Source organism: Pseudomonas palleroniana, assembly GCF_003031675.1.
GTDB lineage: Bacteria > Pseudomonadota > Gammaproteobacteria > Pseudomonadales > Pseudomonadaceae > Aquipseudomonas > Aquipseudomonas palleroniana.
The window spans coordinates 57,672-107,634 of record NZ_PYWX01000025.1; the positions used below are offsets into that span (position 1 = coordinate 57,672).

Sequence of the window (49,963 nt, forward strand, 5' to 3'; positions counted from 1 at the left end):
GCACCTGCCGGATGGCAGCACCTTGTACGTGAATGCCAACACGCGTCTGCAAGTGGATTTCACCGCCTACCAACGCATCCTGCACCTGGAAAAAGGCCAGCTGTACATCGACGTCGCACCCGACAAAGAGCGGCCGCTGTACGTACAAGCCGGCGAGGCGAATGTGCGGGTGGTCGGCACCGGCTTTGACGTGCGGCGCAGCCAGCAGCAACTGGTGGTCAGCGTTGCCCATGGCCAAGTGGCCTTCGAACCGGACGCAAAAAGCCCGGTGGCCCTGCTTGGCGCCCAGCAACGCGCCACCTACCAATACGCCAAAGGCACCGTGCAGCAGCAAACCCTCACCGCTGATGAGGTCGCCGACTGGCGCAGCGGGCACCTGTCCTTTCGCAACCGCGAGCTGGCCAGCCTGATCGATGAACTGAGCCTCTATCGCCCCCAGCCCCCGTTGCAGGTCAACCGTGCCGTTGCGCAACTGAAGGTCTCGGGCAATCTGGATGTGAATGACCCGCAGGCCCTGCTCAATGCGTTACCCGCCCTGTTGCCGGTAAAAACCGTGGCCTCGGCCGATGGCATCGTCAGAATCGAACCGCGTAAGTAAGGTAGAAAATCCACACATGAGAATATTTTGCATTTGCATGTGTGGTTTTTTTTGCCTGCTCCGTCTTCCTCCCGACTGTGTTTGATACGCACACCTTTTTGGCTGTTCAGCCGCACCGGGGGATTTCATGTTTCGCGCGCCTTGCCACGCTTCGCACCTGTTTCTTCGACCCAGCCTCATTGCCACCTGCCTGGCGTTCAGCCTCACTGCCCAGGCTGAGTCGTTCAAATTGCAACTGCCCGCCCAGCCGCTGGCCCTGTCCCTGAGCCAGGTGGCGCAACAGGCGAAAATCCAGCTGCTGTTCGATGAAACGTTGCTCAAAAACGCGCAGGCACCGGCGCTCAGCGGTGATTTCACCCCGGAAGTGGCGATTCGCAGCTTGTTGCAAAACGGCGAATTCACCCTGATCAAAGTCGGCACGACCTACGTGGTGCGTCCCGACGAAGGCAAGACCACCCAAAGCGGCGCGATCCAACTGGACGCCCTCAGCGTGATCGGCACCGGCAACGAAGTCGACTCCGCCACCGTCAACCGTTCCACCCTGACCCAGGCCGATATCGACCGCTACCAGTCCAACAACATCCCCAGCCTGTTGCAGACCTTGCCCGGCGTAAGCCAGGGCGGCTCGCTCAAACCCGGCGGCCAGACCATCAACATCCGGGGCTTCGGTGACGCCGAAGACGTGCCACTGACCGTCGATGGCGCCACCAAGAGCGGCTTTGAGCGCTATCAACAAGGCACGGTGTTTATCGAGCCCGAGCTGATCAAAAGCATCGAGGTAGAGAAAGGCCCCCACTCGCCGTTCACCGGCAACGGCGGTTTTGGCGGCACGGTCAACATGACCACCAAGGACGCCCCCGACCTGCTCCAGGACGGCCGCAACAGCGGCGCGATGCTCAAATATGGCTACTCCAGCAACGACCACGAACAGGTCTACAGCAGTGCCGTGTATGGCCGCACCGACGACGGCCGTTTCGACGCGCTGGCCTACCTGACCCAACGTGACGGCGGCGACATGAAGGTGGCCGGCAAACTGCCCAACGACAACAACCAGTACCCGATCAACCCCCAGCGCCTGCCCAACTCGGCACAGGACGTGGATGGCAAGTTGTTCAAGGTCAACGCGCACTTCACCGATGAGCACAGCGTGGGCTTGTCCTACTCGCGCTCCCACAGCAACCGCTGGACACCGTTCTCCGCCGCCAGCTACCCGACGCCGCCGACCCAGGCCAACATCGACCGCTACGGCTATGAAAACGCACTGAAACGCTTTTTGGCCCAACGCGACACCACCGACACCACCTGGTCGGGCAAGTACGAATACACACCGCTGGATAACCCGTTGGTGGACCTGACCGTCAAGTACTCCCAGTCCAACACCGAACAGACGGACGAGCGCGACGCCACCGCGTTCTTCCAGCTCGCCAGCGGCGGACGCAAGATGGACACGTCCTACACCGACAAGAACCTGGACGTACGCAACGTCAGCCTGTTCAGCACCGGGCCGTTGCAACACGCGCTGACGGTGGGTGGGCAGATCCGCAAGCACATCCGCGAAACCGAGATGTGGATGCCCGGTGCCACCTATAACAGCGCACGTTACAACTATGGGCATTTCCAGCCCGGCTTCATGCCCCACGGCAAAGTCGATACCAACAGTTTCTTCGTGCAGGATGCAGTCACCGTCGGGGATGTGACCATCACCCCATCGCTGCGCTACGACCACGTGCGTAACCGCGGCGAAGGCAATGATGCGCCGTACTACAACAACCCGGATCCGTCCTACGGCCACGACTACAGCGACCGCACCTACACCGGCTGGTCGCCGCGCCTGGCGCTGTTCTGGAACGTCACCCCACACCTGGGGCTGTTCGCCAACTGGAGCAAGACCTGGCGCGCGCCGGTCATCGACGAACAATATGAAGTCCAGGGCCTGGGCAGCCGCACCGCTACCAGTCTCGACCTCGACCCGGAACGCATCACCTCGATCAGCCTGGGCAGCGTGACCAGCTTCGATCACGTCATCACCCAGGACGACAATCTGCAATTGCGCACCACGCTCTTCCATAACAAGGTCGAAGACGAAATCTTCAAGGCCACGGGGGTGGGCTGCCAGAACCAGGCCATCAACGGCGGCACGATTTCCAGCGCCTGTCCACCGGGCGCGCTGTCCAACTACCGCAACATCGGCGGCATGACCATCAAGGGCTTTGAACTGGAGTCGTTCTACAACTCCACCTACCTGTTCGGTTCGGTGTCGTTCGCCTATGCCAAAGGCGACCACGAAGGCGCCTACACCAACCCCTGGGGGCCGGATGTACCGGCACGTGACATTCCACCGACCAAGTGGGTACTGGTGCTGGGCACCCACATTCCGGCCTGGGATGCCCAGGTGGGCTGGATGGGCCAGTTCATCGGCGCGACCGACCGCCTGCCCAGCGACAAATATTCCGGCGGCCCGGGCAGCAGTGTCGGCGACCTGTTCTACGACCAATACGGCAACAAGCGTTACAACACCCAGGGCCTGTTCGCCAAATGGAAACCCCAACAGGCTTACCTCAAAGGCACCGAGGTGAACGTCACCGTCGACAACCTGTTCAACGAAAACTTCCGTCCGGCCTTGAGCGGCGACCGTGCCTACACCAAGGGCCGCGACGCGAAGATCAGCATTACGCGGTTCTTCTAAAACTGTACGGATAAATCCGCACGCAGCTGTAGGCCCCTGGTCGACGGGGGTTGTGGCTAGATGGGCTTCCCTGGAAGCCCTCTGGATTTGGGCTTCTCTCTATTTCGGATGCCCCCATGAGCTCGCGCGAAAACACCGGCATGGCCCTCGGCCTGCTGGGTGTCATCATCTTCAGCCTGACCCTGCCCTTCACCCGCATCGTGGTGCAGGAAATCCACCCGTTGCTCAACGGCCTGGGTCGCGCCTTGTTCGCGGCGGTGCCGGCGGCCGCGCTGTTGTTGTGGCGCCGCGAACGCTGGCCGACCTGGCGCCAAGTGCGTGGGTTGTGCCTGGTCATGGCCGGCGTGATCCTGGGTTTCCCGGTACTGTCGGCCTGGGCCATGCAAACCTTGCCGGCGTCCCATGGCGCGTTGGTCAACGGCCTGCAACCGCTGTGCGTGGCGTTGTACGCAGCGTGGCTGTCCCATGAGCGGCCGTCGAAAGCTTTCTGGGCCTGTGCGGCGCTGGGCAGTGGGTTGGTGCTGGGTTACGCCTTGATCACCGGCGCCGGCAGTATTCAGGCGGGCGACCTGCTGATGCTCGGCGCGATCGCCGTGGGCGGCCTGGGTTATGCCGAAGGCGGCCGACTGGCCAAGGAGATGGGCGGCTGGCAGGTGATCTGCTGGGCACTGGTGCTGTCTACGCCCGTGTTGATCGGCCCGGTGTGGTACCTGGCGGCGCAACATCAAGGAACAATCTCGCTGCGCACCTGGTGGGCGTTCGGCTACGTGTCGCTGTTTTCGCAGTTCCTGGGGTTCTTTGCCTGGTACGCCGGGCTGGCCATGGGTGGCATTGCCCGGGTCAGCCAGATTCAACTGCTGCAGATCTTCTTCACCATCGCCTTTTCGGCGTTGTTCTTTGGCGAACATATCGAGCCGGTGACCTGGCTGTTTGCCTGCGGGGTGATCGCGACCGTGATGCTGGGGCGCAAGACCGCGGTGCAGCCTGCACCAGTTCCCAAGCCCCCTCCCACACCGGACTGCGTTTAGACCAGGTACCCATCTGCGCGCAGCAGGGTTTCCAGGCAGTGCTCGGTGATGTGGTAGAACGCCTTCAGCTCTTGAATTTTCTCCAGCAACTGGGCGTTGTCCAACGGTTCGGCGCGTTTGACCGCGAGGATCATCTTGTTCTTGTTGGTGTGTTCCAGGGAGATGAACTCGAACACCTTCGTCTCGTAGCCACAGGCTTCAAGCAACAGTGCACGCAGGCTGTCGGTGACCATTTCCGCCTGTTGGCCAAGGTGCAGGCCGTATTGCAGCATCGGCTTCAATAGCACCGGGCTCTGGATCTGCAGGCGAATCTGTTTGTGGCAGCACGGCGAGCACATGATGATCGACGCGCCGGAGCGGATGCCGGTGTGGATCGCGTAGTCGGTGGCGATATCGCAGGCATGCAGGGCGATCATCACGTCCAGCTCGCTGGGCGCCACGCTGCGCACATCGCCGCATTTGAACACCAGCCCCGGGTGCTCCAGGCGTGCGGCGGCGTTGTTGCACAGGGTGACCATGTCTTCACGCAGCTCAACGCCCGTCACCTCACCCTCGGCCTTGAGGGTGTTGCGCAGGTAGTCGTGGATGGCGAAGGTCAGGTAGCCCTTGCCCGAGCCGAAATCGGCGACGCGCACCGGCTGGTCGAGCTTGAGCGGTGACGAGGTCAACGCATGGCTGAAGACTTCGATGAATTTGTTGATCTGCTTCCACTTGCGCGACATCGATGGGATCAGCGCCTGTTTGGCGTCGGTCACCCCCAGGTCGGCAAGGAACGGCCGGCTCAGGTCGAGGAAACGATTTTTCTCGCGGTTATGCTCGGCGGAAGGTGCCTCCCGCAGTTGTTGTGGCTTGCTTTTGAACAGCGAGCTTTTGTTCTTCTTGCTGTATTCCAACTGGGCTTCATCAGTCAGCGACAGCAAGTGCGCGTTCTTGAACGAGGCCGGCAGCAGCTCGGCAATCGCCTTGACGCCTTCGGCCAGGGGCAAATTCTTGGTGATGTCGCGCGTCTTGTAGCGGTAGACGAAAGACAGGCAAGGCTGCTCCTTGACCGCCACCTGCTTGATGATCAGCCGTTGCAGCTCGGCCTCCGTGCCCACGTACTTGGCCAGCACCAGTTTGATAAACGCGTTCTGCGCGAGGCTGGCGTTCAACAGTTCGATGAACTGGGCATGATGATCCGGCGCAGGGCTGGCGGGTTGAGCGGTGACGGACATGAACAAAAACGCCTCAGGCTGGGAATGCCGGGCATTTTAGGGGGGATAGCCCTTCAGGGCACGGAGTTATTTGACCAGTGGTACGCCTTACTCCAGCACCACCAATCGATTGGGCAGTTCGTTACGCGTCTGCGTCACCGGCACATGGACCTTCAACAACTCGCCACAGGCCTCGATGCACGCGATAAACCCCGCCAATGTCTGCCCCTGCTTCACCTGCTGGGTAAACGCCTTGACGATCCCATCCCAACTGCTGTTATCCAGGTGCCTGGAAATACCCTCATCCACCAGGATCTCCACATACCGCTCCGCCTCGCTGACAAAGATCAGCACCCCAGTGCTGCCCAGCGTGTGGTGCAGGTTCTGCTCCAGAAACTGCCGCCGTGCCAGGTTGGAGGCGCGCCAGTGGCGCACCGAACGCGGGATCAACCGGGTGGTGACCTTGGGCAGGCGGAACACCAGGCACAACACGATGAAGGTCACCCATTGCGCCAGCAACAAGGTGTACATGGTCAGATAACCCGACAGGTAATGCACCACGCCGGGCACCACTAACGCGATCAGGCTGGCCCACAACAGCGGGATGTAGGCGTAGTCATCGGCGCGGGCGGCCAGTACGGTCACCAGTTCCGCGTCGGTGTCTTTTTCCACGCGGGCAATCGCTTGCGCGACTTGGCGCTGCTCGTGCTCAGTCAGTAATGCCATGGTTGTGCTTGCTCTCTCATTATTATCATCACCAGCCGCCTGACGCCCCGCCGCCACCGAAGCCACCACCACCGCCCCGGAAACCACCGCCGCCTCCCCCGCCGCCACCGCCACCACGGCCGCTGTTGCTGAGAATGGCCAGCAGGATCGCCCCCACCGGCAGCCCCATGCGATTGCACAGCCACAACACGCCGATCAGCAGAATAAACAGGCCGATGGAAAAACCGGGATTATCCTTGGCAAAGTTGGCATCCGCCACATGGGCCGGCACGGCCAGCGGCTCGCCACCCACCACCTGCAACATCGCCGCCACGCCGTCGCTGATGCCTTTGCTGTAGTTACCGGCCTTGAAAGCCGGCGCGATCACCTGGTTGATGATGACCCACGACTGCGCATCCGTCAGCACGCCCTCCAGGCCGTAACCGACTTCGATACGCAATTTGCGCTCATCGCGGGCGACGATCAACAGCGCGCCGTTGTCCTTGCCCTTCTGGCCAATGCCCCACTGGCGGCCCAATTGATAACCGAAGTCTTCAATGGGCACACCTTGCAAGTCAGGCACGGTGACCACCACGATCTGGTCACCCGTGGTTTGCTCCAGCGCCTGCAATTGCTGAGTCAGTTGCTGGCGCGTGGCCGGGTCGATCATCTGGGCGTCGTCCACCACCCGCCCGGTCAGCGCCGGGAAGGTCAGCGCCGCCTGGGCCGCACCGACACAGGCCAACCAGCACAGCGCCAGGCCTATCCTTAATAAACGCATCGACACCTCAGGGAAGCCTTATTTGAACTTCACTTGGGGCGCTTTATCGGCATCGGCACTGGTGGCTTCGAACGTCGCGCGGATCGGCAGATCGCTGTACATGATGCTGTGCCACAGGCGGCCCGGGAAGGTGCGGATCTCGGTGTTATACGCCTGTACCGCCTGGATAAAGTCACGCCGGGCCACGGCGATACGGTTCTCGGTACCTTCAAGCTGGGATTGCAGGGCCAGGAAGTTCTGGTTGGCCTTCAGGTCCGGGTAACGCTCGGACACCACCATCAAGCGGCTGAGGGCACCGCTCAAGCCGTCCTGGGCTTGCTGGAACTGCTTGAGTTTTTCCGGGTTATCGAGGGTGCTGGCATCCACCTGGATCGAAGTGGCCTTGGCCCGCGCTTCGATCACAGCGGTCAGGGTGTCCTGCTCATGGGCCGCGTAACCCTTGACCACCTCCACCAGGTTGGGGATCAGGTCGGCGCGCCGTTGGTACTGGTTCTGCACCTGGCCCCAGGCGGCCTTGGCCTGTTCATCCAATGTGGGAATGGTGTTGATGCCGCAACCGCTGAGCACTGTGCTGAGCAAAAACAAAGCGGCGGCCTTGAAGCCCCAGCGGTAGGTGTGTGCTGCTTGCATGGTGTTTCTCCTGGTGCAACGAGATGAATTTGACGGCTGGCCCTATCGCTCACACGCTTGAGGCATAATCCGCGACCACGACTGGATTGCGTCGAGTCAATCAGCTAAAAGATGCCCAGCGCAAATAAGAGTTCAGAAGTGTGGTGCATTTTCAGCAATAACACTCGAACAACAACATAGGTTCCCCACATTTTGGCAGAACGGCGTATTTACGCCGCGCAGTGTGCCGAAAAAGGATATTCATGAAAAAGCTGTGTTTGCTCGGCCTTGTTGCCACTCTGGCCACTCACCCCGTATGGGCAGAAACAAAGCCTGCTGCGCTTAAAGACAAGGACGCCTTCGTCAGCGACCTGCTCAAGCAGATGACCCTGGATGAAAAGATCGGCCAATTGCGCCTGATCAGCATCGGCCCGGAAATGCCCCGTGAGCTGATCCGCAAGGAAATCGCCGCGGGCCGCATCGGCGGCACGTTCAACTCCATCACCCGCCCGGAAAACCGTCCGATGCAGGACGCGGCCATGCGCAGCCGGTTGAAGATCCCGATGTTCTTCGCCTATGACGTGATCCACGGCCACCGGACCATTTTCCCGATCAGCCTGGCCCTCGCCTCCAGCTGGGACATGGACGCCATCGGTCGCTCCGGGCGCATCGCCGCCCAGGAAGCCGCCGCCGACAGCCTCGACATCACCTTTGCGCCGATGGTCGACATCTCCCGCGACCCCCGCTGGGGCCGTACGTCCGAAGGTTTCGGCGAAGACACCTATCTGGTCTCGCGCATTGCCGAAGTGATGGTCAAGGCATTCCAGGGTGCCAGCCCCGCCAACGCCGACAGCCTCATGGCCAGCGTCAAGCACTTCGCCCTGTATGGCGCGGTGGAAGGCGGCCGCGACTACAACGTCGTCGACATGAGCCCGGTCAAGATGTACCAGGACTACCTGCCGCCCTACCATGCGGCGATCAAGGCCGGTTCCGGCGGCGTGATGGTGGCGCTCAACTCCATCAACGGCGTGCCCGCCACCGCCAACACCTGGCTGATGAACGACCTGCTGCGCAAGGACTGGGGCTTCAAGGGCCTGGCCGTCAGCGACCACGGCGCGATCGTCGAGCTGATCAAGCACGGCGTGGCCAAGGACGGGCGTGAAGCCGCCAAGCTGGCGATCAAGGCCGGTATCGACATGAGCATGAACGACTCGCTGTACGGCAAGGAACTGCCGGGGTTGCTCAAGTCCGGCGAAATCCAGCAGAGCGACATCGACAACGCCGTGCGTGAAGTGCTCGGCGCCAAGTACGACATGGGCCTGTTCAAAGACCCGTACCTGCGCATCGGCAAGGCCGAGGACGATCCGGCCGACACCTACGCCGACAGCCGCCTGCACCGCAGCGACGCCCGCGACATTGCGCGCCGCAGCCTGGTGCTGCTGAAAAACCAGCATGACACCCTGCCGCTGAAAAAATCCGCGACCATCGCCCTGGTTGGCCCGCTGGCCAAGGCACCGATCGACATGATGGGCAGTTGGGCCGCGGCCGGTAAGCCGGAACAATCGGTGACCCTACTCGACGGCATGAACGCGGTGATCGGCGAAAAAGGCAAGATCATCTACGCCCGTGGCGCCAACATCACCAACGACAAGGCGGTGGTCGACTACCTCAACTTCCTCAATTTCGATGCACCGGAAGTGGTGGATGACACCCGCCCAGCCCAGGTGATGATCGACGAGGCCGTGAAAGCCGCCAAGGACGCCGACGTGGTCGTGGCGGCCGTGGGTGAATCGCGGGGCATGTCCCACGAGTCCTCCAGCCGCACCGACCTGAACATCCCGCAAAGCCAGCGCGATTTGATCAAGGCGCTCAAAGCCACCGGCAAACCCCTGGTGCTGGTGCTGATGAACGGCCGCCCACTGTCGATTCTCGATGAGAACCAGCAGGCCGATGCGATCCTGGAAACCTGGTTCGCCGGCACCGAAGGCGGCAACGCTATCGCTGACGTGCTGTTCGGTGACTACAACCCATCGGGCAAGCTGCCGATCACCTTCCCTCGTTCGGTGGGCCAGATTCCGACCTACTACAACCACCTGACCATTGGTCGGCCATTCACCCCAGGCAAACCGGGCAACTACACCTCGCAATACTTCGATGACACCACCGGGCCGCTGTTCCCGTTCGGCTACGGCCTGAGCTACACCACGTTCAGCCTGTCGGACATGGCATTGTCGTCCACGACCCTGAACAAGACCGGCAAGCTCGACGCCAGCGTCACGCTGAAAAACACTGGCAAGGTGGATGGCGAAACCGTGGTGCAGCTGTATATCCAGGATGTGGCCGGTTCGATGATCCGTCCGATCAAGGAGTTGAAGAACTTCCAGAAAGTCATGCTCAAGGCGGGTGAAGAACGCACCTTGCACTTCACCATCAGCGAGGACGACTTGAAGTTCTACAACAGCCAGCTCAAATACGCAGCGGAACCGGGTGAATTCAACGTGCAGATCGGGCTCGACTCCCAGGATGTGCAACAGCAGACGTTCGAACTGCTCTAAAAATGTGGGAGGGGCGGTGCGACGATTCGACTTGCTCCCGATAGCGGTGGATCAGTCAATATTTTCAGAGGCTGACACCCTGCAATCGGGAGCAAGCCGAATCCTCGCACCGCCCCTCCCATATTTGATTTCATTGACCTGGTTAGCCGCGTCTATCCAGCAAGTTCACCACCAACCGATCAATCCACCCCCACACCCGCTGTTTCACCCGTCGCCACAACGGCCGAGCCTTCCAGGCCTCCAGGCTCACCGCCTGGCTCTGTGCAAAGTCACGCTCGAAACTGCCCGCCACCGCCTGCGTCAATGCCGGGTCCAGCGCTTCGAGGTTGGCTTCCAGGTTGAAGCGCAGATTCCAGTGATCGAAATTGCACGAGCCCACACTTACCCAGTCATCCACCAGCACCATTTTCAGATGCAGGAAGCACGGCTGGTATTCGAAGATCTGCACCCCCGAGCGCAGCAAGCGCGGGTAATAGCGGTGCCCGGCGTAACGCACGGACGGGTGATCGGTGCGCGGGCCGGTGAGCAACAAGCGCACATCCACACCCCGCGCCGCCGCTCGACGCAGGGCACGACGCACGCCCCAGGTCGGCAAAAAGTACGGAGTGGCCAGCCAGATGCGTTGCTGACTGCGGTTCAGTGAACGCAGCAGTGATTGCAAGATATCGCGGTGCTGACGGGCATCGGCATACGCCACCCGGCCAAGGCCCGGGCCCGTCGCCGGCACCTTGGGCAAGCGCGGCAAACCGAAATGGCGGGAGGCTTTCCACTCGCGACGCGCCGCATTGGCCTGCCATTGGCGGTCGAACAATGCCTGCCAGTCCTGCACCAGTGGACCGCTGATTTGCACCATCACCTCATGCCAATCGGCGGTGTCGTTGCCCGGCGTCCAGAACTCATCCGTGGCCCCGGTGCCGCCCACAAACGCGTTGTGCCGGTCGATCAACAGGAGCTTTCGATGATCGCGGTACAGGTTGCCCATCCAGCGGCGCCAGTTGAGGCGATTGTAAAACCGCAGCTCGACACCGGCGTCGATCAAGCGCTTACGCAGCCCGAGGGTAAATGCCAGGCTGCCGTAATCATCGAACAGACAACGCACCTGCACGCCACGTTCGGCGGCCACGACCAGCGCCTGCACCATGGCTTCGGCACAAGCCCCGGCTTCCACCAGATAGAGTTCAAGGTCCACCTGCTGCTCGGCCCGGGCAATGCCCACCAGCATCTGCGGGAAAAAACTCGGCCCGTCGATCAGCAACTCGAAACGGTTGGCGCTGCGCCAGGGGAACACTGCGCCGCCCATGTCAGCGCGCCGAAAAGATCAGTACCGCACCCACCGGCACCGACAGGCTGATCGACGTTAGCCCGGCGGCCTTACGCAAGGCCGCCACACCCGGCATCAGCTCGAAATCCTCGGCGTGCACCACCACAGGTTGCAGGGTCACGACCTGGAATCGGCGATCATCCAGGCGCGTGGCGAGCAGCTCGGCACTGTAAGTCTGGGTCTTGCCATGCAGCGTGACCGACAGCGGCAGACGCAACTCCAACTGTGCGCCCGGCGCCAGATCGTTGATCGGTTGCAGGTTGATCTGCGCGTTGATCCGGGCTTCAGGGAAAGTCTTGATTTCAAACAGGTCATTGCGCATGCGCTCATCGCGCAGGGGGATGCCACTGTTGATCGACTCCAGCTCCACCTCCAACTGCGCCGCGCCGTTGCCATCCACCTTGCCATGCAACACCAGGAAGCGATGCACTTCAGCGATTTCAGTGTTTTTGGTGGTCACGAACGACAGGCGCGAGGACTCGTTATCCAGGTACCAATCGGCATGGGCAGGTGTGGCGGTGGCGGTGGCGGCCAGGAGGGCGAAGGCCAAGGGTTTGATTGACATTAACGACTCGCGGGGGAAAACCTGAGCGAACCTTAAGCGCAATGTCATGAACGGTGCAAATCCATTGTGGGGGGAGGCGCGCCAGGCCAACGCCAGGTCCTACGTCAACCAATCAACCTGTCCCCGCTAGACACGCAGGCGGCCGCCTCTGCACCCATTGCGTCAGTTGCTCATGGGCATACGCCAATTGCAGGACCGCACGGTCGGCCTGCGCCGGGCCGATGACCTGCAGGCCCATGGGCAGGCCCTGGGAGTTGAAGCCCACCGGGATGCTCATGCTTGGCAGGCCGGCCAGGGTGGGGCCGATCACCACTTCCATCCAGCGATGGTAGGTGTCCATGTCACGCCCTGCCACCTGGCACGGCCAGGGCTGTCGGGCATCGAAAGGGAATACTTGGGCCGTGGGCAACAACAGGAAATCGTAACGTTCGAACAGCTTGGCCAACGCGCGATACCACTCGCTGCGATCCACCGAGGCCTGATACACCTGCTGGGCACTCAAGCCCAGGCCACCCTCCACTTCCCATTGCGCCTCGGGCTTGAGCAAGGCGCGTTTTTTCGGGTTGGCGTAGGCCCCAGCCAGGTTGCCATGCACCAACCAGTGGCGATGTACCAACCAACTACGCCACAGGCGCGCCATGGAAAAGTCCGGCAGGCAGCGTTCGACGTTGCAACCCAGCGTGGCGAAATCCCCGAGGGCCGATTCGCACAGGCTCATGATCCCGTCTTCCATCGGCAGGTAGCCGTTATAGTCGCCCAGCCAGCCCAGGCGCGTGCCCTTGAAGTCACGCGCCAAGGGTTGGCCCAGGACGCGCGGATCGTCCTTGGATGACAACGGTACCCGTGGGTCATAACCCGCCTGGATGCTCAGCAGTTGCGCCACATCCGTCACGCTGCGGCCCATCGGGCCTTCGGTGCTCAATTGCTGCACGAACAGTTCCGGCATCGGCCCGTGGGGCACCCGGCCCTGGGACGGGCGCAAGCCGAACACATTGTTGAATGCCGCCGGGTTGCGCAACGAACCCATCATGTCGCTGCCATCGGCCACCGGCAGCATGCGCAGCGCCAGGGCCACGGCCGCCCCGCCGCTGCTGCCGCCTGCGACGCGGCTGGGGTCGTACGCGTTGCCGGTGGTGCCGAACAGCGTGTTGTAGGTCTGTGAGCCGAGGCCGAACTCCGGCACGTTGCTCTTGCCGATGATGATCGCGCCGCTGGCACGCACGCGTGCCACGCTGATCGCGTCTTCCGTCGGCACATGATCAGCGAACAATGGCGAGCCGAGGGTCGTGCGTAACCCCTGGGTGGCCGCCAGGTCCTTGATCGCCTGGGGCATGCCATGCATCCAGCCACGGGACCGGCCCAGGGCCAATTCGCGATCACAGGCCCGCGCCTCGGCCAGTACTTCATCGGCTTCGCGCAGCGACACCAGCGCATTCACGCTCGGGTTGAAACGCTGGATCTGCGCCAGAAATGCCAGCATCACTTCTTCGCAGGAGACCTGCCGGGCGTGGATCGCCCGTGACAGTTGCGCGGCATCCCAATCAACAATACTCAAGGCCTCACCTCACTCGCAAACGATAGCGGCTACCTGGCAAACGCTACCTCATGCGTACAGTAAGCACACCGGCAGGGGCAGCGCGCAAGCTGACAACAACGTCGTGTGCATACCTGGGTGAAACTTCAAGGCAACAGGCGGCAGCCCTGGCGGTCCCCCATCCACCGCGCAGTATGGGTGCGCCCCAAGCCGCTGGCGGTGACTTCACTGCGCTGCGGGTTATCGCTCAACGCATTGATCGGCACGTACTGCTTCACATACCCGCGGCAATAATCGGCCGGGTTGTTCTCCACATACCGGCACGAACAATATTCCTTGGCCGTGTACGCCGCAATGATGTCGGGGAAGGCTTGCAGGTTGACGCGCTCGTGCCAGATCCAACCCAGCAAGGCGAGCAACAACACTAGAAACAGACTGGTAAACGGTCGACGGCGGATCATGGTTGCACCGCCGCAAGCACGCGTTTGAGCAATTCGTTATGGCGGTAGCTACCATCGCGGTCGTCGCCGTAACGCACGATCACCAAGTGTTCGTCGGGCATCACGAACAATGCCTGGCCCCAGTGACCGAGGGCAGCGAAGGTGTCGGCGGGAGCGTCGGGCCAGGGTTGCGGCACGCCTTTGTTAAGCCACCAATGCCCACCCGGCACCGCGTCGTCCTGGCCGGCTTTGTAGCGGTCGAACGGCTGGCGGTTGAAGGCGACCCAGTCTTTGCGCAGCAACTGCTGATCACCCCAGCGCCCGTCGCGCGCCATCAGCAGGCCGACCCGCGCCAGATCGCGGGCGGTGAGGTAGGCGTAGGACGAGGCGACAAAGGTTTCATTGGTATCGGTTTCCCACGTGGCGTTGTGAATGCCCAGCGGTTTGAACAGCGCGTCCCACGGGTAACTCATATAGGCCTTGTGACCGAGCATGCCTTTGAGGGCGGCGGAGAGGATATTGCTGTCGCCGCTGGAATAACGGAACGCCTGGCCTGGCGGGTTGACGGACGCGGTGTCTGCGGCGAAGTCGGCCATATCGCCACGGCCGCGGGTGTAAAGCATTGCCACCACCGAGGAGTTCAGCGGGGCGTATTCATAGTCCTCCTGCCAGTCCAGGCCCGAGGCCCAGTGCAGCAAGTCGGCCATCGTCACCGTGGGGTGTTGTTTCATCGGCGGGTAAAAGCGCGCCACGGGGTCGCTCAGCTTGAAGCGGTTCTCGCCGTAGGCCACGCCGAGCACAGTGGCCATCAGGCTTTTACTGACGGACCACGTCAGGTGCGGCGTGCTGGCCGTGGTGGGCGCGCCGTAGCGCTCATAAATGATCTGGCCATCGCGGATCACCAGCAAGGCGTCGGTGCGGATGCCTTTGCGGGTGACGTCATCGCGGGCTGGGAATGCGTAGGCGTCCAATGCATCGACAGCAGGGCCGGAAAGCGCTGTGCCCTTGGCCCATTCCTTGTCGGGCCAGGTTTCGGCGTGGGCGGTAACGGTGACGAACAGCAGGGCGACACACAGCAAGCCTCTGACCATAAACGCAGACTCAACGAGGGGGGCATTCAAGCCCGCGAGCCTAGCCGAGGCCGATGACAGATTTGCGACAAACAGCCTGTCATCCAACCGTCACCGTAACTTCATGGAGATGACACCGAGGCTACATAGCCTGAGTTTGGACAAACAAGTCGACCGGCCGGTAAGTGGCCGGCACTCGGAGATTCGCCATGACTCAGATCGCCCGCATCAGCGACACCGGCAATGAACGCCGCCTGCAAGCCGAACGCCTGGTTGGCGCACAGGCGTTGCAGGAAGCCCAGGCCCTGCGGTTCAACGTGTTCAGCGGCGAGTTCAACGCCAAGCTGAAAGGTGCGGAACTGGGCCTGGACATGGATGATTATGATGTTCACTGCAGCCACATCGGCGTGCGTGATTTGAACAGCGGTCGACTGGTGGCGACCACCCGTTTGCTGGACCACCAGGCAGCCGGCACTCTGGGCCGGTTCTACAGTGAAGAAGAATTCAGCCTGCACGGCTTGTTGCATCTGCAAGGCCCGATCCTGGAAATCGGCCGCACGTGCGTCGACCCCGCCTACCGCAACGGCGGCACCATCGCGGTACTGTGGGGCGAGTTGGCCGAGGTGCTCAACGAGGGCGGCTACAGCTACCTGATGGGCTGCGCGAGCATCCCGATGCACGATGGCGGCATCCAGGCCCACGCAATCATGCAGCGCCTGCGCGAACGCTACCTGTGCAATGAACACTTGCGCGCCGAACCGAAAAAGCCGCTGCCGGCGCTGGACCTGCCGTCCAACGTCATCGCCGAGATGCCGCCCCTGCTCAAGGCGTATATGCGCCTGGGTGCGAAGATCTGCGGTGAGCCGTGCTGGGATGAAGACTTCCAGGTGGCCGACGTATTTATCCTGCTCAAGCGCGATGAGTTATGCCCGCGTTACGCCCGCCACTTCAAGGCGGCGATGTGATGAGCCGTCCGCGCGTCTATGGGCGCATTGCACGGGTGTTGCTGGTGGTGGCGCTGGGCTTGAGCATGGCCAGTGTCTTTGGGGTGTTCGAACGCTTGGGTGTCGCCAACTCGATGGTGCGACGCCAGCGCTGGTCGCGATTCTTCATGGCGCGGTTGACTAACGCCCTGCCCTTTCGCGTGACGGTACACGGCGAGCTGCCGCAAACGCCGATGCTGTGGGTGAGTAATCACGTGTCCTGGACCGACATTCCGCTGCTGGGCATGGTCACGCCGATGTCGTTCCTGTCCAAGGCCGAAGTGCGCACCTGGCCGGTCGCCGGCTGGTTGGCGGCCAAGGCCGGCAGCCTGTTTATCCGCCGGGGCTCGGGCGACAGCCAGTTGATCCGCAAGCAGATGACCCGCCATCTGGAGCAGCAGCACCCACTGCTGATGTTCCCGGAGGGCACCACCACCGACGGGCGCAGCCTGCGCACCTTCCACGGACGCTTGCTGGCCAGTGCCATTGATGCCGAGGTGTCACTGCAACCGGTGGCCATTCGTTATCTGCGCGGCGGCCAGGTGGATCCGCTGGCACCGTTCATTGGCGATGATGATTTGCTCTCGCACCTGATGCGCCTGTTTGCCAATGACCAGGGCGATGTCGAGATTCATGTGCTCAAGCCGATTGCCTGTGCCGGCCAGGAACGCGCGGCATTGGCGTACCAGGCGCAGCAAGCGGTGCAGAAAGCCTTGTTCGGGCCGTTGCCGGAGATCGAGCAGGTGGATGCGCGGCCTGCATTCGCTGCCTGAATCGTTCAAATGCGGGAGGGGCCTGCTCCCTCCCACACTTGGCCTGATGCTGCCAGTTGGGTGCTGGCGAACGCCTGCAGTTGCGGATAGAACACCCGGAAGTCCTCACTCAACGGCTCATAGAGCATGCGCAATTCCTGCATCGCATGGCCCAGTTCTGCGGGCTGTGTCAGGCGCCGTGAGATCCCCCGCAACACCTGCTCCATCACCGCAAACTCGCGGTAGGAACCCAACCAGTCATCCGCCGCCATATAGGGGGCGATCTGCGCCAGGCGCCCTGGCAACTGCGGTTCGGCCGCCAGTACGCGATACACCTGCGAGGTGAAGCGCTCCAGCGGTTGGTCGGCATACACCAGCCAGTCCCGCGCCAGGCAGTGGTCGAAAAACACATCGAGGACGATCCCGGCATAACGCCGGCGGGTCAGGCTAAAGCGCGACAACGCCTGCCCCACCCGTGGGTGGCTGTCGGTGTAGCGGTCGATTGAGCGGTGCAGCGCAATGGCCGATTCGATTTGCGGGCTGAACTGGCCCTGCAGGCGGCCTTTGACGAAGTCGCCATAGAGGCTGCCCAACAGTTGCGCAGGAAGTTGGCCGCCCAGGTGCAGATGTGCGAGATAATTCATGACGTGCAGTCTAACACTGCCGCCAACGTATCGTTATAACCCGATATACCGAATTGATCGGCATTAAGACCAAAATCATATTGGTATATCGGAATTCAACGATTTAAAGTTCGCCTCATCGCGATATAACGCTGCAAGCAACGAGCAACCGCCATGTCCATCGACCTCGACGAAATAATAAAAGCCCTGGCACACCCAGTACGACGAGACATCCTCACCTGGCTTAAAGACCCCAAGGTGCAGTTTCCCGAGCAACTGCATAACCACGAATACGGCATTTGCGCCGGGCAGATCGACCAGCGCTGCGGCTTGTCCCAGTCGACGGTGTCGGCCCACCTGGCCACCTTGCAACGGGCCGGTCTGATCAGCAGCCAGAAGGCTGGGCAGTGGCACTTTTTCAAACGCAACGAGGAAACCATCCAAGCCTTCCTCGCTGCGCTCATTACCGAACTCAGCGCTGACGATAAGGCAGCGCTATAACAAGGACAGGATAATGCCTCTCTCGCTACTCATACTGGCCCTGAGCGCCTTTGCCATCGGCACCACCGAGTTCGTCATCATGGGCTTGTTGCCCGATGTGGCGGCAGACTTGGGTGTGTCGATTCCAGGTGCCGGCTGGCTGGTGACCGGCTACGCCCTGGGCGTGGCAATCGGCGCGCCCTTCATGGCATTGGCGACCGCCAAGCTGCCACGCAAGGCCGCCCTGGTAGTGCTGATGGGCATCTTCATTATCGGCAATCTGCTCTGCGCCCTGGCCAGCGACTACAACGTGCTGATGTTTGCCCGCGTGGTGACCGCGCTGTGCCACGGTGCCTTCTTCGGTATCGGTTCGGTGGTGGCCGCCAACCTGGTGCCCGCCAACAAGCGTGCCTCGGCCGTGGCGTTGATGTTCACCGGCTTGACCCTGGCCAACGTGCTTGGCGTGCCATTGGGCACGGCGCTGGGCCAGGCAGCCGGCTGGCGCTCGACCTTCTGGGCCGTCACCGTGATTGGCGTGGTGGCGTTGATCGGTCTGATGCGCTTCCTGCCCGCCAAGCGTGATGAAGAAAAACTCGACATGCGCGCCGAACTCAAAGCGCTGCAGGGCGCCGGTATCTGGCTGTCGCTGAGCATGACCGCGCTGTTTTCAGCGTCCATGTTCACGCTCTTTACCTACGTCGCGCCGTTGCTGGGCGATGTCACCGGCGTGTCGCCCAAGGGCGTGACCTGGACGCTGTTGCTGATCGGCCTGGGCCTCACCCTGGGCAACATCATCGGCGGCAAGCTGGCGGACAAACGCCTGGGTGCCACCTTGATCGGCGTGTTCATCAGCATGGCGGTGGTTTCCACCGTACTGAGCTGGACCAGCGCCGCACTGATCCCGACTGAAATCACCCTGTTCCTGTGGGCCACCGCTGCGTTCGCCGCCGTCCCTGCGCTGCAAATCAACGTGGTGACCTTCGGCAAGGCTGCACCGAACCTGGTGTCCACCCTGAACATCGGCGCTTTCAATGTCGGCAACGCCCTCGGCGCCTGGGTGGGCGGCAGTGTGATTGCCCACGGCCTCGGCCTGACCAGCGTGCCCCTGGCCGCCGGTGCCCTGGCGGTGCTCGCGCTGCTGGTGACCTTGATGACTTTCCGTCAGGGCGGCGATGCCGACCTGGCCCCTGCGACCAACTGATCAACTTAATAGAGAGAGTGATTTCCCATGACGACTATTTTCGATCCGATCAAACTGGGCGACCTGGAACTGTCCAACCGCATCATCATGGCGCCGCTGACCCGTTGCCGCGCCGATGCCGGTCGCGTTCCCAATGCACTGATGGCCGAGTACTACGTGCAACGTGCTTCCGCCGGGCTGATCCTCAGCGAAGCCACTTCGGTCACGCCGATGGGCGTGGGCTACCCTGACACTCCGGGCATCTGGTCCAACGACCAAGTACGCGGCTGGGCGAATGTCACCAAGGCCGTGCACGGCGCGGGCGGCAAGATTTTCCTGCAACTGTGGCACGTAGGGCGCATCTCGCATGAGTCCTACCTGAACGGCGAAACGCCGGTGGCCCCGAGCGCCATCCAGCCTAAAGGCCACGTCAGCCTGGTGCGCCCACTGGCCGACTACCCTACCCCGCGCGCCCTGGAAACCGCTGAAATCGCCGACATCGTCGACGCCTACCGCGTGGGTGCGGAAAACGCCAAGGCCGCAGGTTTTGACGGTGTGGAAATCCACGGCGCCAACGGCTACCTGCTCGACCAGTTCCTGCAAAGCAGCACCAACCAGCGTACCGACAACTATGGCGGCTCCCTGGAAAACCGGGCGCGCCTGCTGCTGGAAGTGACCGACGCTGCGATTGAAGTCTGGGGTGCCGGCCGTGTGGGCGTACACCTGGCTCCGCGCGCCGACTCCCATGACATGGGCGACGAGAACCTGGCGGAAACCTTCACCTACGTCGCGAGCGAACTGGGCAAACGTGGTATCGCCTTCATCTGCTCCCGCGAAAAAGAAGGTGCCGACAGTCTCGGCTCACAGCTGAAAAAAGCCTTCGGCGGCCCGTACATCGCCAACGAGCGCTTCACCAAGGACAGCGCCAACGCCTGGCTGGCCGCCGGCAAGGCGGATGCGGTGGCCTTCGGCGTACCGTTCATTGCCAACCCGGACCTGCCGGCCCGCCTGAAGGCCGATGCGCCGCTGAACGAAGCGCACCCGGAAACCTTCTACGGCAAAGGCCCGGTGGGTTACATCGACTACCCGACGCTGGCGCTTTGAGCGTCACTCTGAATAAGTAGTACGACAATAAAATGTGGGAGGGGGCTTGCCCCCGATAGCGGTGTGTCAGCCAACGAATCAGGCGACTGACACTGTGCTATCGGGAGCAAGCCCCCTCCCACATTTTGCTTTATATAGCCTATGAGGAAACATTCCTTCACAGGCTTGCAACAAAATCGCTACAAAATACTTAGGCGGCTACCTATCAACCGCCGGTCAGCCCGTATATAAAGTCATCCTACCCATCACGCGAAGGGGCGATTGACTGTTTCTGGAATTTGCCGTTGACACAACTGGAAGCAATTACGCATTTTGTCTTAATTGCGCAGGCTGGGGCTCAGGCGCAGCATGTCCAGCCCTGTATCCACCCAACGCTCGGCGTCCTGGTGCAGTTGGAAGCTGTCAGGCACCAATAGCCATTGGCCAATCAAGCCGTGGATGTAGGCGTGGATGCACACGGCACCACGGGTAGTGTCCAGGTTTTCCGGCAGTTGTCCCCGATTGACCGCGTTACGCAACGTCAGGCCGATGCGCAGGTTGCACTCAAGACTGTGGGTCTGGCGTTGGCGCCGCATGTCACACATTTCGTCGGTGAACTCGCACTTATGAAACAGGATTTCGTTGATGCGACGGGTTTTCGGGTCCAGGGCCACTTGATGATAAAGATGAATCAACAGCTTGCGCATACAGCCCAGCGGGTCGACTTCATCCTCGCTTTCACTCGCCCTGGCCAATTCGTCCAGGGGTTCGTGCAGTGTGTCCAGCAGTGCCTGGAACAAGTCGGACTTGTTACTGAAATGCCAGTAAATGGCACCGCGTGTCACGCCGGCCAGCGTGGCGATGTCCGCCAGCGTGGTCCGCGCGACGCCGCGTTGATAAAAGGCGTGCTCGGCGGCCTCGAGAATCTGGCTGCGCGTTTCCTGAGCTTCCTCTTTGGTGCGACGAACCATGGCAGTAAAACCTCAATCAGAACACTTGGGATGATCGGTAACGAGCATCTGAATAATTGTGGGACGACGCCGTCAGGGGCGCCGAACGTACTAGAATCGAGGCTTTCAGCGGTGCTTTGTCAACATTGCGCGAAGCCTGTCAAGAGTTTACAAACAACCATGAACGTAAGTATATTGCGTAGCAAGCTACTTATCTACTCACAGCTTGTTTTTTACCCTTCCACACTGCTTGTGCGCACTCTGCGCGCCTGACCCGAGGATCTTCATGCAACTTAAGCCAGCTGTTACCGCTCTGGTCACTGCCGTCGCCCTGGCATCGCTGCTCAGCGGATGTAAAAAGGAAGAAGCGGCTCCGCCCGCTCAAACCCCTCAGGTCGGCGTGGTCACCATTCAACCGCAAGCCTTTACCCTGACCACTGAACTGCCGGGCCGCACCACGGCTTACCGCATTGCGGAAGTCCGCCCCCAGGTCAATGGCATCATTCTCAAGCGCCTGTTCAAGGAAGGCGGCGACGTGAAGGAAGGGCAGCAGCTCTACCAGATCGACCCGTCGGTGTATGAGGCCACCCTGAAAAGCGCCCAAGCCAGCCTGACCCAGACCAAGTCCATCAGCGACCGCTACAAGCAGTTGGTCAATGAGCAGGCCGTCAGTCGCCAGGAATACGACACCGCCGTGGCCAACCGCATGACCGCCGAAGCCAACGTGCAAACCGCCCAGATCAACGTGCGCTACACCAAAGTGTTCGCGCCGATCTCCGGGCGTATCGGCCGTTCTTCGGTGACCGAAGGCGCGCTGGTCAGCAATGGCCAGACCGATGCACTGGCGGTGATCCAGCAGTTGGACCCGATCTACGTCGACGTCACGCAGTCCTCGGCTGAAATGCTGAAACTGCGCCGCGACCTGGAAAGCGGCCAGCTGCAAAAAGCTGGCGACAACGCCGCCAAGGTCAAGCTGACCCTGGAAGACGGCACCGCCTACGGCCTGGACGGCAAGCTGGAGTTCTCGGAAGTGTCGGTCGACCAGACCACCGGTTCCGTGACCCTGCGCGCCGTGTTCCCCAACCCTGACCACACCCTGCTGCCGGGCATGTTCGTACACGCCCAACTGCAAGCCGGTGTGAACAGCGAGGCTATCCTGGCACCGCAGCAAGGCGTGACCCGTGACCTCAAGGGCATCCCGACGGCCCTGGTCGTGAATCAGGACAACAAGGTCGAACAGCGCGTCCTGGTGGCGAACCGCACTGCCGGCGCCTATTGGCTGGTGGAAGATGGCCTCAAGGCCGGTGACCGCGTGATCACCGAGGGCCTGCAGTTCATCAAGCCGGGCATCGAAGTCAAGGTCAAGGACGCTGATAACGCTAAACCCGCCGGTACGGCTGCAGCACCTGCTGCCGCTGCTGGTAAAGGGGAGTAATTCATGTCGAAATTTTTTATCGACCGTCCCATTTTTGCCTGGGTAATCGCCCTGGTGATCATGCTGGTCGGGGCACTGTCGATCCTGAAGTTGCCCATCAACCAATACCCGGCCATCGCGCCAACCGCCATCGACATCCAGGTGACCTACCCAGGCGCGTCCGCACAAACCGTGCAGGACACCGTGGTGCAGGTGATCGAGCAACAGCTCAACGGTATCGACAACCTGCGTTATGTCGCCTCGGACAGTAACTCCGACGGCAGCATGACCATCACCGCGACGTTCAACCAGGGTACCAACCCGGACATCGCCCAGGTTCAGGTGCAGAACAAGCTGAACCTGGCGACCCCATTGCTGCCGCAAGAAGTGCAGCAGCAGGGTATCCGCGTGACCAAGTCGGTGAAGAACTTCCTGATGGTGATCGGTCTGGTGTCGGAAGACGGCAGCATGACCAAAGACGACCTGTCCAACTACATCGTTTCCAACATCCAGGACCCGATTTCCCGGACCGCCGGTGTGGGTGACTTCCAGGTGTTCGGTTCGCAATACGCCATGCGGATCTGGCTCGACCCGGCCAAGCTGAACAACTACCAGCTCACGCCGGTAGACGTCAGCAACGCCATCTCGGCCCAGAACGTCCAGGTCGCGACCGGCCAGTTGGGCGGCCTGCCTGCCCTGCCCGGCACCCAGCTGAACGCCACCATCATCGGCAAGACCCGTCTGCAAAGCGCCGAAGAGTTCGCCAAGATCCTGATGAAGGTGAACGCCGACGGCTCGCAGGTTCGCCTGGGCGACGTGGCTCGTATCGAGCTGGGTGGCCAGAACTACAGCATCAGTGCACAGTTCAACGGCAAGCCGGCCTCGGGTATGGCCATCAAGCTGGCAGCCGGTGCCAACGCCCTGGACACCGGCAAGGCGATCCGTGCCACCGTGGCCTCCCTGGAACCGTTCTTCCCGCCAGGCATGAAGGCGGTGGTGCCGTATGACACCACCCCGGTAGTGACCGAGTCGATCTCCGGGGTAGTCGACACCCTGGTCGAAGCGATCGTGCTGGTGTTCCTGGTGATGTTCCTGTTCCTGCAGAACTTCCGCGCCACCATCATCACCACCATGACGGTACCGGTGGTATTGCTGGGTACCTTCGGCATCCTCGCGGCAGCCGGCTTCACCATCAACACCCTGACCATGTTCGGCATGATCCTGGCCATCGGCTTGCTGGTGGACGATGCCATCGTCGTGGTGGAAAACGTCGAGCGGGTCATGGCCGAGGAACACCTCTCGCCCAAGGAGGCGACGGTCAAGTCCATGGGCCAGATCCAGGGTGCCCTCGTAGGTATTGCCCTGGTATTGTCGGCGGTACTCTTGCCGATGGCCTTCTTCGGTGGTTCCACTGGTGTGATCTACCGGCAGTTCTCCATCACCATTGTTTCGGCGATGGCGTTGTCGGTACTGGTTGCCCTGATCTTTACCCCGGCCTTGTGCGCCACCATGCTCAAGCCGATCGACCCGGAAAAACACGGCCAACCCAAGCGCGGCTTCTTCGGCTGGTTCAACCGCACCTTTGATCGCGGCGTTCAGAAGTACGAGCGCGGCGTGGGCGGCATGATCAAGCACAAGATTCCAGCGTTCGTGATATATGCGCTGATCCTGGCCGGCATGATCTGGATGTTCACCCGTATTCCAAGCGCGTTCCTGCCTGAGGAAGACCAGGGTGTGATCTTTGCCCAGGTGCAGACGCCGGTCGGTTCGTCGGCTGAACGTACGCAAAAAGTCATCGACGACATGCGTAGCTTCCTGCTGAACGACAAGGAAGGCGAACCGGGCGAAGGCAAGGCCGTGAAGTCGGTGTTTACCGTGAACGGCTTCAACTTCGCCGGCCGTGGCCAGAGCTCGGGCCTTGCGTTCGTGATGCTCAAGCCATGGGGCGAGCGAGATGCTTCGCAATCGGTGTTCGAGGTCGCGAAACGGGCCCAGGGTTACTTCTTCGGGGCCTTCAAGGACGCCATGGTCTTCGCCATCGTGCCGCCTTCGGTTCTTGAACTGGGTAACGCCACCGGTTTCGACGTGTTCCTGCAAGACCAGGGCGGCGTCGGCCACCAGAAGTTGATGGATGCGCGTAACCAGTTCCTCGGTGCTGCGGCGCAAAGCAAGATCCTGGCGGGCGTGCGCCCCAACGGCGTGAACGACGAGCCGCAGTACGAGCTGACCGTTGACGACGAGAAGGCCAGTGCCCAGGGCATAGACCTGTCGGACATCCAGAAGACCCTGGCGATTGCCCTGGGTGGCAGCTACGTCAACGACTTTATCGACCGTGGTCGTGTGAAGAAGGTGTACGTGCAGGGTGACGCGGCCAGCCGTATGTCGCCGGAAGACCTGGACAAATGGTACGTACGCAGCACCTCCGGGAAGATGGTGCCCCTGTCGGCCATCTCGTCGGGCAAGTGGATCTACGGCTCGCCCAAGCTCTCGCGTTACAACGGTGTAGCGGCGATGGAAATCCTCGGTACTCCGGCACCTGGTTACAGTACCGGTGACGCGATGGCGGAAGTCGAGCGCATTGCCAAGAGTCTGCCGGCCGGTGTCGGCTACTCGTGGACCGGCCTGTCGTATGAAGAACGCCTCTCCGGCTCCCAGGCGCCTGCGCTGTACGCCCTGTCGCTGCTGGTGGTGTTCCTGTGCCTCGCGGCCCTGTACGAAAGTTGGTCGATCCCGATTGCGGTGATTCTGGTGGTGCCACTGGGTGTGATCGGTGCCTTGATCGCCACCAGCCTGCGCGGCCTGTCCAACGACGTGTTCTTCCAGGTGGGCCTGCTGGTAACCGTCGGCCTGGCGGCGAAAAACGCCATCCTGATCGTGGAGTTCGCCAAAGAGCTCCACGAACAGGGCAAGGGCATCGTCGAGGCCGCCATCGAAGCGTCCCGCATGCGTCTGCGCCCGATCATCATGACGTCCATGGCGTTCATGCTCGGCGTACTGCCGCTGGCGATTTCCACCGGCGCAGGTTCAGGCAGCCAGCATGCAATCGGTACCGGCGTGATCGGCGGTATGATCACGGCAACTGTCCTGGCGATCTTCTGGGTGCCACTGTTCTACGCAACCGTGTCCTCCGCCGGCGAACGCAAGAAGCCGGTGACTACTCAACCCCCTAAAGAGGCTGGCCAATGAGCAAGTCGCTAATTTCCCTGGCCGTCACCGCATTCGTGCTCAGTGGCTGCTCCTTGATACCTGACTACCAGCGCCCCGAGGCGCCGGTAGCTGCCCAGTTCCCGCAGGGGCCGGCGTATTCGTCGGCCCAGGCGCCGGGCCAGGCCGCTGCAGAGCAAGGCTGGAAGCAGTTTTTCCATGACCCGGCCCTGCAACAGCTGATCCAGACCGCGCTGGTGAACAACCGTGACCTGCGCGTCGCGGCGCTGAACATCGACGCGTATGCGGCGCAGTACCAGATCCAGCGTGCCGACCTGTTCCCGGCCGTTTCGGCCACGGGCAGCGGCACCCGCTCGCGCACTCCGGCCCGCCTGTCGCAGACCGGCGAAGCGAGCATCAACAGCCAATACTCGGCCGGCCTCGGGATCAGCGCGTATGAGCTGGACCTGTTCGGTCGCGTACGCAGCCTGAGCGAAGAAGCCCTGCAAAAGTACTTCGCCACTGAAGAAGCACGGCGCAGTACCCAGATCAGCCTGGTGGCCAGCGTGGCCAACGCCTACCTGACCTGGCAGGCCGACAAGGAACTGCTCAAGCTGACCCAGGACACCTTGGGCGCCTTCGAGGAGAGCTACCGGTTGACCTCGCGCAGCAACGAAGTCGGCGTGGCCTCGGCCCTCGACCTCAGCCAGTCGCGTACCTCGGTGGAAAATGCGCGCGTGCAGCTTGCCCGCTATACGCGCCAGGTGGCCCAGGACGAAAACAGCCTGACCTTGCTGCTGGGTACCGGCCTGCCGGCCAATCTGGCCAGCAAGCCGCTGTCGGATGACCTGCTCAGCGAAGTGCCGGCCGGCTTGCCGTCGGACCTGTTGCAGCGGCGTCCCGACATCGTGCAGGCCGAGTACAACCTCAAGGCCGCCAACGCCAATATCGGCGCAGCCCGGGCAGCGTTCTTCCCGAGCATCAGCCTGACCGCCAGCGCCGGCACCGCCAGCCCTAACCTGGGCGGCCTGTTCAAAGGCGGCTCGGGCACCTGGTCGTTTGCCCCGCAGATCAACATCCCGATCTTCAACGCCGGTAGCCTGCGCGCAAGCCTGGACTACTCGAAGATCCAGAAAGAGATCAACGTGGCCAACTACGAGAAAGCCATCCAGACCGGCTTCCAGGAAGTCTCCGACGGCCTCGCCGCACGTGCGACCTACAAGCAGCAACTGGACGCCCAACGTGGTTTCGTCGCGGCCAACCAGGATTACTACCGCCTGGCCGAGCGTCGCTACCGCATTGGTGTCGACAGCAACCTGACGTTCCTCGACGCACAGCGCCAACTGTTCAGTGCCCAGCAATCGCTGATCACCGACCGCCTGGCGCAGCTGACCAGCGAGGTCAACCTGTACAAGGCCCTTGGCGGTGGCTGGAACGAACAGACGGCGAAGAACGAGCCGTTGAAAGAAGAAGCGCCGAAGATGAAGCTGTTCTGATCTGATCTGCGCGACGTAAACGAAGCCCACCTTTTGGTGGGCTTTTTATTTTGCATGCCTTCAACAGCTTTCGTTCGATCATCGCACACAACCCGCTCTCCCCCACTTTCAACGCTCCCATAGCGCCAAGCACCATGGCCGCCACCTGCACAACCCCAATAACAACAGGTCCAACGCCATGAGCACTTTCCACCCGCGCCAGCTGTTGCTGGCCACCGCTGTCGCCAGCCTTGCCCTCCCCGTGGTCGCCGAAGAACACGGCTTTCTCGAAGACGCCAGCGCCAACCTCAACCTGCGCAATTTCTTCTTCAACCGCAATTACACCAACCCGACCAAAAGCCAGGGCGGCGCGCAGGAGTGGACGCAGAGTTTCATCCTCGACGCCAAGTCCGGCTTTACCCAGGGCACCGTGGGTTTCGGCCTGGACGTGCTGGGCTTGTACTCACAAAAGCTCGACGGTGGACGCGGCACCGGCGGCACCCAACTGTTGCCGCTGGATCACGATGGCCGCCCGGCCGATAACTTCGGACGCCTCGGCGTGGCGTTCAAGACGCGCATTTCGAAGACCGAAGTGAAGGTCGGCGAATGGATGCCGGTACTGCCGATCCTGCGGGCCGACGACGGCCGCTCGCTGCCGCAGACCCTGCGCGGCGGGCAGATCACTTCCAAAGAGATCGACGGACTGACGCTGTATGGCGGCCAGTTCCGCGCCAACAGCCCGCGTGACGACAGCAGCATGGGCGACATGTCCATGACCGGCAAAGCGGCGTTCACCTCCGACCGTTTCAACTTCCAAGGCGCGGAATACGCGTTCAATGACAAACGCACCCAGGTCGGCCTGTGGAACGCCCAGCTCAAGGACATCTACCGCCAGCAATTCGTCAACCTGATCCACAGCCAAGCCGTGGGCGACTGGACCCTGGGCGCCAACCTTGGCTTTTTCTATGGCAAAGACGATGGCAGCGCCCGCGCCGGCAGCCTGGACAACAAGACCTGGTCCGGCCTGTTTTCCGCGCGCTACGGCGGCAACACTTTCTACGTCGGCCTGCAAAAACTCACCGGCGACAGTGCCTGGATGCGCGTCAACGGCACCAGCGGCGGCACCCTGGCCAACGACAGCTACAATTCCAGCTACGACAACGCCCAGGAGAAATCCTGGCAAGTGCGCCACGACTACAATTTCGCCGCCCTCGGCATCCCGGGCCTGACCTTGATGAACCGCTACATCAGCGGCAGCAACGTGCACACCGGCACGATCACCGACGGCAAGGAGTGGGGGCGTGAAAGCGAAGTGGGCTACACCGTGCAGAGTGGAAGCCTGAAAAACCTCAACGTGCGCTGGCGCAATTCCACGATGCGCAGGGACTACAGCAACAACGAGTTCGATGAAAACCGGTTGATCGTCAGTTACCCGATCAGCCTGCTGTAAACCGGCGTCACACTTACTGTATGGTGCGCGCCTGCCGCTGCTGAACCACCCAGCAGCGGCCTTTATTCGAGCCCGCGTCCACCATGAAAGCCTTCGCCTTAGCGACTGCCCTGCTAGCCCTGGCCTTGAGCCTCAACGGCTGCATCAGCGCACCTATTGCCCTGACGCCGCAGACCGCGCAGCGTTTGCAGGCCCAGGCGCCGATCCGATTTCTGCTGACCTTCGATGACGGCCCCAGCGCCTCGGGCTATAACAACCCGAGCCGTTCGGTAATCGCGGACCTGGCGAAAAACCCGGTGTTGCCGGGCATCAAGGCGGTGTTCTTCCTGCAGACCGAAGCCTCGCGCTCGGGGGGCAACCCGCGTGGTCACAAGACCATGGAGCGTGAGTATACGGCCGGGCATATCCTGGCATTCCACACGGCTACCGCGTTTCATACCAACCATCGCTGGCTCAATGATGCCGAATTGGAAAGCACCCTCACCCAGGGTTCGGCAGATATCGCCGCCATCACGGGAACCCCGCCCCGGCTGGTACGCCCGCCCTTCTGGAACTACGACAAACGCACCTTCGCGGCCTACCAGCGCCACCACCTGCAGGTGTTGCTGACCGACTTGAGTGCCAACGACGGCAAGATCTGGGGATTCAATGGCAGCCCGCGTCGCCGCGCCAACCTGTACCGGCAACTGTCAGTGGTGCGCGAACGTATTGCCTTGGGCGAACTGCCCACGGTGGACGGGGTGATCCCCGTAGTGGTGACCTTCCACGACATCAACCGCTACACCGCACGGCATATGCAGGAGTATCTGCAGATCCTGCTGGACAGTGCCAGGATCAACGGCATGAAAACCGCCGCCGAACCCTTCTACACCGACCATGCCACCCTGGAGCGCGCCGCGCTGGCACGCACGGTCAAGGATGTGAATGAGCCGGTGCATCTGCCTGGGGTATGGAATTGGGTGTGGGATGCCGACTCCCACTGATCACTGCCGAGACTCAACCCCCAGCTCATCCCACACCGACTCCGCCAGGTGGAACGTCGCATTCGCCGCCGGAATGCCGCAGTAGATCGCGCTCTGCATCAATACTTCCTTGATCTCGGCACGGGTCACGCCGTTGCTGGCGGCGGCGCGCAGGTGCAGTTTCAGCTCTTCGCTGCGGTTCATGCCGATCAACATGGCGATGGTGATCAGGCTGCGGGTGTGCCGTGGCAACCCGGGCCGGGTCCAGATATCGCCCCAGGCATGACGGGTGATCATCTCCTGGAACTCGCTGTTGAACTCGGTCAGGGCATTGAGGCTGCGATCGACGTGGGCATCGCCCAGTACCTCGCGGCGTACCTGCAGGCCATCGGCGTAACGTTGTTTCTCGTCCACAAAAAATTCCTCACTTGTAGTGAGCGGGCTTGCCCTAATGCCAGTCAGTTAAGGTTTAACGCTGTCACTGTGGGAGGGGGCTTGCTCCCGATAGCGGTGGGTCAGTCGATAAACTGCTGACTGGCATACCCTCATCGGGAGCAAGCCCCCTCCCACAAGTTATTCATCGTCCGTTCTATCGCTTAACTGACTGGCATTAGGACAAGCCCGCTCACTACATTAATGGGCCAGTAGAAAGTCCAGGACGCGGTCGCTGAACGCCGTGCCCGCTTGAACGTTGGACAGGTGCGCCGCGTAGAACTCGGCGTACTCGGCGCCCTTCACATGGTTCTGAATAAAGTGCCCGCCGGCCGGTGGCGTCACGGCATCTTCAGTGCCGGCAATCACCAGGGTCGGGACATTGATCGAAGCCAGTTGCTCACGAAAATCGGCATCGCGCACCGCCGCGCAGTTCGCCGCATAACCCTCGGGCGAAGTCGCCGCGAGCATATCGGTGATCAGCTTGGCCTGATGCGGGTTGGCCGCGGCGAAATCCGCCGTGAACCAGCGCGCAATGGACGCATCGCGCAAGGCCACCATCGCCGCCGCGCCGTCGCGCAGAACCATTTCTATGCGTGGGTTCCAGACCTCGGGCGTGCCGATCTTGGCGGCGGTGTTGCACACCACCAGGCGGCGCAGGCGTTGACCGGCGTGAATGCCCAGCCATTGGCCAATCAACCCGCCCATGGACAGGCCACAGAAATGCGCACGCTGGATATCCAGCGCATCAAGCAACGCGATCACATCATGGCCGAGCTGCTCGATGCTGTACGGCCCCGGCGTCACCAGGGATTGGCCGTGGCCGCGGGTGTCGAAACGCAACACGCGAAAATGCCGGGCAAAGGCCGGGATCTGCAGGTCCCACATATGCAGGTCGGTGCCCAGGGAGTTGGACAGCACCAGCACCGGCGCGTCGGCCGGTCCGTCCAGTTGGTAATGCAGTTCGCCCTCGGCGAGTTGTACAAAAGCCACAGCGTTCTCCTCAGGCGGTCAATGCAAAATGGTCGGCCACTGCGCGGGTCACCCAGGTTTGCGCCTGGCCCAGGTAGTGGGCCGGGTCAAGCAGCCGGTCCAGCTCAGCTGCCGACAACTCGGCGGTGATGCGCGGCTCGTCCGCCAGCACGGCGCGCAGATGGCGCCTTTCGGCAACGGCCCGTTTGCAGCAGTGTTCCAGCAGATGATGCGCGGTCTCACGGCCCAGACGCTGGGCCAGCACGATGCTGACCGCTTCGGCCAACACCAGGCCTTGGGTCAGGTCGAGGTTGTGCGCCATGCGCTGCGCATCGACCTCAAGCCCCTCGCTCACCTGCAACGCCTGCTTCAAGGCGCCGGACACCAGGCGACAGATCTCCGGCAAGGTTTCCCATTCGGCGTGCCATAGGCCCAGGCTGCGCTCATGCTCCTGGGGCATGGCACTGAACATCGTCGCGACGAGGCCGGGCACGCGTGTGGCGGCGCTGATCAATACAGCCGCGCCCACGGGGTTGCGCTTGTGGGGCATGGTCGACGAACCGCCCTTGCCTGGCGCCGAGGGCTCGAATACTTCCGCCGCTTCGGTCTGCATCAGCAGGCTGACATCACGCCCCAGTTTGCCGAGGCTGCCGGCGATCAGGCCAAGGCTGGCGGCGAACTCCACCAAGCGATCACGCTGGGTATGCCAGGGTTGCTCGGGCAAGCTCAACTGCAACTCGTCCGCCAGCGCCTCGGCCACCGGCATGGCCTGTTCGCCCAGCGCCGCCAGCGTGCCGGAAGCACCGCCAAACTGCAGCACCAGCAGGCGCGGCTTCAGTTCGGCAAGACGCTGGCGGCAGCGTGTCACCGCCCCCAGCCATCCGGCGATTTTCATGCCCAGCGTCACCGGCGTCGCGTGTTGCAACCAGGTGCGCCCGGCCAGAGGGGTGCTCGCATAACGCTGCGCTTGAGCAGCCAGAACGCCACCCAACTGCGCCAAGTCCGTTTCGATCAACGCCACAGCGCGCCGCAGTTGCAGCACCAGGCCGGTGTCCATCACATCCTGGCTGGTGGCGCCCAGGTGCACATAGCGTTCGGCGCCGGCGTCTTCAGCGGCAATCAACTTGCCCAGCGCCTTGACCAATGGAATCGCCGAATTGCCCGCCGTGGCAATCGCCGCGCCGAGCGCATCGACGTCGTACAGCGATGCCAGGCAGGCCTGGGCAATCGGCGCCACGGCGGCCTGTGGAATCAGCCCGACCCGGGCCTCGGCCCGGGCCAGCGCCGCTTCGAAATCCAGCATGCCCTGCAGGCGTCCCTGGTCGCAGAACACCTCAGCCATACTGTCAGCAGTGAAGTAAGCGTCGAACAGTTGATTGCTCGTGCGCAGTGTCATAACTCATCCCTAGAGATCGTGGTGCAGATACGCCGCCTGTTTCGGCAGGCGCAGGCTGAACAGGAAAGCGATTGCCATCATCGCCGTGACGTACCAATAGAAGCTGTTTTCCAGGCCGATGGATTTGAGGCTCAGCGCGACGAACTCCGCAGAACCGCCAAAGATCGCGTTGGCCACCGCGTAGGCCAGGCCCACGCCCAAGGCACGCACTTGGGGCGGGAACATCTCCGCTTTGACCAGGCCGCTGATGGAGGTGTAGAAACTCACGATCGCCAAGGCCAAGGTGATCAACACGAACGCCAGGAACGGGCTGCTGACGGTTTTCAAGGTGAGCAGGATCGGCACGGTAAACAGGGTGCCAAGGCCGGCGAACCACAGCATCGAGTTACGTCGGCCGATCTTGTCCGCCAACATGCCGAATACCGGCTGCATGCACATATACAAAAACAGCGCACCGGTCATGATGTAGCTCGACGTCTTGGCATGCATGCCGACGGTGTTCACCAGGTACTTCTGCATGTAAGTGGTGAAGGTATAGAAAATCAGCGAGCCACCGGCGGTGTAGCCCAGCACCGTGATAAACGCGGCTTTGTGGTCGCGGAACAACGCGGCAATGCTGCCGGCGTCTTTGTCTTCGCGCATTTCCTTGCTGGTGGTTTCTTTCAACGAGCGGCGCAGCAGCAGCGAAATCACCGCCGCGACGGCGCCGATCACGAACGGAATCCGCCAGCCCCAGGCCCGCAGTTCTTCTTCAGTGAGGATCTGTTGCAGGATCACCACCACCAGCACGGCCAGCAGTTGCCCGCCGATCAGCGTCACATACTGGAAGGAGGCAAAGAAACCCCGTTGGCCCTTGAGCGCCACTTCACTCATGTAGGTCGCGGTGGTGCCGTACTCGCCGCCCACCGACAGCCCCTGGAACAAGCGCGCCACCAGCAGCAGGATCGGCGCCCAGACGCCAATGGCGTTATAGGTCGGCAAAAAGGCGATGACCAGGGAGCCGGCGCACATCATCAACACCGAGATCATCATCGAGTTTTTACGGCCGTGCTTATCGGCCACCCGACCAAACAGCCAGCCACCAATGGGCCGCATCAGGAACCCGGCGGCGAACACACCGGCGGTGTTGACCAGTTGAACCGTGGGGTTGTCCGACGGAAAAAACGCCGGCGCAAAGTAAATGGCGCAGAAGGCATAGACATAGAAGTCGAACCATTCGACAAGGTTGCCGGAGGAAGCACCGACAATCGCAAAAATCCGTTTGCTGCGTTCTTCTCCGGTGTAGTGACTCGTTGTTGTTGTCATGTTTTTTTACTCAGTGGGAACGGTTATAGCCTAGACATACTTTGCAACAACCATGTTCCGCAAGCAGACTTTTGGAGAAGTAATGCCAGAACCGGCTTCATCCGGAGCAAGCCTCCTCCCACATTTGAAGGTATTCACACATAAAAATGTGGGAGCGGGCGTGCTCGCGAATGGCCTCAAGCCAACTCAATAATCGAAGAACACCGTTTCCTTGTCTGTGCCCTGCAAAATCACATTCCACTGATAGACACCACCGGCATCCTGCCGGGCAATCAAGGTGCTACGACGCTCAGCCGGCACACAGGCCAGCAACGGGTCGTCCCCGTTCAGCGCCTCGCCATCAAAATAAATCCGCGTGAGCAAGTGCTTCACCAACCCACGGGCAAACACCAGGACCACCAGGTGCGGCGCCTGGGTCGTGCCGTTCAGCCCCGGCACCGCACCCGGCTTGATGGTGGTAAAGCGGAAACGCCCTTGGGCATCCACCGGCACCCGGCCGAAACCTTCGAAGTTCGGGTCGACGGCCTTGTCCTGCTCATCTTCCGGGTGGTCATATTTACCGGCAGCATTGGCTTGCCACACTTCAAGCATGGCGTCGTTGACGACATTACCCTTGCCATCCACCACCTGCCCACTGATCGCCACACGTTCGCCGAGGGTGGCCGGCACGGTCAGGTCTTCACGGTTCAGCCAGGTCAGGCCAATGTGGTAATAGGGCCCGACGGTGTGGGACGTAGTCGCGTTGAGTGTCATCTCATTTCTCCATCGGCGTGGCGTCGCGGCCGCGCAGGACGATGTCCCAGCGGTAGCCGAGGGCATAGGAAGGAATGGTTTTTTCCAGGTCGAAACGGGCGATCAGGCGCTGCTTGGCCGAGGTGTCCGGTACGCAGTTGTAGATCGGGTCATATTCGAGCAACGGGTCGCCGGGGAAATACATCTGCGTGACCAGCCGCGTCAGCACGCTCGGGCCGAACAGCGAGAAGTGGATATGCGCAGGCCGCCACGCGTTGTGGTGGTTGCCCCACGGGTAGGCGCCGGGCTTGATGGTCTGGAACTGATACCAGCCGTCGGCGTCGGTGACGGTGCGGCCGGTTCCGGTGAAATTCGGGTCCAGCGGCGCGTCGTGCAGGTCGTTCTTGTGGTTGTAGCGCCCGGCGGCGTTGGCCTGCCAGATCTCCACAAGAATACCGGGCACCGGCGAGCCGTTTTCGTCCAGCACACGGCCATGAATGATGATGCGTTCGCCCTGGGGGTCGCCTTCATGCTGTGCGGTGAGGTCGTTGTCCTTCGGGTTGACCCGCTCGGCACCGATGGTCGGGCCGGTAATTTCCGACAACGAATGGGGCAGGAACACCAATGGCTTGGACGGCGAACGCAGGTTCGTCGACTGGTAGGCCGGGTGCAGGTAATCCGGTTGAGTACCCGCTTGCGGGCGCCGGTATCCGGGCTTGTCACTCATGGAGCAATCCTCTCTTATTTAGATGCGTTCAATCGCCAGGGCCAAGCCCTGGCCGACGCCCACACACATGGTCGCCAGGCCTTTGCGCCCACCGCTCTTCTCAAGCTGATGCAGTGCGGTCAGTACCAAACGCGCACCGCTCATACCCAGCGGATGGCCCAGGGCAATGGCGCCGCCGTTCGGGTTGACCTGCGGCGCGTCGTCGGCCAGACCCAACTCGCGCAGCACCGCCAAACCCTGGCTGGCGAAGGCTTCATTGAGCTCGATCACATCAAAATCGGTGACCGCCAGGCCCAGCCGCTCCACCAGTTTGCGTACTGCCGGCACCGGTCCAATCCCCATCACACGCGGTGCGACACCGGCGCTGGCCATGCCCAGTACCCGTGCACGGGCGGTCAAACCGTGTTTCTTTACGGCTTCGGCGCAAGCGAGGATCAGCGCTGCCGCACCATCGTTCACACCCGAGGCATTGCCGGCGGTGACAGTCTTGTCGGGGCCGTTGACCGGCTTGAGTTTGCTCAGGGCTTCCAGGGTGGTGTCAGCCCGTGGATGTTCATCTTGCTCGACGACGGTCTCGCCTTTCTTATGGGCAACGCGTACCGGCACGATTTCCTCGGCGAAGAACCCTGCGGCTTGCGCGGCAGCAGTCCGTTGCTGGCTGCGCAGGGCGAAGGCATCCTGGTCGGCGCGGGACACCTGGTAGTCGTCGGCGACGTTATCGGCGGTCTGCGGCATGGCATCCACACCGTACTGCGCTTTCATCAACGGGTTGATAAAGCGCCAGCCGATGGTGGTGTCTTCCAGTTTCATGTTGCGCGAAAACGCCGCATCAGCCTTCCCCATCACGAACGGTGCACGGGACATCGACTCAACGCCACCGGCGATTGCCAACTCCATTTCGCCACTGGCGATGGCGCGGAAAGCGGTGCCGATTGCATCCATGCCCGAGGCGCACAGGCGATTGAGGGTCACACCGGGAACGCTTGCAGGCAGGCCAGCCAGCAACAGCGCCATACGGGCGACGTTGCGGTTGTCTTCACCGGCCTGGTTGGCGCAGCCGAGGAACACTTCATCCACAGCATTCCAGTCCACCGATGGGTTGCGCTCGATCAAGGCCTTGATCGGCAGCGCCGCCAAGTCATCGGCACGCACGGTGGACAGGCCACCGCCAAAACGGCCAATGGGCGTACGAATAGCGTCACAGATAAACACATCGCGCATCAGGCTTCTCCGGGGGCTTGGCCATGGGCGGCGGCAGTGCGGGCTTCAAGGTCACGCAGAGCGGTCAGCTCCAGATCGGTCGGTTCGGCCGTGGTGTCGACCTGCTCGGCAAAACGAACAGGCCAACCGGTTGCGGCGATGACTTGCTCACGGGTGACCCCAGGGTGCAGCGCGGTGACCACGAACTCATGGGTACCCTCTTCCGGCTCCATGATGCACAGGTCAGTAATAATGCCTACCGGCCCCGCGCCCGGCAGGCCCAGGCGTTTACGCGAGTCGCCGCCTTCGCCATGACCGACCGAGGTGATGAAATCCAACTTGTCGACAAACGAACGCGCCGACTGCTTGAGGATGATCAACACGCTCTTGGCGGAACCGGCGATCTCCGGCGCACCGCCGGCACCTGGCAGGCGCACTTTAGGCTGGTGGTAGTCACCGACCACGGTCGTGTTGATGTTGCCGAAGCGGTCAACCTGGGCGGCGCCGAGAAAGCCGACATCAATGCGCCCGCCTTGCAGCCAGTAGCGGAAGATCTCACCGGTCGGGACCACGGTGTCGGCGGTTTCCGCCAGCTCGCCGTCACCGATGGACAGCGGCAACACCGATGGCTTGGCGCCAATCGGGCCGGATTCGTAGATCAGCACCACATCCGGCGACGAGGTCAGTCGCGCCAGGTTGGCGGCCTTGGACGGCAGGCCGATGCCAACAAAGCATACGGAGCCGTTCTTGAGGCGGCGCGCAGCGGCGACGGTCATCATTTCATTGGTCGAGTAAGCCATTACTTGGCCTCCTGCGCGGTGGCCAGCTTGGCCTGGAATTCAGTGAAGTCGGCGGTACCGCGGATGTATTCATCAATCCATGCGGTAAAGGTCCCACGGTCACGGGCGATTGGGTCCCACGCTTGGTAGAAGCGGTTATCACGCTCGTTGTAGCCATGAGCGTAGGACGGGTGCGCACCACCGGGTACATGGCACACCGCAGTCAGGGCCCAGGTCGGCAGGACGCAGCTGTTCATCGGCGCATTCAGGTCATCGACGATTTCTTCGACGGTGACGATGCAACGCTTGGCGGCCAGTGCCGCTTCCTTCTGCACCCCCAAAATCCCCCACAGCAGCACGTTGCCCTTGCGGTCGGCCTTTTGCGCATGGATCACGGTGACGTCCGGACGCACCGACGGCACCGCCGCCAGCACTTCGCCGGTGAACGGGCATGTCACGGACTTGATCAGCGGGTTGACCTTGGGCAGGTCGGAACCTGCGTAGGCGCGCAGCACCGCGAACGGCAGGCCGGATGCGCCGGCGACGTAGGCATTGGCCAGGTCGGCGTGACTGTGTTCTTCAATTTCCAACGGTTGCGGCCATTGCTTCTCGACCGCGTCGCGCAGCCGGTGCAGGGAGCCCACGCCCGGGTTGCCGCCCCAGGAGAAAATCAGCTTGCGTGCACAACCGGCACCGATCAACTGGTCGTAGATCAGGTCAGGCGTCATACGCACCAGCGTCAGGTCTTTCTTGCCCTGACGAATGATTTCATGACCCGCTGCCGTAGGGATCAGATGGGTGAAGCCTTCCAGAGCGACGGTATCGCCGTCGTTCACAAATTGCTTCACCGCGTCACGCAGCGCGAGAATTTCAGCCATGGGGTTGGGGCTCCCGATATGGATCGAAAAAGGCGCTGAGGTGGCGCCGAAGTGCTTGAAGATTAAGCCGGGAAAATCGACCAAACAATCCGATAATCGACTCAGCGTTCGATTATCGAACCGATTGTTGCCTAGCTAATCGTTTGCCAATCGCAGGCAAAGTGGCAGGGCTCAAGTCGCGTCGGCGTGGCTGACCATGCCTTTGATCACGACAGCCGTGGTGGCCAACGCCGCCGGAATCACCAGGGCGGTCAGTACCTGCTCGAAATTCCAGCCCAGGCCGAGCAAGGTGGCGCCCATCCATGCGCCAAGGATGGCGCCGAAGCGGCCGATGCCGAGCATCCACGACACGCCGGTGGCGCGGCCCTGGGTCGGGTAGAAACGTGCGGCCAGTGACGGCATCGCCGATTGCGCACCGTTGACGCACATTCCGGCGATCAGCACCAAGGTCGCCAGCAGGGTGATATTGCCCAGACTCTGGCCCACCGCGTAGGCAAACACCCCGGCCAACAGATAGAAAGTACCGATGACCTTGTGCGGATTGAACCGGTCCATCGCCCAACCCACACCGACCGCGCTCAGTACGCCGCCAAACTGGAACAACGCGCCGATAAACGCGGCTTGCTCCATGCTGGCGCCGCTGTCACGCATCAGGGTCGGCAGCCAACTGGTCAGCAGGTAAACAATCACCAGCCCCATGAAGTAAGTCAGCCACAGCAGCAACGTGCCGGCGCTGTAGGTGCCGGAGAAAATCACCGCGAACACGTTGCGCGCCTTGACGGTTTTCTGCTCGGGCACACTGAAGCTGGTGGCTTGGGCAACCAGGTCGGGCGCGATGGGTGACAAGGTTTTGCGCACCTTGTCGCTACCGCGATTGCGCACCACCAGATAGCGCGCCGATTCCGGCAGCCATACCCATAGCACCAGCGCCAAGATCAACGGCAGGATGCCACCAATCAGCAGCAGGCTGTGCCAGCCGAAGGCCGGAATCAGCTTGGCCGAAATAAACCCGCCCCCTGCCATGCCCAGGTTGAAGCCACAGAACATACTGGTGACCAGCAACGATTTGTGACGCTCCGGGGTGTATTCGGACAGCAGCGTGGTGGCATTCGGCATGCCCGCCCCCAGGCCCAGCCCGGTGAGGAAGCGCAATACCAGCAACTGATCGACGCTGGTGCTGTAGGCCGAGGCCAGGCTGAACGCGCCAAACACCAGCACCGCGCCCACCAGCACCACTTTGCGCCCGAAGCGGTCGGCCAGCGGACCGGAGCCCAGCGCGCCGAAGACCATGCCGATCAACGCGGCACTCATCACCGGGCCAAGGCTGGCGCGGTCGATGCCCCAGTCCTGGGACAGCGCAGGCGCGATAAAGCCCATCGCGGCGGTGTCGAGGCCGTCGAGGAAGACAATCAGAAAACACAGGATCACCACGCGCCACTGATAGCGAGACAATGGCTGGGCATTGATAAAGGACTGTACGTCCAGGTTGGTGCCGACAGAAGGCTGATTCATTATTGTTATTTCCACACCGATGGGCGGGCCGACGACCTGAGGTCGTGATTATTATTGGGGGCAGCGATAGCGCTGCCGCACATTAATAAGCCAGGGGAAACACCGTCAATTGATCAGGCCGGGATCTGTGCGGTCACCGAACACTTAGGCAAACAACTGCGTGCTCAGCTCGCGGCTGGCGCTGAGCATGCTCGGCAAGAAGCGCTGCTCCAACTCGTTGCGACTGACCCGCCCGGCGTGGGTGCTCACATTCAGCGCGGCCAGCACCTGGCCCGAGGCGTCATACACCGGCACGGCAATCGAACGCAGCCCCTGTTCCAGCTCCTGATCGACGATGCACCAGCCCTGCTGACGCACTTGTTGCAGGCATTCGAGCAAGGCTTGCGGCGTGGTCAGGGTGCGGCTGGTCTTGGTTTGCAGGTCGGCGTGGTCAAGGTAGTCCTTGAGCGAGGAATCATCGAGCGCCGCCAGCAGAATGCGGCCCATGGAAGTGCAGTACGCCGGCAGGCGACCACCCACCGACAGGTCCACGGAAATCAGGCGCTGGGTGGTGGCCGAACGGGCGATATAAAGAATGTCGTCGCCCTCCAGCGTCGCCATGTTGCAGGCTTCGTGGAGCTGCTCGCTCATGCGGTCCAGATAGGGCTGGGCCGACACCGCCAGAGGCGTGGAGGACAAATAGGCATGGCCCAGGGTCAAGACTTTGGGCAGCAGCGAATAGGTACGTCCATCCGTGGTGGCGTAGCCGAGTTTGATCAAGGTATGCAGGCAACGGCGCACGGCGGCGCGGGGGATTTCGGTACGGTGGCTGATCTGGGCGATCGTCAGGTGGCGCTTGCGCTCCTGGAACGCCTGCACCACGGCCAAGCCTCGGGCCAGGGATGTCATGAAATCCGGATCCCCCGTAAACGCCTGGATACGCTTGGCCGGTGAAGCCACGATCGGCGGCGCGACGGATGCGAAGGAATTGCGCAATTGATCGTTCATTTCGGGGCCCTTTATCTTATTTTCAATCGCCGGGAGGGTTGGCAGCGATTAGCTATTACCAGTCGCACAGACCGATGCACAAGGTCGCCAAGGCAACATTGGGCGATTATCGAACAACCATCCGATTATCGCAATTTGCCGGGTACATCAAGTCTTAACACTGAGCGATGAACATGAAAGAAGCGTACTGAGTCGATATTGAGATGAGGGCAGACTTTATGACGCGGTATATCGAAAATTGAGACGCAAACTTGTAACAAACCCCTCACACGGCGTTGAGTTTTTTTAACTTCATGATGATAGTGTTATTCGTGTGCGCCGCTATAATGCAGCGTGTACAGAGGTCAGCCCGGTAACGCTGTCGGGATTGGAGCTCATCAGGCGCAGCGGGTTGTAGGCCGCGCCGGTAATAAAAACAAATAGTCGGTTTAGAGATTACGTTCCCTGGCCTTTGCTTCAAACTTGAACGGTTGCACTGTTCATACTTGGCATAGCCCCGGGACGACTCTCACGCACCGCGTTGCACAACACATACACTCAACTCAATTAGGTAACACTGTGACGAAAGACGAACTGCGCGCGGAACTTGAGCGCCAGGAACAACGTTACAAGGACGTTTACGGCGGGGAAGTCACCACCTACGCCGCCCAACCTGAGCCGGAACGCAAGCCATGGCGCAAACGAGCCAGCCTGCTGGACCAGGCATTCGCCCAGGAAATTCAAAAGATCGAACAGGAGCTCAAAGCCGAAGAGCCATAAGCACTTCGACATGAGCATTGCGGTTTTTGCTGTCTCCGCCGGTCCACCAACGGCGGAGAGCACCTCCCTGTTCCAAACGGTCAGCTTCCTGCTGCTGCCAACGAAATTTCATACAAATGTTTCAAACAGGATGTTTGCCGGTAAAAACCCGTCTCGATCGCCCCGAACTTTATAAATCAAAGACTTGCCAAGCCCCCGAAAACCCTGGGATGAGCGCCCTGCCCGCGTTTTTTTTCAGAGAAGATTGTTACCGATGAGCAGCTAATGCATCGATTACTGAGGTTTTCTGGCATAATCGCGCCCCCTTACGACCGGGTCAGAAAACCTTCATGATCGATTTATTCAGCGGACTGGATGCTTGGGTTCTAGTGAGCCTGTTGCTCGCCCTGGCCTTTGTCCTCGCCTTCGAGTTCATCAATGGCTTTCATGACACCGCTAACGCGGTGGCCACAGTCATCTATACCAAAGCCATGCCGCCACACCTGGCCGTGTTCTTCTCCGGGGTATTCAATTTCCTCGGCGTGTTGCTCGGCGGTGTCGGCGTCGCCTACGCCATCGTGCATTTGCTGCCGGTGGAATTGCTGATCAATGTGAATACCGGCCATGGTTTGGCAATGGTCTTCTCGCTATTGGCCGCGGCAATCACCTGGAACCTGGGCACCTGGTACTTCGGTATCCCCGCCTCCAGCTCCCACACCCTGATCGGCTCGATCCTCGGCGTCGGTCTGGCCAATGCCCTGATCAACGACATCCCCCTGGCTGACGGTGTGAACTGGCAGAAGGCAGTGGATATCGGTGCCTCGCTGGTGTTCTCGCCGATGGCCGGTTTCCTGGTCGCAGCCCTGGTGCTGATCGGCCTGAAATGGTGGCGCCCGCTGTCGAAGATGCACAAGACCCCGGACCAGCGCCGCAAACTCGATGACAAGAAGCATCCGCCGTTCTGGAACCGCCTGGTCCTGGTGATTTCGGCCATGGCCGTAAGCTTCGTGCACGGCTCCAACGACGGTCAGAAAGGTATCGGCCTGATCATGCTGGTGCTGATCGGTATCGTGCCGGCCCAGTTCGTACTCGACCTGGGCAGCACCACTTACCAGATCGAACGCACTCGCGACGCTACTGTGCATCTGAGCCAGTTCTACCAGCGCAACAACGCCACGCTCGGCGAGTTCCTCGCACTGGGCAAAGGCGTGAAGGACGATCTGCCGGGCAAGTTCCAATGCAATCCGCAACAGACCGAGCCGACCATCAACGCCCTGATGGAAACCCTCAAAGGCGTCTCCGACTACCACTCGCTGACCGCCGAGCACCGTATCGAAGTACGCCGTTACCTGCTGTGCCTGGACGATACCGCGAAGAAAGTCGGCAAGCTGCCAGGCCTGGATGCGCGTGAGAAGTCCGACCTGGACAAACTGCGCAAAGACCTGACCGCCACCACCGAATATGCCCCGTTCTGGGTGATCCTGGCCGTTGCACTGGCCTTGGGCCTGGGCACCATGGTCGGTTGGAAGCGCGTGGTGTTGACCATCGGCGAGAAGATCGGCAAACAGGGCATGACCTATGCCCAGGGCATGTCGGCGCAAATCACCACGGCGAGCATGATCGGCCTGGCCAACATCTTCAGCCTGCCGGTTTCGACGACCCACGTATTGTCGTCGGGCGTAGCCGGGACCATGGTGGCCAACAAGAGTGGGCTGCAAGGTGGCACGGTGAAAACGATTCTGATGGCATGGGTGTTGACCCTGCCGGCGACCGTGGCCTTGTCGGCCGGGTTGTTCTGGCTGGCGTCCAAGGCGCTGGGTAGCTGATAACCCAGCGGTAAAAAAGAAGGTGCGACCTCGCTGAGGATCGCGCCTTTTTTTATGCGCGTTCGATTGGCGGCAGGAATGTGTACACAAACTAACACGCAAAAAAAAGGGCGACCGAAGTCGCCCAAAATGCCTTGCGTGCCCATGTAATCCAGAAAGACTTACGGTTCTTTACGCTTGTTAGCGTCTTTCCAGATAAAAATCCCAAACCCTACAAAGAACAACACCATGAGGCTTACAGTCAGCACTCCGGCGAACACCACATTATCGAAAAACATGACCGGCCTCCTGCTCGTGCCCTGTTGCGATAGGGCTAAGTTAAAGGAGAAGGCGCAATGGAAAATTGACGGGGATCAATGTCCCACGCAACTGGGCGTAAAGGAGGGCAATAACTGACCTGCATCAATGGATGCCGGCAGTTTCAACGCTTTTTCGGATTATTCTTCGGTTTTTTCTTAACTTTCGGCTTTTTCCCAAGCAACGGCATTGCCTGTTCGAATGCCTGACGCACTTCATTGAGGCGCTTGTCATTCAGGTCATGGATACGTTTGGCACGTTCGGCATTCAGGTCGATCAGCTTGGGGTCTTCACTCATGGCTTGGCTTACGTCGTGGCGGGAATCGCTCAATAATGCGGCCTCCCTCGCGCCACGGCAAATCAACGAGCGACAAATGGCAGGTCATCGCCCAAAATCGGCATTTCCCCCTGCCCCAGGAGACGTATTCAAGTGGCACTGCACAAGGATCTCCCGCCATTGCTGGCCCTGCGCGCGTTCGAGGCGGTGGCGCGGCACTTGAGCTTTATCAAGGCGGCCAACGAGTTGTCGGTGACCCAGAGTGCCCTGAGTCATCAGGTACAAAAACTTGAACAGCATCTGGGCAAACCTCTGTTTATCCGTCGTACCCGTGCGATCGACCTGACTACCGATGGCGAGCATTACTACAACGAAATACGCCCTGCCCTGGACGCTATCGCCGCAGCCACCCGCGTACAACGGGTCGCCCCGCGCCACACCGTGTTACGCATCGGCCTGCTGGCTTCTTTCGCTACCCTGTGGCTGGCCCCACGGCTGGCCGACTTTCTCAACCGCTACCCGCACATTCAGGTGGAATTGCTGCCGTCGATTCAACTGGCCAACGTCGCCGCCGCCGAGGTCGACCTGGCCATCCGCTATGGCAAGGGCGACTGGCCAGATGTGCAAGCCGTGCGCCTGATGGATGAGGCGATCTCACCCGTGTGCAGCCCCGCGTTCAAGGCCAGCCAACTGCAGAAAGGGCCGTTGTTGATGGCCACCTCCCATCGACCGTTCGAATGGACGGATTGGTCCGCGCACTATCAATTGGACCTGGCCGATCACCCGCGTGTCGTGTTGCATGACTACAACATCGTGGTCGAAGCCGCCGTGGCCGGCCAGGGCATCGCCATGGGCCGCCACCGCTTGATCGAGCGCAGGCTCCAGGACGGTAGCCTGGTCGAAGCCTTCGACTGGCCGCCCTATCGCAGCGAAATAGGCTACTGGCTGATCACCCCCCACGCCTCCACCCACGAAGCGGTCAAGTGCTTCAGCCAATGGTTGCAGGAAGCCTGCCGCCACGCATGAGCTTTTTCGATACGTCGAGTGAGATCTACGCGTTTGTCGCCCACTGCCACGCCCGACATGCTGAAGCCTCTTGAACCAGGAGGATTCACCATGAGCGACTCGATCCGCCAACACGTGCACGCCCTTGGCCTGACGCTACCGGCGGCCAGCCAACCAGCGGCCAACTACCTCAGCTACGTTATCAGCGGTAACCAACTGTGGATCTCCGGGCAGATTCCAATGCTCGAGGGCAACCCCGCCTACCTCGGCCGCCTCGGCGAATCCCTCAGTGCCGAAGAAGGCACTCAGGCGGCGCAGTTGGCGGCCTTGGGGCTGCTGGCACAACTGAGCAGCGCCCTCGGCGATGATCTGTCGCGCCTGGCACGCACCCTGCGCGTCGGGGTCTTTATCGCCAGCAGCGGCGACTTCCAGCAGCAGAGCGCGGTCGCCAATGGCGCCTCGAACCTGTTGGTCAACGCCCTCGGCGACAAGGGCCGGCACGTGCGCACCGCCGTGGGCGTATCGAGCTTGCCGGCCGGCGTCGCCGTGGAGGTGGATGCGCTTTTCGAGTTGCAACCATGAGCCCGCTCGAAGTCCAACACCTGCGGGACGAAACACCGGGCTGCCGGTCGGGCATCGTGCATTTCAATCATGCCGGTGCCTCCTTGCCGAGCCAGGCGACCCTCGACGCGATCATCGACCAGTTGCAACGCGAAGCCCGCGACGGCCCCATGGAAGCCGGCGAGCATGGCACGTTGCTGGTGGAAAAAGCTCGCCAGGCGGCCGGGCAATTGCTTAATGCACCGGCCTCTTCAATAGCGTTTGCCAGCAGCGGCTCGACCGCGTGGAGCATGGCGTTTCAAGCCTTGGGCGCTTGGCAGCCTGGCGATCGCATTCTGGTCGGCCGGCAGGAATGGGGCGGCAACCTCGCCAGCATGGACCTGGCCGTGCAAGCGGGTGCGCGGGTGGAGGTCATCCCCTGTGATGCAAGCGGCGCAGCCTGCCCAATCGCACTGGAGTCGATGATCGATGCAAACGTGAAGTTGATCGACCTGACCTGGCTTCCCGCCAATGGCGGTCTTATCAACCCAGCCGAGGCGATAGGCGCTGTGGCCAGGCGCCATGGCATCCCATACTTCATCGACGCAGGCCAGGCGGTCGGCCAGCTTCCGGTGGACGTACAGGCGCTGCACTGCAACGTGCTCAAATCGGCGGGCCGCAAACACCTGCGCGGGCCACGCGGCACGGCGCTGCTCTATATTCGACCCGACTTCCTTCAACGTTTGAACCCGGCTCAACGCGACGTGTTTTCAGCCCCCTGGACCGCCAAAGGCTTCGACTTGCGCAACGACGCCCGACGCTTTGAAACCAGTGAGGCGTCCTATGCCTTGTTGGCAGGGCTAGGCAATGCGCTGCAAGAGGTCAACCGACTGGGCGTGGAGCGAACCTGGGAAAGAGTCTTAGAGCTCAGCAAGCGAATTCGTGAAGAGTTGCGTGAGATCCCCGGCCTTTCCTTGCATGACTCAGGCAGCACTCACTCAGGTCTGATCGCCTTCAACCTCGCCGGTTGGGACGCCTTCGAGCTCAAGCAATACCTGGGACTCAAACGCATCAATATCGGCGCCAACGGCGTGGCCTATACGCCCTTGGACATGCAGGCTCGCGGCTTGAACAGCATTGCGCGGATCTCGGTCAGCCCGCTCAACAACGATCACGACATCGAGTTGCTGATAGCGGCACTGCGGGCCTTGAGCGATTAGACCTCGACGTCCACCCACAACCCCTGGCGCGGCGCATCTTCGATCAACGGGACGACTGGCACCGTGTTGTCGGCATTGAGCACATCACCTGGGATCGCCAAGTGTTGTTCAGGATCCTCGTCGGCTTCGCGCCGACGTTTTTGTTGCTCTTGCTGGCGGCGCTGTTCTTCGCGCAGCAGAAAGCCCGATTGCTCCGCATCACCCTTTTTGAGGTCGATCGTGCTCTCGTTGGAGCCTGCTTGTACGGGCACCACCGGCGGGATATCCGGCTTCTGGCGCGCCGGGTCGAGCTGCGACGTGACCGGCACAACGCTGACGGGCAGCATGGGTGGCAACATAGGCTTTATTCTCCTGATCAACAGGCTGTCGGCGGACCGCCGGGCGACTTGAACGGCCAGTCGCCAAGCTGTGACCCAGTCGACACTCGTGAGTGCCCGCCATCTGTCGATTCAACTGTTGAAGCGCCGCTCAAACAGAGTAGTTTTTGTCAGAATCCTTTGGCTGAGGGCCGTGTTCCGTTAAGATAGTCGGCTTTTTCACGGCGGGAGTCAGGCAGCATGGCGCAGCAGTATCAACCGGGGCAACGCTGGATTAGTGACAGCGAAGCAGAGCTGGGGTTAGGCACCGTTCTGGCACAGGACGGGCGCTTGTTGACCGTGCTCTATCCGGCCACTGGCGACACTCGTCAGTATGCGCTACGGAATGCGCCCCTCACTCGCGTGAGGTTCTCGCCGGGTGACACCATCACCCATTTCGAAGGCTGGAAAATGACCGTGCAGGAAGTCGACGATGCCGACGGCCTGTTGGTCTACCACGGCCTCAATGGGCAGAACGAGCAGGTCACCCTGCCGGAAACCCAACTCTCCAACTTTATCCAGTTCCGCCTGGCCAGCGACCGTCTGTTCGCCGGGCAGATCGACCCGTTGGCCTGGTTCTCGCTGCGTTACCACACCCTGGAACACACCAGCCGTCAATTGCAGTCCTCGCTGTGGGGCCTGGGTGGCGTGCGAGCGCAACCTATTGCTCACCAACTGCATATCGCCCGTGAAGTCGCTGACCGTATCGCGCCACGGGTATTACTCGCGGATGAAGTGGGCCTGGGCAAGACCATCGAAGCCGGCCTGGTGATCCATCGCCAGCTGTTGTCGGGCCGCGCCAACCGCGTGCTGATCCTGGTGCCGGAAAACCTGCAGCACCAGTGGCTGGTAGAGATGCGCCGCCGCTTCAACCTGCAAGTGGCGTTGTTCGACGAAGAACGTTTTATCGAAAGCGATGCCGCCAACCCGTTCGAAGACACCCAGCTTGCGCTGGTCGCACTGGAATGGCTGGTGGACGACGAAAAGGCCCAGGACGCGCTGTTCGCCGCCGGCTGGGACCTGCTGGTGGTCGACGAAGCCCACCACCTGGTGTGGCATGAAGACAAGGTCAGCCCGGAGTACGCGCTGGTCGAACAGTTGGCCGAGGTTATCCCCGGCGTGCTGCTGCTCACCGCCACCCCGGAACAACTGGGCCAGGACAGCCATTTCGCACGCCTGCGCCTGCTGGACCCGAACCGCTTCCACGACTTGCAAGCCTTCCGCGCAGAAAGCGACAACTATCGCCCGGTAGCCGAAGCCGTGCAGGAGCTGCTGGACAAGGGCCGCCTTTCCCCTGCCGCGCACAAGACCATCCAGGGTTTCCTCGGCAACGAAGGCGAAGCCCTGCTCACCGCCGTCAACGATGGCGACACCGAAGCCAGTGCGCGCCTGGTGCGTGAGCTGCTCGACCGCCACGGCACCGGCCGCGTGCTGTTTCGCAACACCCGCGCCGCCGTACAAGGCTTCCCCGAGCGCAAGTTGCACGCCTACCCGCTGCCGAACCCGGACGAGTACCTGGAGCTGCCGCTGGGCGAACACGCCGAGCTGTACCCGGAAGTCAGCTTCCAGTCGCAGCCGGATATCGAGGAAGACAATCGCTGGTGGCGCTTCGACCCACGGGTCGAGTGGCTGATCGACCAGCTGAAAATGCTCAAGCGCACCAAGGTCCTGGTGATCTGCGCCCACGCCGAAACCGCCATGGACCTGGAAGACGCCCTGCGCGTGCGTTCCGGTATCCCGGCCACGGTATTCCACGAGGGCATGAACATCCTCGAACGTGACCGCGCCGCCGCTTACTTCGCCGATGAAGAGTTCGGCGCCCAGGTGCTGATCTGCTCGGAAATCGGCAGTGAAGGCCGCAACTTCCAGTTCTCCCACCACCTGGTGCTGTTCGACCTGCCGTCCCACCCCGACCTGCTGGAACAGCGGATCGGCCGTCTGGACCGGATCGGCCAAAAACACGTGATCGAACTGCACGTGCCGTACCTGGAAACCAGCCCGCAAGAGCGCCTGTTCCAGTGGTACCACGAAGCGCTGAACGCGTTCCTCAACACCTGCCCGACCGGCAACGCCTTGCAGCATCAGTTCGGCCCGCGCCTGCTGCCGCTGCTGGAAAACGCCGATGACGGCGAGTGGCAAGCGCTGATCGACGAGGCCCGCGCCGAGCGCGAGCGCCTGGAAGAAGAGTTGCACACCGGTCGCGACCGCCTGCTGGAGCTCAACTCCGGTGGCGCGGGTGAAGGCGAGGCGCTGGTGGAAGCTATCCTTGAGCAAGACGACCAGTTCGCCCTGCCGATCTACATGGAAACGCTGTTCGACGCGTTCGGCATCGACAGCGAAGACCATTCGGAAAACGCGCTGATCCTCAAGCCGAGCGAAAAAATGCTCGACGCCAGCTTCCCCCTGGGCGACGACGAAGGCGTGACCATCACCTACGACCGTAACCAGGCGCTGTCGCGCGAAGATATGCAGTTCATCACCTGGGAGCACCCGATGGTGCAAGGCGGCATGGACCTGGTGCTGTCCGGTTCCATGGGCAACACCGCCGTGGCGCTGATCAAGAACAAGGCGCTCAAGCCCGGCACCGTATTGCTGGAACTGCTCTATGTCAGCGAAGTGGTTGCGCCACGTGCGCTGCAACTGGGCCGTTACCTGCCGCCGGCCGCCCTGCGCTGCCTGCTGGACGCCAATGGCAACGACCTGTCGAGCCGGGTGTCCTTCGTGACCCTCAACGACCAGTTGGAAAGCGTGCCGCGGGCCAGCGCCAACAAGTTCATCCAGGCCCAGCGCGACCAGTTGACGCCACGCATCAACGCAGGTGAAGAGAAGATCACCCCGCAACATGCCGAGCGCGTGGCCGAGGCCAAGCGTCGCCTGGCGGCGGATACCGAAGAAGAACTGGCACGCCTGACCGCGTTGCAAGCCGTCAACCCGACGGTGCGTGACAGCGAACTGGTTGCCCTGCGCAACCAACGCGAACAAGGCCTGGCCATGCTCGACAAGGCGGCACTGCGGTTGGAAGCGATCCGGGTGCTGGTCGCCGGTTGATCGCGGCTTGAAGGAAAAAACAAGGCCCGCGCAATGCGTAATGCCAGTCAGTTAAATGATGGGACGTAAAACACATCATCTGTAGTGAGCGGGCTTGTCCCGCGCTGGGTGGCGCAGCCGCCCCAAACCCAGGCACCTCGGTCCTCCTGAAATAC

At 61.5% G+C, this 49,963-nt stretch carries 45 protein-coding genes (1 of these 45 running past the window's edge); 20 read left to right on the forward strand and 25 right to left on the reverse strand.

The window, feature by feature from the left end; translation table 11 throughout:
* From C9383_RS07815 to C9383_RS07825, 3 genes are all read left to right on the forward strand, one after another.
* Positions 1–598, forward strand: partial view of a FecR family protein gene (locus C9383_RS07815; RefSeq protein WP_090366274.1) — the 3' portion only. It extends 371 nt beyond the left edge of the window; only the last 598 of its 969 coding nucleotides appear in the window; the start codon falls outside the window, past its left edge; it ends in the stop codon at positions 596–598.
* 127 nt (positions 599–725) lie between these two features.
* Complete coding sequence (locus C9383_RS07820) at positions 726–3,284, forward strand: TonB-dependent receptor (protein WP_090366276.1); 2,559 nt, start codon at positions 726–728, stop codon at positions 3,282–3,284.
* A gap of 116 nt (positions 3,285–3,400) precedes the next feature.
* Positions 3,401–4,312 (forward strand): DMT family transporter, encoded by a 912-nt coding sequence (locus C9383_RS07825; protein ID WP_090366278.1) that lies wholly within the window; start codon positions 3,401–3,403, stop codon positions 4,310–4,312.
* On the opposite strand, the gene C9383_RS07830 is transcribed toward C9383_RS07825, so the two are convergent.
* The 4 genes from C9383_RS07830 to C9383_RS07845 all read right to left on the reverse strand — a co-directional run bounded on the left by C9383_RS07830 (position 4,309) and on the right by C9383_RS07845 (position 7,621).
* The gene (locus C9383_RS07830; RefSeq protein ID WP_090366279.1) at positions 4,309–5,526 is read right to left on the reverse strand and encodes a class I SAM-dependent methyltransferase; all 1,218 of its coding nucleotides are present in this window, start codon (positions 5,524–5,526) and stop codon (positions 4,309–4,311) included. The two genes, C9383_RS07825 and C9383_RS07830, sit on opposite strands and share 4 nt — an antisense overlap.
* Positions 5,527–5,613: 87 nt before the next feature.
* Positions 5,614–6,231: a TPM domain-containing protein gene (locus C9383_RS07835; protein ID WP_060753756.1), complete on the reverse strand. Its 618-nt coding sequence runs from the start codon at positions 6,229–6,231 to the stop codon at positions 5,614–5,616.
* Positions 6,232–6,259: 28 nt separating this feature from the next.
* Positions 6,260–6,991: a TPM domain-containing protein gene (locus tag C9383_RS07840; RefSeq protein WP_090366281.1), complete on the reverse strand. Its 732-nt coding sequence runs from the start codon at positions 6,989–6,991 to the stop codon at positions 6,260–6,262.
* Between the two features lie 18 nt (positions 6,992–7,009).
* Positions 7,010–7,621 carry a LemA family protein gene (locus C9383_RS07845; RefSeq protein ID WP_060753758.1) on the reverse strand — a complete coding sequence of 204 codons (612 nt, stop codon included), beginning with the start codon at positions 7,619–7,621 and terminating at the stop codon, positions 7,010–7,012.
* A gap of 242 nt (positions 7,622–7,863) precedes the next feature.
* On the opposite strand from C9383_RS07845, the gene bglX reads away from it, so the two are divergent.
* On the forward strand, positions 7,864–10,155 hold the full coding sequence (gene bglX, locus C9383_RS07850; protein WP_090366282.1) for a beta-glucosidase BglX: 2,292 nt from the start codon (positions 7,864–7,866) through the stop codon (positions 10,153–10,155).
* Positions 10,156–10,297: 142 nt separating this feature from the next.
* On the opposite strand, the gene C9383_RS07855 is transcribed toward bglX, so the two are convergent.
* The 5 genes from C9383_RS07855 to C9383_RS07875 all read right to left on the reverse strand — a co-directional run bounded on the left by C9383_RS07855 (position 10,298) and on the right by C9383_RS07875 (position 15,106).
* A complete protein-coding gene (locus C9383_RS07855; protein WP_090366284.1) occupies positions 10,298–11,455 on the reverse strand; it encodes a phospholipase D-like domain-containing protein in 1,158 nt (385 codons plus the stop codon).
* A gap of 1 nt (position 11,456) precedes the next feature.
* Positions 11,457–12,041, reverse strand: a complete 585-nt coding sequence (locus tag C9383_RS07860) for a YceI family protein (RefSeq protein ID WP_090366286.1) — start codon at positions 12,039–12,041, stop codon at positions 11,457–11,459.
* A 112-nt stretch (positions 12,042–12,153) separates the two neighbouring features.
* Positions 12,154–13,596 carry an amidase gene (locus C9383_RS07865; RefSeq protein ID WP_090366288.1) on the reverse strand — a complete coding sequence of 481 codons (1,443 nt, stop codon included), beginning with the start codon at positions 13,594–13,596 and terminating at the stop codon, positions 12,154–12,156.
* Between the two features lie 125 nt (positions 13,597–13,721).
* A complete protein-coding gene (locus C9383_RS07870; protein ID WP_090366290.1) occupies positions 13,722–14,036 on the reverse strand; it encodes an amidase in 315 nt (104 codons plus the stop codon).
* Positions 14,033–15,106, reverse strand: coding sequence for a serine hydrolase domain-containing protein (locus C9383_RS07875; protein WP_090366292.1), 1,074 nt, complete (start codon positions 15,104–15,106; stop codon positions 14,033–14,035). Before C9383_RS07875 ends, C9383_RS07870 begins: the two co-directional genes overlap by 4 nt.
* Before the next feature lie 188 nt (positions 15,107–15,294).
* Here C9383_RS07875 and olsB point away from each other — a divergent pair, with 188 nt between their 5' ends.
* Together olsB and C9383_RS07885 are read left to right on the forward strand one after the other, a co-directional pair.
* Positions 15,295–16,050, forward strand: coding sequence for an L-ornithine N(alpha)-acyltransferase (gene olsB, locus C9383_RS07880; protein ID WP_060753765.1), 756 nt, complete (start codon positions 15,295–15,297; stop codon positions 16,048–16,050).
* On the forward strand, positions 16,050–16,841 hold the full coding sequence (locus C9383_RS07885) for a lysophospholipid acyltransferase family protein (RefSeq protein ID WP_090366294.1): 792 nt from the start codon (positions 16,050–16,052) through the stop codon (positions 16,839–16,841). The genes olsB and C9383_RS07885 overlap by 1 nt, the downstream gene beginning before the upstream one ends.
* A gap of 5 nt (positions 16,842–16,846) precedes the next feature.
* Here the strand turns inward: C9383_RS07885 and C9383_RS07890 are convergent, their stop codons facing one another.
* Entirely contained in the window at positions 16,847–17,464 is a 618-nt protein-coding gene (locus tag C9383_RS07890) for an acyl carrier protein phosphodiesterase (RefSeq protein WP_090366296.1), read from the reverse strand.
* A 153-nt stretch (positions 17,465–17,617) separates the two neighbouring features.
* Here C9383_RS07890 and C9383_RS07895 point away from each other — a divergent pair, with 153 nt between their 5' ends.
* The 3 genes from C9383_RS07895 to C9383_RS07905 are packed head-to-tail and all read left to right on the forward strand — an operon-like array spanning position 17,618 to position 20,207.
* Entirely contained in the window at positions 17,618–17,944 is a 327-nt protein-coding gene (locus C9383_RS07895; protein ID WP_060753768.1) for an ArsR/SmtB family transcription factor, read from the forward strand.
* 13 nt (positions 17,945–17,957) lie between these two features.
* On the forward strand, positions 17,958–19,124 hold the full coding sequence (locus C9383_RS07900) for an MFS transporter (protein WP_090366298.1): 1,167 nt from the start codon (positions 17,958–17,960) through the stop codon (positions 19,122–19,124).
* 27 nt (positions 19,125–19,151) lie between these two features.
* On the forward strand, positions 19,152–20,207 hold the full coding sequence (locus tag C9383_RS07905) for an alkene reductase (RefSeq protein WP_090366299.1): 1,056 nt from the start codon (positions 19,152–19,154) through the stop codon (positions 20,205–20,207).
* 317 nt (positions 20,208–20,524) lie between these two features.
* On the opposite strand, the gene C9383_RS07910 is transcribed toward C9383_RS07905, so the two are convergent.
* Positions 20,525–21,157 carry a TetR family transcriptional regulator gene (locus C9383_RS07910; protein WP_090366301.1) on the reverse strand — a complete coding sequence of 211 codons (633 nt, stop codon included), beginning with the start codon at positions 21,155–21,157 and terminating at the stop codon, positions 20,525–20,527.
* A 265-nt stretch (positions 21,158–21,422) separates the two neighbouring features.
* On the opposite strand from C9383_RS07910, the gene C9383_RS07915 reads away from it, so the two are divergent.
* The 5 genes from C9383_RS07915 (at position 21,423) to C9383_RS07940 (ending at position 29,602) form a co-directional block, all read left to right on the forward strand.
* On the forward strand, positions 21,423–22,571 hold the full coding sequence (locus C9383_RS07915) for an efflux RND transporter periplasmic adaptor subunit (RefSeq protein ID WP_090366302.1): 1,149 nt from the start codon (positions 21,423–21,425) through the stop codon (positions 22,569–22,571).
* 3 nt (positions 22,572–22,574) lie between these two features.
* The gene (locus C9383_RS07920; protein ID WP_090366303.1) at positions 22,575–25,736 is read left to right on the forward strand and encodes an efflux RND transporter permease subunit; all 3,162 of its coding nucleotides are present in this window, start codon (positions 22,575–22,577) and stop codon (positions 25,734–25,736) included.
* Entirely contained in the window at positions 25,733–27,190 is a 1,458-nt protein-coding gene (gene adeC / locus C9383_RS07925; protein ID WP_090366305.1) for an AdeC/AdeK/OprM family multidrug efflux complex outer membrane factor, read from the forward strand. The genes C9383_RS07920 and adeC overlap by 4 nt, the downstream gene beginning before the upstream one ends.
* A 178-nt stretch (positions 27,191–27,368) precedes the next feature.
* The gene (locus C9383_RS07935; RefSeq protein WP_090366308.1) at positions 27,369–28,619 is read left to right on the forward strand and encodes an OprD family porin; all 1,251 of its coding nucleotides are present in this window, start codon (positions 27,369–27,371) and stop codon (positions 28,617–28,619) included.
* Positions 28,620–28,702: 83 nt separating this feature from the next.
* Positions 28,703–29,602 carry a polysaccharide deacetylase family protein gene (locus tag C9383_RS07940; protein WP_090366309.1) on the forward strand — a complete coding sequence of 300 codons (900 nt, stop codon included), beginning with the start codon at positions 28,703–28,705 and terminating at the stop codon, positions 29,600–29,602.
* On the opposite strand, the gene pcaC is transcribed toward C9383_RS07940, so the two are convergent.
* From pcaC to pcaR, 11 genes are all read right to left on the reverse strand, one after another.
* Positions 29,603–29,995: a 4-carboxymuconolactone decarboxylase gene (gene pcaC, locus C9383_RS07945; RefSeq protein WP_060753777.1), complete on the reverse strand. Its 393-nt coding sequence runs from the start codon at positions 29,993–29,995 to the stop codon at positions 29,603–29,605.
* Between the two features lie 219 nt (positions 29,996–30,214).
* The gene (gene pcaD / locus C9383_RS07950) at positions 30,215–31,006 is read right to left on the reverse strand and encodes a 3-oxoadipate enol-lactonase (protein ID WP_090366311.1); all 792 of its coding nucleotides are present in this window, start codon (positions 31,004–31,006) and stop codon (positions 30,215–30,217) included.
* 10 nt (positions 31,007–31,016) lie between these two features.
* The gene (locus tag C9383_RS07955) at positions 31,017–32,381 is read right to left on the reverse strand and encodes a 3-carboxy-cis,cis-muconate cycloisomerase (protein WP_090366312.1); all 1,365 of its coding nucleotides are present in this window, start codon (positions 32,379–32,381) and stop codon (positions 31,017–31,019) included.
* 9 nt (positions 32,382–32,390) lie between these two features.
* Positions 32,391–33,686, reverse strand: coding sequence for an MFS family transporter (locus C9383_RS07960; protein ID WP_060753780.1), 1,296 nt, complete (start codon positions 33,684–33,686; stop codon positions 32,391–32,393).
* Between the two features lie 186 nt (positions 33,687–33,872).
* On the reverse strand, positions 33,873–34,439 hold the full coding sequence (gene pcaG / locus C9383_RS07965; protein ID WP_090366314.1) for a protocatechuate 3,4-dioxygenase subunit alpha: 567 nt from the start codon (positions 34,437–34,439) through the stop codon (positions 33,873–33,875).
* Position 34,440: 1 nt separating this feature from the next.
* Complete coding sequence (gene pcaH, locus C9383_RS07970; protein WP_060753782.1) at positions 34,441–35,145, reverse strand: protocatechuate 3,4-dioxygenase subunit beta; 705 nt, start codon at positions 35,143–35,145, stop codon at positions 34,441–34,443.
* Between the two features lie 18 nt (positions 35,146–35,163).
* Entirely contained in the window at positions 35,164–36,369 is a 1,206-nt protein-coding gene (pcaF, locus tag C9383_RS07975) for a 3-oxoadipyl-CoA thiolase (RefSeq protein WP_174554044.1), read from the reverse strand.
* Positions 36,366–37,145 carry a CoA-transferase subunit beta gene (locus C9383_RS07980; RefSeq protein WP_090366317.1) on the reverse strand — a complete coding sequence of 260 codons (780 nt, stop codon included), beginning with the start codon at positions 37,143–37,145 and terminating at the stop codon, positions 36,366–36,368. The genes pcaF and C9383_RS07980 overlap by 4 nt, the downstream gene beginning before the upstream one ends.
* Positions 37,145–38,002, reverse strand: coding sequence for a CoA transferase subunit A (locus C9383_RS07985; protein ID WP_060753785.1), 858 nt, complete (start codon positions 38,000–38,002; stop codon positions 37,145–37,147). The genes C9383_RS07980 and C9383_RS07985 overlap by 1 nt, the downstream gene beginning before the upstream one ends.
* Positions 38,003–38,173: 171 nt before the next feature.
* Positions 38,174–39,514 carry a 4-hydroxybenzoate transporter PcaK gene (gene pcaK, locus C9383_RS07990; RefSeq protein ID WP_060753786.1) on the reverse strand — a complete coding sequence of 447 codons (1,341 nt, stop codon included), beginning with the start codon at positions 39,512–39,514 and terminating at the stop codon, positions 38,174–38,176.
* Between the two features lie 144 nt (positions 39,515–39,658).
* Positions 39,659–40,501, reverse strand: a complete 843-nt coding sequence (gene pcaR, locus C9383_RS07995; RefSeq protein WP_060753787.1) for a pca regulon transcriptional regulator PcaR — start codon at positions 40,499–40,501, stop codon at positions 39,659–39,661.
* Positions 40,502–41,059: 558 nt separating this feature from the next.
* On the opposite strand from pcaR, the gene C9383_RS08000 reads away from it, so the two are divergent.
* A complete protein-coding gene (locus C9383_RS08000) occupies positions 41,060–41,260 on the forward strand; it encodes a hypothetical protein (protein WP_003172389.1) in 201 nt (66 codons plus the stop codon).
* Positions 41,261–41,589: 329 nt separating this feature from the next.
* Positions 41,590–43,065 (forward strand): inorganic phosphate transporter, encoded by a 1,476-nt coding sequence (locus C9383_RS08005; protein ID WP_060753788.1) that lies wholly within the window; start codon positions 41,590–41,592, stop codon positions 43,063–43,065.
* Positions 43,066–43,226: 161 nt separating this feature from the next.
* Here C9383_RS08005 and ccoM read toward each other — a convergent pair whose 3' ends face one another.
* Entirely contained in the window at positions 43,227–43,343 is a 117-nt protein-coding gene (ccoM, locus tag C9383_RS28515) for a cytochrome c oxidase subunit CcoM (protein ID WP_017137226.1), read from the reverse strand.
* A gap of 143 nt (positions 43,344–43,486) precedes the next feature.
* Positions 43,487–43,693 (reverse strand): hypothetical protein, encoded by a 207-nt coding sequence (locus C9383_RS28000; RefSeq protein ID WP_143038184.1) that lies wholly within the window; start codon positions 43,691–43,693, stop codon positions 43,487–43,489.
* Between the two features lie 99 nt (positions 43,694–43,792).
* Between C9383_RS28000 and C9383_RS08010 the strand changes: the two genes are divergently transcribed.
* The 3 genes from C9383_RS08010 (at position 43,793) to C9383_RS08020 (ending at position 46,404) form a co-directional block, all read left to right on the forward strand.
* Positions 43,793–44,665 (forward strand): LysR substrate-binding domain-containing protein, encoded by an 873-nt coding sequence (locus C9383_RS08010; protein WP_090366320.1) that lies wholly within the window; start codon positions 43,793–43,795, stop codon positions 44,663–44,665.
* Positions 44,666–44,755: 90 nt separating this feature from the next.
* Positions 44,756–45,226, forward strand: a complete 471-nt coding sequence (locus C9383_RS08015) for a RidA family protein (protein ID WP_090366322.1) — start codon at positions 44,756–44,758, stop codon at positions 45,224–45,226.
* The gene (locus C9383_RS08020) at positions 45,223–46,404 is read left to right on the forward strand and encodes an aminotransferase class V-fold PLP-dependent enzyme (RefSeq protein ID WP_090366324.1); all 1,182 of its coding nucleotides are present in this window, start codon (positions 45,223–45,225) and stop codon (positions 46,402–46,404) included. Before C9383_RS08015 ends, C9383_RS08020 begins: the two co-directional genes overlap by 4 nt.
* On the opposite strand, the gene C9383_RS08025 is transcribed toward C9383_RS08020, so the two are convergent.
* Positions 46,401–46,742, reverse strand: coding sequence for a hypothetical protein (locus C9383_RS08025; protein ID WP_060753792.1), 342 nt, complete (start codon positions 46,740–46,742; stop codon positions 46,401–46,403). The two genes, C9383_RS08020 and C9383_RS08025, sit on opposite strands and share 4 nt — an antisense overlap.
* A gap of 219 nt (positions 46,743–46,961) precedes the next feature.
* Here C9383_RS08025 and rapA point away from each other — a divergent pair, with 219 nt between their 5' ends.
* Positions 46,962–49,808, forward strand: a complete 2,847-nt coding sequence (gene rapA / locus C9383_RS08030; RefSeq protein ID WP_060753793.1) for an RNA polymerase-associated protein RapA — start codon at positions 46,962–46,964, stop codon at positions 49,806–49,808.
* Positions 49,809–49,963: the final 155 nt, after the last annotated feature.

Coding starts and splice junctions, on each gene's coding strand:
- C9383_RS07905 (WP_090366299.1), top strand. CDS start 19,152: ATGACGACTATTTTCGATCCGATCAAACTGGGCGACCTGGAACTGTCC.
- C9383_RS07900 (WP_090366298.1), top strand. CDS start 17,958: ATGCCTCTCTCGCTACTCATACTGGCCCTGAGCGCCTTTGCCATCGGC.
- C9383_RS07885 (WP_090366294.1), top strand. CDS start 16,050: ATGAGCCGTCCGCGCGTCTATGGGCGCATTGCACGGGTGTTGCTGGTG.
- pcaR (WP_060753787.1), bottom strand. CDS start 40,501: ATGAACGATCAATTGCGCAATTCCTTCGCATCCGTCGCGCCGCCGATC.
- adeC (WP_090366305.1), top strand. CDS start 25,733: ATGAGCAAGTCGCTAATTTCCCTGGCCGTCACCGCATTCGTGCTCAGT.
- C9383_RS07890 (WP_090366296.1), bottom strand. CDS start 17,464: ATGAATTATCTCGCACATCTGCACCTGGGCGGCCAACTTCCTGCGCAA.
- C9383_RS07845 (WP_060753758.1), bottom strand. CDS start 7,621: ATGCAAGCAGCACACACCTACCGCTGGGGCTTCAAGGCCGCCGCTTTG.
- bglX (WP_090366282.1), top strand. CDS start 7,864: ATGAAAAAGCTGTGTTTGCTCGGCCTTGTTGCCACTCTGGCCACTCAC.
- C9383_RS07980 (WP_090366317.1), bottom strand. CDS start 37,145: ATGGCTTACTCGACCAATGAAATGATGACCGTCGCCGCTGCGCGCCGC.
- C9383_RS07840 (WP_090366281.1), bottom strand. CDS start 6,991: ATGCGTTTATTAAGGATAGGCCTGGCGCTGTGCTGGTTGGCCTGTGTC.
- C9383_RS07915 (WP_090366302.1), top strand. CDS start 21,423: ATGCAACTTAAGCCAGCTGTTACCGCTCTGGTCACTGCCGTCGCCCTG.
- C9383_RS07820 (WP_090366276.1), top strand. CDS start 726: ATGTTTCGCGCGCCTTGCCACGCTTCGCACCTGTTTCTTCGACCCAGC.
- C9383_RS07910 (WP_090366301.1), bottom strand. CDS start 21,157: ATGGTTCGTCGCACCAAAGAGGAAGCTCAGGAAACGCGCAGCCAGATT.
- C9383_RS07960 (WP_060753780.1), bottom strand. CDS start 33,686: ATGACAACAACAACGAGTCACTACACCGGAGAAGAACGCAGCAAACGG.
- C9383_RS07985 (WP_060753785.1), bottom strand. CDS start 38,002: ATGGCTGAAATTCTCGCGCTGCGTGACGCGGTGAAGCAATTTGTGAAC.
- C9383_RS07935 (WP_090366308.1), top strand. CDS start 27,369: ATGAGCACTTTCCACCCGCGCCAGCTGTTGCTGGCCACCGCTGTCGCC.
- C9383_RS08025 (WP_060753792.1), bottom strand. CDS start 46,742: ATGTTGCCACCCATGCTGCCCGTCAGCGTTGTGCCGGTCACGTCGCAG.
- C9383_RS07870 (WP_090366290.1), bottom strand. CDS start 14,036: ATGATCCGCCGTCGACCGTTTACCAGTCTGTTTCTAGTGTTGTTGCTC.
- pcaK (WP_060753786.1), bottom strand. CDS start 39,514: ATGAATCAGCCTTCTGTCGGCACCAACCTGGACGTACAGTCCTTTATC.
- C9383_RS07825 (WP_090366278.1), top strand. CDS start 3,401: ATGAGCTCGCGCGAAAACACCGGCATGGCCCTCGGCCTGCTGGGTGTC.
- C9383_RS08005 (WP_060753788.1), top strand. CDS start 41,590: ATGATCGATTTATTCAGCGGACTGGATGCTTGGGTTCTAGTGAGCCTG.
- C9383_RS07955 (WP_090366312.1), bottom strand. CDS start 32,381: ATGACACTGCGCACGAGCAATCAACTGTTCGACGCTTACTTCACTGCT.
- ccoM (WP_017137226.1), bottom strand. CDS start 43,343: ATGTTTTTCGATAATGTGGTGTTCGCCGGAGTGCTGACTGTAAGCCTC.
- C9383_RS07835 (WP_060753756.1), bottom strand. CDS start 6,231: ATGGCATTACTGACTGAGCACGAGCAGCGCCAAGTCGCGCAAGCGATT.
- C9383_RS07830 (WP_090366279.1), bottom strand. CDS start 5,526: ATGTCCGTCACCGCTCAACCCGCCAGCCCTGCGCCGGATCATCATGCC.
- rapA (WP_060753793.1), top strand. CDS start 46,962: ATGGCGCAGCAGTATCAACCGGGGCAACGCTGGATTAGTGACAGCGAA.
- C9383_RS07875 (WP_090366292.1), bottom strand. CDS start 15,106: ATGGTCAGAGGCTTGCTGTGTGTCGCCCTGCTGTTCGTCACCGTTACC.
- C9383_RS07940 (WP_090366309.1), top strand. CDS start 28,703: ATGAAAGCCTTCGCCTTAGCGACTGCCCTGCTAGCCCTGGCCTTGAGC.
- pcaG (WP_090366314.1), bottom strand. CDS start 34,439: ATGACACTCAACGCGACTACGTCCCACACCGTCGGGCCCTATTACCAC.
- pcaH (WP_060753782.1), bottom strand. CDS start 35,145: ATGAGTGACAAGCCCGGATACCGGCGCCCGCAAGCGGGTACTCAACCG.
- C9383_RS08015 (WP_090366322.1), top strand. CDS start 44,756: ATGAGCGACTCGATCCGCCAACACGTGCACGCCCTTGGCCTGACGCTA.
- C9383_RS07855 (WP_090366284.1), bottom strand. CDS start 11,455: ATGGGCGGCGCAGTGTTCCCCTGGCGCAGCGCCAACCGTTTCGAGTTG.
- C9383_RS07920 (WP_090366303.1), top strand. CDS start 22,575: ATGTCGAAATTTTTTATCGACCGTCCCATTTTTGCCTGGGTAATCGCC.
- C9383_RS07860 (WP_090366286.1), bottom strand. CDS start 12,041: ATGTCAATCAAACCCTTGGCCTTCGCCCTCCTGGCCGCCACCGCCACC.
- olsB (WP_060753765.1), top strand. CDS start 15,295: ATGACTCAGATCGCCCGCATCAGCGACACCGGCAATGAACGCCGCCTG.
- C9383_RS07895 (WP_060753768.1), top strand. CDS start 17,618: ATGTCCATCGACCTCGACGAAATAATAAAAGCCCTGGCACACCCAGTA.
- C9383_RS08020 (WP_090366324.1), top strand. CDS start 45,223: ATGAGCCCGCTCGAAGTCCAACACCTGCGGGACGAAACACCGGGCTGC.